This is a genomic window from Rhodococcus sp. RCBS9, from assembly GCF_029457415.1.
Lineage (GTDB): Bacteria > Actinomycetota > Actinomycetes > Mycobacteriales > Mycobacteriaceae > Rhodococcus_F > Rhodococcus_F qingshengii.
The window spans coordinates 5,904,711-5,962,381 of record NZ_CP120422.1 but is presented as its reverse complement, the minus strand read 5'-3'; the positions used below and the strand labels follow the sequence as shown (position 1 = coordinate 5,962,381).

51 protein-coding genes, 2 tRNA genes and 1 riboswitch (2 of these 54 cut by a window edge) are annotated in these 57,671 nt (G+C 63.8%); of the genes, 27 read left to right on the top strand and 26 right to left on the bottom strand.

The annotated features are described in order from the left end of the window. Positions 1 to 1,126: the 5' portion of a DUF2156 domain-containing protein gene (locus P0M12_RS27865; RefSeq protein WP_192712379.1), read on the bottom strand. 1,010 nt of this gene lie to the left of the window's left edge; the window shows 1,126 of its 2,136 coding nt (coding positions 1–1,126); its start codon is at positions 1,124 to 1,126; the stop codon falls past the left edge of the window. Between the two features lie 139 nt (positions 1,127 to 1,265). Between P0M12_RS27865 and P0M12_RS27860 the strand changes: the two genes are divergently transcribed. The 11 genes from P0M12_RS27860 to gcvP all read left to right on the top strand — a co-directional run bounded on the left by P0M12_RS27860 (position 1,266) and on the right by gcvP (position 11,255). After that, on the top strand, positions 1,266 to 1,880 hold the full coding sequence (locus P0M12_RS27860; RefSeq protein ID WP_003946186.1) for a CoA pyrophosphatase: 615 nt from the start codon (positions 1,266 to 1,268) through the stop codon (positions 1,878 to 1,880). 154 nt (positions 1,881 to 2,034) lie between these two features. Beyond that, positions 2,035 to 2,634, top strand: a complete 600-nt coding sequence (locus P0M12_RS27855; RefSeq protein ID WP_030537518.1) for a CDP-alcohol phosphatidyltransferase family protein — start codon at positions 2,035 to 2,037, stop codon at positions 2,632 to 2,634. Continuing rightward, complete coding sequence (locus P0M12_RS27850) at positions 2,631 to 3,497, top strand: DUF881 domain-containing protein (RefSeq protein WP_003946177.1); 867 nt, start codon at positions 2,631 to 2,633, stop codon at positions 3,495 to 3,497. The genes P0M12_RS27855 and P0M12_RS27850 overlap by 4 nt, the downstream gene beginning before the upstream one ends. Before the next feature lie 13 nt (positions 3,498 to 3,510). Then, on the top strand, positions 3,511 to 3,861 hold the full coding sequence (locus P0M12_RS27845; protein WP_003946178.1) for a DUF1290 domain-containing protein: 351 nt from the start codon (positions 3,511 to 3,513) through the stop codon (positions 3,859 to 3,861). 3 nt (positions 3,862 to 3,864) lie between these two features. Further along, entirely contained in the window at positions 3,865 to 4,647 is a 783-nt protein-coding gene (locus tag P0M12_RS27840) for a DUF881 domain-containing protein (RefSeq protein WP_099698226.1), read from the top strand. Positions 4,648 to 4,692: 45 nt separating this feature from the next. Continuing rightward, positions 4,693 to 5,097: a glycine cleavage system protein GcvH gene (gene gcvH / locus P0M12_RS27835; protein WP_003946160.1), complete on the top strand. Its 405-nt coding sequence runs from the start codon at positions 4,693 to 4,695 to the stop codon at positions 5,095 to 5,097. 211 nt (positions 5,098 to 5,308) lie between these two features. Continuing rightward, positions 5,309 to 5,803 (top strand): glycogen accumulation regulator GarA, encoded by a 495-nt coding sequence (garA, locus tag P0M12_RS27830; RefSeq protein WP_003946166.1) that lies wholly within the window; start codon positions 5,309 to 5,311, stop codon positions 5,801 to 5,803. Further along, complete coding sequence (locus P0M12_RS27825; RefSeq protein WP_003946161.1) at positions 5,803 to 6,540, top strand: MerR family transcriptional regulator; 738 nt, start codon at positions 5,803 to 5,805, stop codon at positions 6,538 to 6,540. Before garA ends, P0M12_RS27825 begins: the two co-directional genes overlap by 1 nt. A gap of 93 nt (positions 6,541 to 6,633) precedes the next feature. Next, entirely contained in the window at positions 6,634 to 7,107 is a 474-nt protein-coding gene (locus P0M12_RS27820) for a bifunctional nuclease family protein (RefSeq protein WP_003946194.1), read from the top strand. A gap of 332 nt (positions 7,108 to 7,439) precedes the next feature. Then, positions 7,440 to 7,994: a MerR family transcriptional regulator gene (locus P0M12_RS27815; RefSeq protein ID WP_021344354.1), complete on the top strand. Its 555-nt coding sequence runs from the start codon at positions 7,440 to 7,442 to the stop codon at positions 7,992 to 7,994. A gap of 220 nt (positions 7,995 to 8,214) precedes the next feature. Continuing rightward, positions 8,215 to 8,343: riboswitch (glycine riboswitch) on the top strand. Positions 8,344 to 8,396: 53 nt separating this feature from the next. Next, the gene (gene gcvP / locus P0M12_RS27810; protein ID WP_277377143.1) at positions 8,397 to 11,255 is read left to right on the top strand and encodes an aminomethyl-transferring glycine dehydrogenase; all 2,859 of its coding nucleotides are present in this window, start codon (positions 8,397 to 8,399) and stop codon (positions 11,253 to 11,255) included. 22 nt (positions 11,256 to 11,277) lie between these two features. Here the strand turns inward: gcvP and P0M12_RS27805 are convergent, their stop codons facing one another. From P0M12_RS27805 to P0M12_RS27770, 8 genes are all read right to left on the bottom strand, one after another. Further along, positions 11,278 to 12,426, bottom strand: a complete 1,149-nt coding sequence (locus P0M12_RS27805; RefSeq protein WP_054187381.1) for a metallophosphoesterase — start codon at positions 12,424 to 12,426, stop codon at positions 11,278 to 11,280. Continuing rightward, positions 12,426 to 14,120 carry a VWA domain-containing protein gene (locus tag P0M12_RS27800; RefSeq protein ID WP_007732001.1) on the bottom strand — a complete coding sequence of 565 codons (1,695 nt, stop codon included), beginning with the start codon at positions 14,118 to 14,120 and terminating at the stop codon, positions 12,426 to 12,428. Before P0M12_RS27800 ends, P0M12_RS27805 begins: the two co-directional genes overlap by 1 nt. Before the next feature lie 159 nt (positions 14,121 to 14,279). Then, positions 14,280 to 16,463 (bottom strand): malate synthase G, encoded by a 2,184-nt coding sequence (locus tag P0M12_RS27795; RefSeq protein WP_277377141.1) that lies wholly within the window; start codon positions 16,461 to 16,463, stop codon positions 14,280 to 14,282. Between the two features lie 152 nt (positions 16,464 to 16,615). Further along, positions 16,616 to 17,866 (bottom strand): saccharopine dehydrogenase NADP-binding domain-containing protein, encoded by a 1,251-nt coding sequence (locus P0M12_RS27790; protein WP_277377140.1) that lies wholly within the window; start codon positions 17,864 to 17,866, stop codon positions 16,616 to 16,618. A gap of 44 nt (positions 17,867 to 17,910) precedes the next feature. After that, entirely contained in the window at positions 17,911 to 18,342 is a 432-nt protein-coding gene (locus tag P0M12_RS27785) for a universal stress protein (RefSeq protein WP_065455767.1), read from the bottom strand. A 157-nt stretch (positions 18,343 to 18,499) separates the two neighbouring features. After that, a complete protein-coding gene (locus P0M12_RS27780) occupies positions 18,500 to 20,041 on the bottom strand; it encodes an SDR family NAD(P)-dependent oxidoreductase (protein WP_074447104.1) in 1,542 nt (513 codons plus the stop codon). Positions 20,042 to 20,149: 108 nt separating this feature from the next. After that, a tRNA-Leu gene (locus tag P0M12_RS27775) sits at positions 20,150 to 20,235 on the bottom strand. A gap of 162 nt (positions 20,236 to 20,397) precedes the next feature. Beyond that, positions 20,398 to 20,483 (bottom strand) — tRNA-Leu (locus P0M12_RS27770). Positions 20,484 to 20,601: 118 nt separating this feature from the next. Between P0M12_RS27770 and P0M12_RS27765 the strand changes: the two genes are divergently transcribed. Then, positions 20,602 to 21,954 (top strand): M20/M25/M40 family metallo-hydrolase, encoded by a 1,353-nt coding sequence (locus P0M12_RS27765; RefSeq protein WP_003946170.1) that lies wholly within the window; start codon positions 20,602 to 20,604, stop codon positions 21,952 to 21,954. 65 nt (positions 21,955 to 22,019) lie between these two features. After that, the gene (locus P0M12_RS27760; protein WP_007733394.1) at positions 22,020 to 22,556 is read left to right on the top strand and encodes a YbhB/YbcL family Raf kinase inhibitor-like protein; all 537 of its coding nucleotides are present in this window, start codon (positions 22,020 to 22,022) and stop codon (positions 22,554 to 22,556) included. 58 nt (positions 22,557 to 22,614) lie between these two features. Here P0M12_RS27760 and P0M12_RS27755 read toward each other — a convergent pair whose 3' ends face one another. The 3 genes from P0M12_RS27755 to P0M12_RS27745 form a co-directional block, all read right to left on the bottom strand. Continuing rightward, positions 22,615 to 23,685: a quinone-dependent dihydroorotate dehydrogenase gene (locus P0M12_RS27755; RefSeq protein ID WP_003946149.1), complete on the bottom strand. Its 1,071-nt coding sequence runs from the start codon at positions 23,683 to 23,685 to the stop codon at positions 22,615 to 22,617. Positions 23,686 to 23,760: 75 nt separating this feature from the next. Next, complete coding sequence (locus P0M12_RS27750; protein ID WP_003946171.1) at positions 23,761 to 24,009, bottom strand: DUF5703 family protein; 249 nt, start codon at positions 24,007 to 24,009, stop codon at positions 23,761 to 23,763. Beyond that, on the bottom strand, positions 24,009 to 25,034 hold the full coding sequence (locus P0M12_RS27745) for a hypothetical protein (RefSeq protein ID WP_030537526.1): 1,026 nt from the start codon (positions 25,032 to 25,034) through the stop codon (positions 24,009 to 24,011). The genes P0M12_RS27750 and P0M12_RS27745 overlap by 1 nt, the downstream gene beginning before the upstream one ends. Positions 25,035 to 25,217: 183 nt before the next feature. On the opposite strand from P0M12_RS27745, the gene P0M12_RS27740 reads away from it, so the two are divergent. Beyond that, positions 25,218 to 25,640: a hypothetical protein gene (locus tag P0M12_RS27740; RefSeq protein ID WP_030537527.1), complete on the top strand. Its 423-nt coding sequence runs from the start codon at positions 25,218 to 25,220 to the stop codon at positions 25,638 to 25,640. Here the strand turns inward: P0M12_RS27740 and P0M12_RS27735 are convergent. The 5 genes from P0M12_RS27735 to P0M12_RS27715 form a co-directional block, all read right to left on the bottom strand. Next, positions 25,621 to 26,484, bottom strand: a complete 864-nt coding sequence (locus P0M12_RS27735; protein WP_007733386.1) for a heme ABC transporter ATP-binding protein — start codon at positions 26,482 to 26,484, stop codon at positions 25,621 to 25,623. The genes P0M12_RS27740 and P0M12_RS27735 overlap by 20 nt on opposite strands. Further along, a complete protein-coding gene (locus P0M12_RS27730; protein WP_030537529.1) occupies positions 26,481 to 27,578 on the bottom strand; it encodes an iron ABC transporter permease in 1,098 nt (365 codons plus the stop codon). The genes P0M12_RS27735 and P0M12_RS27730 overlap by 4 nt, the downstream gene beginning before the upstream one ends. Before the next feature lie 63 nt (positions 27,579 to 27,641). Next, the gene (locus tag P0M12_RS27725; RefSeq protein ID WP_003946195.1) at positions 27,642 to 28,649 is read right to left on the bottom strand and encodes an ABC transporter substrate-binding protein; all 1,008 of its coding nucleotides are present in this window, start codon (positions 28,647 to 28,649) and stop codon (positions 27,642 to 27,644) included. Then, entirely contained in the window at positions 28,646 to 29,332 is a 687-nt protein-coding gene (locus tag P0M12_RS27720) for a biliverdin-producing heme oxygenase (protein ID WP_003946162.1), read from the bottom strand. Before P0M12_RS27720 ends, P0M12_RS27725 begins: the two co-directional genes overlap by 4 nt. 92 nt (positions 29,333 to 29,424) lie before the next feature. After that, positions 29,425 to 30,360 carry an aldo/keto reductase gene (locus P0M12_RS27715; protein WP_003946175.1) on the bottom strand — a complete coding sequence of 312 codons (936 nt, stop codon included), beginning with the start codon at positions 30,358 to 30,360 and terminating at the stop codon, positions 29,425 to 29,427. Positions 30,361 to 30,588: 228 nt separating this feature from the next. Here P0M12_RS27715 and P0M12_RS27710 point away from each other — a divergent pair, with 228 nt between their 5' ends. Genes P0M12_RS27710 through P0M12_RS27695 form a run of 4 tightly spaced genes read left to right on the top strand, consistent with a single transcriptional unit; the run spans position 30,589 to position 33,654 of the window. Further along, positions 30,589 to 31,434: an undecaprenyl-diphosphate phosphatase gene (locus tag P0M12_RS27710; RefSeq protein ID WP_030537531.1), complete on the top strand. Its 846-nt coding sequence runs from the start codon at positions 30,589 to 30,591 to the stop codon at positions 31,432 to 31,434. Positions 31,435 to 31,492: 58 nt separating this feature from the next. Beyond that, positions 31,493 to 32,188, top strand: a complete 696-nt coding sequence (locus P0M12_RS27705; protein WP_003946173.1) for a histidine phosphatase family protein — start codon at positions 31,493 to 31,495, stop codon at positions 32,186 to 32,188. A gap of 55 nt (positions 32,189 to 32,243) precedes the next feature. Continuing rightward, positions 32,244 to 32,843, top strand: a complete 600-nt coding sequence (locus P0M12_RS27700; protein WP_003946200.1) for a DUF3090 domain-containing protein — start codon at positions 32,244 to 32,246, stop codon at positions 32,841 to 32,843. Between the two features lie 4 nt (positions 32,844 to 32,847). Further along, positions 32,848 to 33,654: an SCO1664 family protein gene (locus tag P0M12_RS27695; protein ID WP_030537533.1), complete on the top strand. Its 807-nt coding sequence runs from the start codon at positions 32,848 to 32,850 to the stop codon at positions 33,652 to 33,654. Here the strand turns inward: P0M12_RS27695 and P0M12_RS27690 are convergent. Further along, on the bottom strand, positions 33,651 to 34,109 hold the full coding sequence (locus tag P0M12_RS27690; protein WP_042450996.1) for a MarR family transcriptional regulator: 459 nt from the start codon (positions 34,107 to 34,109) through the stop codon (positions 33,651 to 33,653). The two genes, P0M12_RS27695 and P0M12_RS27690, sit on opposite strands and share 4 nt — an antisense overlap. A 127-nt stretch (positions 34,110 to 34,236) precedes the next feature. On the opposite strand from P0M12_RS27690, the gene P0M12_RS27685 reads away from it, so the two are divergent. Continuing rightward, positions 34,237 to 36,327: an MMPL family transporter gene (locus P0M12_RS27685; protein WP_225320402.1), complete on the top strand. Its 2,091-nt coding sequence runs from the start codon at positions 34,237 to 34,239 to the stop codon at positions 36,325 to 36,327. Positions 36,328 to 36,337: 10 nt separating this feature from the next. Next, the gene (mshC, locus tag P0M12_RS27680; RefSeq protein WP_003946190.1) at positions 36,338 to 37,579 is read left to right on the top strand and encodes a cysteine--1-D-myo-inosityl 2-amino-2-deoxy-alpha-D-glucopyranoside ligase; all 1,242 of its coding nucleotides are present in this window, start codon (positions 36,338 to 36,340) and stop codon (positions 37,577 to 37,579) included. Positions 37,580 to 37,636: 57 nt separating this feature from the next. Here mshC and P0M12_RS27675 read toward each other — a convergent pair whose 3' ends face one another. From P0M12_RS27675 to P0M12_RS27650, 6 genes are all read right to left on the bottom strand, one after another. Beyond that, the gene (locus tag P0M12_RS27675) at positions 37,637 to 41,812 is read right to left on the bottom strand and encodes a TIGR02680 family protein (protein ID WP_209447473.1); all 4,176 of its coding nucleotides are present in this window, start codon (positions 41,810 to 41,812) and stop codon (positions 37,637 to 37,639) included. Then, positions 41,809 to 43,251, bottom strand: a complete 1,443-nt coding sequence (locus tag P0M12_RS27670) for a TIGR02678 family protein (RefSeq protein WP_277377137.1) — start codon at positions 43,249 to 43,251, stop codon at positions 41,809 to 41,811. The genes P0M12_RS27675 and P0M12_RS27670 overlap by 4 nt, the downstream gene beginning before the upstream one ends. After that, positions 43,248 to 44,753 carry a TIGR02677 family protein gene (locus P0M12_RS27665; RefSeq protein WP_007733760.1) on the bottom strand — a complete coding sequence of 502 codons (1,506 nt, stop codon included), beginning with the start codon at positions 44,751 to 44,753 and terminating at the stop codon, positions 43,248 to 43,250. Before P0M12_RS27665 ends, P0M12_RS27670 begins: the two co-directional genes overlap by 4 nt. 33 nt (positions 44,754 to 44,786) lie before the next feature. Continuing rightward, positions 44,787 to 45,872 carry a hypothetical protein gene (locus tag P0M12_RS27660; RefSeq protein ID WP_277377136.1) on the bottom strand — a complete coding sequence of 362 codons (1,086 nt, stop codon included), beginning with the start codon at positions 45,870 to 45,872 and terminating at the stop codon, positions 44,787 to 44,789. 146 nt (positions 45,873 to 46,018) lie between these two features. Then, positions 46,019 to 47,134: an MFS transporter gene (locus P0M12_RS27655; RefSeq protein ID WP_164490617.1), complete on the bottom strand. Its 1,116-nt coding sequence runs from the start codon at positions 47,132 to 47,134 to the stop codon at positions 46,019 to 46,021. A 41-nt stretch (positions 47,135 to 47,175) separates the two neighbouring features. Further along, the gene (locus P0M12_RS27650) at positions 47,176 to 48,030 is read right to left on the bottom strand and encodes a PAC2 family protein (protein ID WP_223257810.1); all 855 of its coding nucleotides are present in this window, start codon (positions 48,028 to 48,030) and stop codon (positions 47,176 to 47,178) included. A 168-nt stretch (positions 48,031 to 48,198) separates the two neighbouring features. Between P0M12_RS27650 and metH the strand changes: the two genes are divergently transcribed. The 6 genes from metH (at position 48,199) to hisG (ending at position 55,522) form a co-directional block, all read left to right on the top strand. Then, positions 48,199 to 51,768 (top strand): methionine synthase, encoded by a 3,570-nt coding sequence (gene metH, locus P0M12_RS27645; protein WP_047270513.1) that lies wholly within the window; start codon positions 48,199 to 48,201, stop codon positions 51,766 to 51,768. Next, entirely contained in the window at positions 51,761 to 52,459 is a 699-nt protein-coding gene (locus tag P0M12_RS27640; protein WP_047270514.1) for an HAD family phosphatase, read from the top strand. The genes metH and P0M12_RS27640 overlap by 8 nt, the downstream gene beginning before the upstream one ends. 12 nt (positions 52,460 to 52,471) lie before the next feature. Beyond that, on the top strand, positions 52,472 to 53,332 hold the full coding sequence (locus P0M12_RS27635) for a rhodanese-related sulfurtransferase (RefSeq protein ID WP_042450983.1): 861 nt from the start codon (positions 52,472 to 52,474) through the stop codon (positions 53,330 to 53,332). Between the two features lie 3 nt (positions 53,333 to 53,335). Beyond that, positions 53,336 to 54,250 (top strand): pseudouridine synthase, encoded by a 915-nt coding sequence (locus tag P0M12_RS27630; protein WP_007729895.1) that lies wholly within the window; start codon positions 53,336 to 53,338, stop codon positions 54,248 to 54,250. A gap of 59 nt (positions 54,251 to 54,309) precedes the next feature. Beyond that, positions 54,310 to 54,573, top strand: coding sequence for a phosphoribosyl-ATP diphosphatase (locus P0M12_RS27625; RefSeq protein ID WP_003944933.1), 264 nt, complete (start codon positions 54,310 to 54,312; stop codon positions 54,571 to 54,573). A gap of 97 nt (positions 54,574 to 54,670) precedes the next feature. After that, positions 54,671 to 55,522 (top strand): ATP phosphoribosyltransferase, encoded by an 852-nt coding sequence (hisG, locus tag P0M12_RS27620; RefSeq protein ID WP_047270516.1) that lies wholly within the window; start codon positions 54,671 to 54,673, stop codon positions 55,520 to 55,522. Between the two features lie 46 nt (positions 55,523 to 55,568). Here the strand turns inward: hisG and P0M12_RS27615 are convergent, their stop codons facing one another. Both P0M12_RS27615 and P0M12_RS27610 read right to left on the bottom strand, forming a co-directional pair. Further along, positions 55,569 to 56,378, bottom strand: coding sequence for a thioesterase family protein (locus tag P0M12_RS27615; protein WP_003944950.1), 810 nt, complete (start codon positions 56,376 to 56,378; stop codon positions 55,569 to 55,571). A gap of 1 nt (position 56,379) precedes the next feature. Continuing rightward, positions 56,380 to 57,441: a RecB family exonuclease gene (locus tag P0M12_RS27610; protein ID WP_116058139.1), complete on the bottom strand. Its 1,062-nt coding sequence runs from the start codon at positions 57,439 to 57,441 to the stop codon at positions 56,380 to 56,382. On the opposite strand from P0M12_RS27610, the gene P0M12_RS27605 reads away from it, so the two are divergent. Next, a protein-coding gene (locus P0M12_RS27605) for a tRNA (adenine-N1)-methyltransferase (RefSeq protein ID WP_223304531.1) crosses the window boundary here: on the top strand, positions 57,358 to 57,671 show its 5' end (the start). 661 nt of this gene lie beyond the right edge of the window; only the first 314 of its 975 coding nucleotides appear in the window; its start codon is at positions 57,358 to 57,360; its stop codon lies off the right edge, out of view. The genes P0M12_RS27610 and P0M12_RS27605 overlap by 84 nt on opposite strands.

Here is a 57,671-nt window from a genome sequence, read left to right as displayed (position 1 = left end):
CGGCGGCGCGCGGATCGTTCCCGGACAACGGCCCGCCTCGAATCTTGCGCCGCATCGGTACGTGAAAAGCGTGGCGGCCCTTGATCAACAAGATGAGTTCGAGAAGCCAGAGCAGCGCGGTACCGACCGTGACGGCGCCGGCGCTCTCGTAGTCGAAGAAGATGACCGAGACGAGGACGAGGGCGGTGGCCAAGACCGTCAGTGAACCGAACACCACGGCAACCCACCAGGCCCAGCGGCGACCTCGTCGCAACTGGTCCGCGATCAGGGCAACGATGACCACGTCGATCAATGCCGTCCAGCCCGAACCGGTTTCGGCTTCCGTCGGCCCGAACGGTCCGCTTCCGGGGAACAGCCAGACGGCGATCTCGACCACGCCGATCAGGAGCAGGCCGATGAATCCGAGCAGGCGGATCTCGCGTCGCGTTCGGGGGATGAACCCGCGCTCTCCGTCGCCGAAGAACTTCTCGCCCACCGGCAGGAATATCGCGACCGCGATGAGGTGCTGCACGTCGGCGAGGCGGCCTTCGAAGAGGAACGCGATCGCAATGTACGCACACAGAATGGCGCGGACTCGCATTCGCCAGGGCGAGCGGAGTGTTGCTGTGGTCGCGGCGAGTGCGGCGATGATTGCGGTGGTCACGCCGACGTCGCGGTGGGTGGCGAGGTTGCGAGCCCAATCCCAGTCGGTGTGGCTGCCCGCCCAGAGGAGGAGCGATGCACCGAGTTCGCCCGCCAACTGACCGCTGATCGTGACGATGGCCGCGTTCTTGGTTCCCAGGCGCCATTCGCACCAGCCGACCGCGAAGGCAAAAACGACGATGATCGAAACATACTGACCCGGCGTCAATCCGAAGAACCACCCCGTGACGAGAGTCCACCACTTGCCTTCCTGCAAGGCAGGAACTCCGTAGGCGATGTCGTCGAACCACGAGTAGGTACGGACGTGATTCCACAGGGCGCCGGTCGCGATCCCGACGACGGTGATGGTGAGCACTACGCTCGCGGTGAACGGCACACGCCGCAGGACGCTCAGCGTGTCGGAGGCAAAGCGAGAGGCCCGATTCGACGCGCCCGGCGCGCTCTGGTCGGTCTGCGGGGTGGGGGTCTGGGACTGCTCAGCCATCGAGGTTCTCTTCTCGCCATGCCGCACGGTGGATTCTGCCTGTTCAGCATGACAGGAATACAGACCGATAATCAGGCGAAGCGGCCAAAATGGACCAGACTGGCTGAGGGTCTCAGTCTCGTGGCGCTACTGTCGAGCCATGGTGAACGGAGATTTACTGAATCGGGACCACGTGGTCGCCTCACTTGCCGCTTTCGAACCTCGGTCGGTCGAATTGGACGGAAGGCGCTCGGCGTCGGTGGTCATCGTCGTCATGCGGACTGCGGACGGAACACCAGTGTTCCCGGTGACGAAGCGGCCGAGCAAGATGCGCGCCCACCCCGGTCAATTCGCGTTGCCGGGCGGAAGCGTCGACCCGGGCGAGTCGTCCGAACAGGCAGCGGTTCGGGAACTTTCCGAGGAGCTGGGTGTCGACGTTCCCGAGTCGAAGATCATCGGCCGGCTCGACGACTACGTCACTCGTTCGGGATTCGTGATCCGGCCGTTCGTCATGTGGTCGGGCGAGGACATCGGGGGACTGGTACCCAATCCCGACGAGGTGGCCCAGGTGTATGCCGTCACGTCGGAGGAGCTCGACGTGGACTCGCGCTTCGTCACCATCGAGGAGTCACCGAACCCGGTGATCCAATGGCCGTTCCGAACGAGCCTGATCCATGCGCCGACCGGAGCCGTCATCTATCAGTTCCGCGAAGTGCTGAACGGACGGCACACGCGCATCGACAAGCTCGAGCAGCCGGTGTTCGCCTGGAGATAAGGGCAGCTCGACAAGCTCGAGCAGCCGGTGTTCGCCTGGAGATAAGGGCAGCTCGACACGCTCGGGACAGTTCAGGCTACGGCGCCTCGGCGAATAGTCCGTCGTGCTGTGGAAAGCTGGCCGCACGGCAATCGAACGACGCGAGGTGTGTGCAGTGAACTCTGGCGAACAAGAACCGATCCCCACGGATCGGATTCTCACTGTTCCCAACGTGCTCAGTATCGTGCGTCTACTCGCTCTGCCACTGTTCGCCTACCTGCTGCTCGTCACGCACTCGGACGGCTGGGCATTGGCGCTGCTGATGCTCAGCGGGTTCACCGACTGGCTCGACGGCAAGCTGGCCAGAGTGCTCGGACAGACCTCGCGTCTGGGAGCGCTTCTCGACCCGCTGGTCGATCGTCTGTACGTCGTGACGACACTGGTCACCTTCGTCGCCCGCGATTTCATTCCCTGGTGGGTCGCAGCGATACTCATCGGCCGTGATCTTCTGCTTGCGTTGACGCTGCCGATCTACCGCAGGCGTGGCCTGCCACCGCCCGAGGTGGTTTATCTCGGCAAGGCTGCGACCTTCCTACTGATGTTCGCGCTGCCGTTGATTCTTGCCGGGCACGGAGACTGGGCCATCGGACCGTTCACCCATGCCTTCGGTTTCGCTTTCCTGATCTGGGGAACCGTCCTGTACGTGTGGACTGCCGCGATCTACGTGCTCAAGGCCGTTGACGTTGCGCGAACCCACGAGGTCGTGCCCCGATGAAGTCGACCGGGGAGGACGTCCGTCGTAACCCGGTACCGTCGCTGCTTCGGTCACTCATGACCGAACATCTCGACCCGGGCTACGAGGCAACTGCATTCGAACGCCAGCACGAGCACACCAAGAACAGATCCTCGAAGACGGGGCCGTGGCTGGCCCTCGGCGCACTGTTGATCGGGTTCATCGTCACGGTCTCGGCTGTTCAGGCGACGAAGCAGGTGACCGGCACCGAAGAGGTTCGAAGCGAGTTGGTGGCGAAGGTCCGTGATGCGGAGGATCGAATCGATTCACTGGCCGCGTCCCGCGATTCACTCGGCGGCGCCGTCGACGCAGCGCGCGGCGTGGCGCTCGAAGGCGATGCACGCGGCAGCGCCGTCCTCGACCAACTGCGAGCGGTCGAATCCGGCGCAGGAGCCGAAGCTGTTCACGGGGAGGGACTGGTGGTGACGTTGACGGACCCGGCCGGACGCCCAAACCTCTCGGATGCGTCGCAACGGAGTGTCGGCGGTAAGACAGTTGTCCTCGATCGCGATCTGCAGACCGTCGTAAACGCCCTGTGGGCTGGGGGAGCGGAGGCGATCGCCGTCGGCGGCGTGCGAATCGGGCCGACGGTGACCATTCGTCAGGCGGGCGGCGCGATGCTCGTCGACAACCAACCTGTTTTCTCCCCGTACCTCGTCGAGGCGATCGGAGACACGCGAGCACTGCAGCGGAAATTCGTCGTCAGCGACGCCTACGTGAGAATGTCTAGCGTCTCGCAACTGTACGGAGTCGGTTTCGCGGTGGCCGAAGACGATTCGTTGACTCTGCCGCCTGCGGCGCCTCGCGCCGTCCGAGTGGCAACAGAACCCACAGAACCCAAGTGACAGAAGGAGTTCGATGAAGGCCGGTTCCGCCCTGTACGGACTCGCAGCACTGGTCGTCGGCATCGTCCTGGGCGTAGTTTTCAGCCCGCAGGTGCCCGACGTGATCCAGCCCTATCTTCCGATCGCTGTCGTTGCGGCGCTCGACGCCGTCTTCGGTGGACTACGCGCGTATCTGGACGAAATCTTCGACGCGAAGGTGTTCGTGGTTTCCTTCGTCTTCAACGTGCTCGTCGCGTCGTTGATCGTCTGGCTCGGTGATCAGTTGGGTGTCGGTACTCAACTCTCGACGGCGATCGTCGTCGTGTTGGGTATCCGGATCTTCGGCAACGCAGCGGCATTGCGACGCCGACTGTTCGGAGCGTGAGTCATGGCGGAACATTCCACGACCGAACCGGAAGAAGAACCTCCCGTCACCACTGCGGGTGAAGGTCGTCACGAGTTGCGTTCACCGTCCAAACACCGCACCAACGTCGTCTTCGCAATCCTCGCTGCTGTGCTGTTGGGCGTGCTCGGCGTTGCGATTGCCACACAGGTACGCAGCACAGTGGCCGGAGATTCACTCGACGCCGCGCGCCCTGCCGACCTCCTGGTGGTTCTCGACAATTTGAATCGGCGCGAAGCCGCGCTGAGGCAGGAAGTCGCGAATCTTCAGGAATCGCTTGCCACTTTGGAAGCCGGTGGCAACACGGGAGCAGCGCTGGACGAGGCGCGGGCGCGGCTGACCTCACTCTCCATTCAAGTGGGGACCGCTCCGGCCACTGGACCGGGTGTGACGATGACCCTGACAGATCCGGCGGGCGGCGTCGGATCGGAAGTGATTCTCGATCTCATCCAGGAACTGCGTGCTGCCGGTGCCGAAGCCATCTCGATCGTAGGTGCGAACGGCGAACCCATTCGTATCGGCGTGAACTCGTGGGTGAGTGGGCGCGGCGGCGAGATCGAATTGGACGGAACCCGGATCGAGCAGCCGTACACTGTGACCGCGATCGGAGATCCGCCGACATTGGCGGCAGCGTTGAACATTCCCGGAGGCGTCTTCGACAATGTCGCACGCAATGGCGGAACGTCGTCCGTCGAGCAATCGCAGCAGGTCACGATCTCCGTCTTGCGACAATTGAATCCGCGCCAATACGCTCAACCCGGAAATTGATCTTTTTGCGTCCGACTTTCGGACGGCCTGTGAAAGGAAGCCACTGTGAGTGAGCTCGATACACCTACCGATCTGCGCTACACCGCGGAGCACGAGTGGGTGAAGCGAACCGGCCCGACCTCAGTTCGAGTCGGTATCACCGACTTTGCTCAGTCGCAGCTCGGTGACGTCGTGTTCGTCCAGCTTCCCGCTGTCGACGAAGACGTGACCGCCGGTGAATCGCTCGGTGAGGTCGAGTCGACCAAGAGCGTCTCCGACATCTTTGCTCCGTTCACTGCGAAAGTTCTTGCAGCGAACGGTGAATTGGACGGACAGCCCGACCTCGTCAACACCGACCCGTACGACACGGGTTGGTTGGTCGAACTCGAGGTTGCCGACGAGGCCACACTCGACGCCGCACTCGCGGCAACTCTGGACGCGGAGGCATACAAGGGACTCACGTCCGAGTAGAAAACCTGCGCGTGGACCGGCCAACTCGTGTTGTGTCGCGGCCTGTCTCGCTGCACACGGCGGTCTGCGCAGGGTACGGTCGTTAGGTACGCATGTGCCGAGTCGGGGCGCAGGGCCGTATCGAACGTGACTGTGAAAGATGCTCGTGAAGAAAGTGCACTGCGTAGTCCAGTGATTCATGATCTGGATGATTGACCCAGGAGGAGAAACAGTGAGCGAGAACGGTAACGACGCGGGCTATGGGGAGTCGCCGGCGGAGACCACTTCGGTTTTCCGCGCGGACTTCCTCAATGAGCTCGACAACACCTCCTCTGCAGCACCGGCCGCCGAGCAGCCGGTTTCGGGCGTGGAAGGCCTTCCCGCCGGAGCCGCACTTCTGGTGGTCAAGCGGGGACCGAATGCAGGATCCCGCTTCTTGCTCGATCAGCCGACGACGTCGGCAGGTCGACACCCGGACAGCGACATCTTCCTGGACGACGTGACCGTCAGCCGTCGTCACGCCGAGTTCCGTCAGGAAGATGCAGATTTCCACGTCGTCGACGTCGGAAGCCTCAACGGCACCTACGTCAACCGTGAGCCTGTCGATTCGGCAGTTCTCGCGAATGGTGACGAGGTTCAGATCGGCAAGTTCCGTCTGGTGTTCCTCACCGGCCCTCGTGCCGGCGGTTCGCAGGTCGGCGAGTCGTCAGCAGGTGCGGGTAGCTAATGACGGCAGTGCGGCAGCAGAGCCAGCCCGGAATGTCGATTGGTTCCGTGCTGGATCGGTTGCGTCCAGATTTTCCCGACGTGACGATTTCGAAGATCCGTTTCCTCGAGTCCGAGGGCTTGATCAGCCCGCAACGGACACCGTCGGGATACCGCAGATTCTCTGTCGAGGACTGCGAGCGTCTTCGCTTCGTGCTGACCGCTCAACGCGATCAGTACCTGCCGCTCAAAGTGATCAAAGAACAACTCGAAGCGATCGACAGTGGCGCAGCGACGGTGAGTGCAGAAGTTCCTGCGCCTCGTCGTGCTCGCGTCCTGTCGATCGCTACGGGCGATGTCTCACCCGAGGCGTTCCGGGTCGATCGCGAAGTTCGAGTCGGTCGTCAGGATCTTCTCGCGCGCGCTGACATCGACGATCGGTTTCTGACCGATCTGATCCGCACCGGTTTGGTCGTTCCCGGCGCGGCGGGATTCTTCGACGAGGATGCCGTGACGTTGGCGCGCACCGCTAAGGCGATGTCCGAGTACGGCTTGGAGGTTCGCCATCTGCGGGCGTTCAAGTTGGCTGCTGATCGCGAAGCGGGGCTGGTGACTCAGATCGCCGGACCGGTTGCCAAGGGTCGTGACGCCGGAGCACGTGATCGTGCCGAGGAAATGGTGCGGGAGCTGGCCGCTCTGTCACTGACTTTGCACACGTGTCTGGTCAAATCGGCAGTTCGGGGAAGTCTCGATCGCTGAGTTCCTCGATCAGCGGGGCACACTCGAATAGAATTTCAGTACGACCGCATCGGAGTCGGTCGGCTGGATCACGTCAGGTTGGAGGCAAGCTCGATGGGCGAAATGCGTGTGATCGGAGTTCGTGTCGAGCAGCCTCAGAATCAGCCGGTCCTGTTGCTGCGAGAGTCCGACGGCGATCGGTACCTGCCGATCTGGATCGGGCAAACCGAAGCTACCGCGATTGTTCTCGAACAACAGGGAGTCGAGCCGGCGCGGCCGCTGACTCACGACCTGATCAAGATCTTGATCGAATCTTTCGGTCGGAGCCTCAAGGAAGTTCGGATCGTGGACCTGCAAGAGGGCACTTTCTACGCGGATCTCGTCTTCGACGAGCAGACCACTGTCTCGGCACGTCCGTCGGACTCGATTGCATTGGCCCTGCGCATCGGCGTTCCGATCTTCGCGTCGGAGGCTGTTCTCGCCGAGGCCGGTCTGGTCATTCCCGACGAGCGCGAAGACGAGGTCGAGAAGTTCAAGGAATTCCTCGACACCATCTCGCCGGACGATTTCAAAGCCACTGATGGTTAGCCTGAATTGACTGGTTGCGGACTTTAGTCTTCAACTCTCAAGTAGAGGTTGAGTCTCGGTCGGCGTGTTGCGTTGACCATGCACCCTCCTGGACTTACCGTTGCGTGCGGTGGAGATCTTCTCGCCTTGTCGATCGAGGCGTACTCTGGGTAAGTCCACTCATGGAATTACCTGCCTTGGATTCACATCTGAAAGTTCGGTCGGCACGGGATTCTCGTGACTGCTGATAGCACAGGTTGGTTACATGATGGCGAAGCGAGAGGGAGACGGCAGTGGAAGAACAGTCGAATGAGCGCGGGACGGGCATAGCCGGTAGTGCCGCGACTGCAGAAATGTCTTCCGAAGAGCTGCAGCCGGGCCTGTTCCCGGACGATTCCATCCCCGACGACCTCGTCGGATATCGAGTACCCAGTGCCTGCCAGATCGCCGGGATCACGTACCGCCAACTCGACTACTGGGCACGGACGTCGTTGGTTGTTCCGTCGATCCGTGGCGCTGCCGGATCCGGAAGCCAACGTCTGTACTCCTTCAAGGACATTCTCGTTCTGAAGATCGTGAAGCGTCTGCTCGATACCGGCATCTCACTGCAGAACATCCGCGTTGCCGTCGATCACCTCCGTAAGCGTGGCGTCCGCGATCTTGCCAACATCACTCTGTTCTCCGACGGCACCACCGTGTACGAATGCACGTCCCCCGAAGAGGTCGTCGACCTCCTCCAGGGTGGGCAGGGCGTATTCGGCATCGCAGTCAGTGGCGCGATGCGTGAACTCACCGGAACGATCGCCGACTTCCCCGCCGAGCGGGCCGACGGCGGCGAAAGTGATCCCAACCCGGAAGACGAGTTGGCTTCGCGACGCAAGAATCGCGCCAGCCGCAAAACCGGATAACGTACGTCACATCTCTTTGGAGGATGCCACGGTGCAGGTAGGCGTTTCGGTCAACTAGACTGGGCCTGCGTCGCCGGCGTACGGGAGAGCCTCGGATACCGATTCACCGAACTTGTCTTTGTTTCAGTCTTTGTCTCAAAGGTCAGTCGTGAGCGGGATCAGGGCGCCGAAGGAGCAATACCTCCCCGTCAATCTCTCAGGCACCAAGGACCGTACGGGCTCCGACGCCTCTGGAAAGCGGTGGGACAACCCACCCGCCGACGGGGAAAGGCTGTGGCTTCCGCCTTCGGCGGATCACTACCGAATCTCTCAGGCGCTCGGGAATCGAGCATGCGACAGAGGGGGAGGAACACACCGCAGTTCGGTGTGTGTCCTGATCCTCCGATCTGTCTGGGAGTTGTCGTGATCGACGCTGCAAGCCGTATATTTGCCGACCGCCATGTCGGTCCGAACGCCGCGGAACTCGCGCGCATCCTCGAACTCGTCGGGGTCGATTCACTCGACGAACTGGCAACCAAGGCCGTTCCCTCCGTCATCCTCGACGCTGCCCCGAACGGCATCGCTGCCGGACTCGACGCTCTGCCGCTTCCGGTCGGAGAGCACGAGGCACTTGCCGAACTTACTGCACTCGCAGCCCAGAACACCGTCGCGACGTCGATGATCGGCCTCGGCTACTTCGACACGTTGACGCCGCCGGTGTTGTTGCGCAACATCATCGAGAACCCGGCCTGGTACACCGCGTACACCCCGTATCAGCCGGAGATCAGCCAGGGCCGTCTCGAAGCCCTCCTCAACTTCCAGACCATGGTCGCCGATCTCTCCGGCATGGAACTGGCAAACTCGTCGATGCTCGACGAGGCCACCGCCGCTGCCGAAGCCATGACGCTCCTGCGCCGCGCGAACCGCAGCAAGTCCCCACGATTTGTCGTCGACGCCGATCTCTACCCGCAGACCCTCGCCGTCATCGAGACTCGCGCCGTGCCGCTCGGCATCGAGATCGTCTCTGCGGACCTCACCGCTGGTCTTCCGGAAGGTGACTTCTTCGGCGTCATCGCCCAGATCCCAGGTGCCTCGGGACGAGTCGTCGATTACACCTCGATCATCGCGGAAGCTCACGAGCGCGGCGCACTGGTTGCCGTCGGCGCAGACCTCCTCGCGATGACGCTCATCACCTCACCCGGTGAGCTCGGCGCGGATGCGTGCTTCGGAACCACCCAGCGTTTCGGTGTTCCCATGGGGTACGGCGGACCGCACGCCGGTTACCTGGCCGTGCACTCCAAGCATGCGCGTCAGCTGCCCGGCCGCTTGGTCGGCGTCTCCATCGACGCCGACGGAGACAAGGCATACCGCCTGGCGCTGCAGACACGTGAGCAGCACATTCGCCGCGAGAAGGCGACGTCCAACATCTGTACCGCTCAGGTGCTCCTCGCCATCCTCGCTGCGATGTACGCGAGCTACCACGGCGCCGAGGGACTCAAGGCGATTGCGTTGCGCGTCGCTGCCCGCGCACACGCGTTGGCAAACGGCCTGCGCGAAGGCGGCGTGACCGTTGTCCACGATTCGTTCTTCGACACCGTGCTCGCTCAGGTTCCGGGCAAGGCGGCCGACGTCGTCGCTGCGGCCAGGGAATCCGGGATCAACCTGCGTCTGGTCGATGCCGATCATGTCGGTATCTCCTGCGACGAGGCCACGACCGCCGACCACGTCCTTGCCGTGCTCGACGCGTTCGGGATCAAGGATGCTGTTGTCGCCATCGAAGCCGAGGGCAATTCGGTTCCGGCTGCTCAGGAGCGCACCTCCGACTACCTGCAGCACGAAGCCTTCACCCGTTACCGTACGGAAACGGCGATGCTTCGCTACCTGCGCGCGCTGTCCGACAAGGACATCGCCCTCGATCGCAGCATGATCCCGCTGGGTTCGTGCACCATGAAGCTTAATGCGACCGCCGAGATGGAATCCATCACCTGGCCCGCGTTCAACGCGATCCATCCGTTCGCGCCGACATCGGATGCGCCCGGTCTGCTGAAGATCATCAAGGATCTCGAAGACTGGCTGGTCGCGGTCACCGGCTACGACAACGTCAGCCTGCAACCCAACGCCGGCAGCCAGGGGGAATACGCGGGCCTGCTCGCGATCCGCAACTACCACCTCAGCCGGGGCGACGACCACCGCGACACCTGCCTCATCCCGTCGAGCGCTCACGGCACCAACGCGGCTTCTGCCGTCATGGCCGGGATGCGCGTCGAGGTTGTCGCCTGCCGTCCCAACGGTGACGTCGACGTCGACGATCTGCGCGCGAAGATCGCCGATCACGCCGAGCGTCTCGCCGCGATCATGATCACCTACCCTTCAACGCACGGTGTCTACGAGCACGAGATCGCCGACATCTGCGCAGCGGTACACGACGCCGGTGGCCAGGTGTACGTCGACGGCGCCAACCTCAATGCGCTTGTCGGCCTTGCCCGTCCGGGCCGATTCGGCGGCGACGTCAGCCACCTGAATCTGCACAAGACCTTCTGCATCCCGCACGGCGGCGGCGGACCCGGCGTCGGCCCGATCGGTGTGCGCTCACACTTGACGCCGTTTTTGCCCGGACACCCGATGGCCCCCGAACTCGGTGGTGGAGGAACGATCTCGGCAGCGCCGTACGGCAGTGCGTCCATTCTGCCCATCACCTGGACCTACATCCGGATGATGGGTGCTGCGGGCCTGCGCCGCGCCAGCCTGACCGCCATCGCGTCGGCCAACTACATCGCGCGTCGACTCGACGAGTACTTCCCGGTTCTCTACACCGGCGAGAACGGCATGGTCGCGCACGAGTGCATCCTCGACCTCCGTGGGTTGACCAAGGACACCGGCGTCACCGTCGACGACGTCGCAAAGCGTCTGGCCGACTACGGTTTCCATGCACCGACCATGAGCTTCCCCGTGGTCGGCACACTGATGGTCGAGCCCACCGAGAGCGAGAACCTCGAAGAGATCGACGAGTTCTGCGAGGCGATGATCGCCATTCGCGGCGAAATCGATCGCGTCGGAGCGGGCGAGTGGACGGTGGAGGACAACCCGCTACGCGGTGCTCCCCACACTGCGGGAAGCATTGCAGCGCAGTGGGATCACCCGTACTCGCGTGAGATCGCCGTCTTCCCGCGTGGCAAGGCTCGCCCGAAGGTGTGGCCGTCCGTGCGTCGTATCGACGGTGCACATGGCGACCGCAACCTGGTCTGCTCGTGCCCGCCGATCGAAGCGTTCGCAGGCAACTAAGGCGTGTGCCCGCCGGAGATCATCACCTCTCGTGTACGAGTTCGAGAACAGTGATCTCCGGCGGGGCGCCGACGCGTACCGGCGGACCCCAAGCCCCGGCGCCACGCGTCGTGTACAGCACTGTGTTTCCGACCCTGTCCAAGCCTTGCACCGAAGGCTGCTGCAGCGGAACGAGATACCGCAGCGGCCACATCTGACCGCCGTGAGTGTGCCCGGACAGTTGCAGATCGATACCCATCTCGGATGCCTCGATCGCTTGACGCGGTTCGTGCGCGAGAAGCAAGGCGAAAGTATTCGGATCGCGACCTGCGAGCGCGGCAGTCAGGTTCGGCTCGTACGGGGCCGGCGACGTGTAGTCGTGGATGCCCACGATGTCGATGGTATCGCCGCCATGCTGGATCGAGGTGCGGCTGTTGCGAAGTGTGGTGATCCCCAATGTCTCCCACACGTCGAGCCATTTGCCGCCGTCGTCGGCGTAGAACTCGTGGTTTCCGCTGACTCCGAAGATTCCGTCGGGCGCCCGAAGATCGGCGAGCGGAGCAAGATCGGGAGCAACTTTCGCGACGGTTCCGTCCACGAGGTCGCCGCCGATCGCGATCAGATCGACATTCTGCGAGTTCACGATATCGACCACCTTGCGGGTGAAGTCGACCCCGCGGGCCGGTCCCACGTGCAGGTCGGTGATCAAGGCGATCCGGTATCCGTTGAAGCCCTCAGGTAGGCGAGCGAGCGGCACGCGGACGCGGGAAATCTTGGGGCCCGACGCCTCGTAGACGCCGTAGCCGGCGGTGCCGATCGCCGCGAGAGTGACTGCTGCCGTAGCCAACTGCAACGTACGACGCTTGGCTGGGTCGACTTCGGTCGTGGTATCCGTGTGGCGTGCACGTAGTCGACCGATCCCGGCGAACAGGCCGATCACGAGCAGTCCGGGAATCAGATACAGCCACGAAGCCAGCCAGACCCATCCGACAAATCCGATCGGTCGCGCCCACGATGTCGGAAAGACTTCGCCGCTGCCGACCCCGATGAGCGTCGAGACCGCCAAGACGACAAGCGCAGTGTCGGCGAGACGAGCCCATCGCCTCGGGATGCCGGTGGCGCGAACGAGTCGGCGATGCAGGAACCAGGTCAGAAGGGCGAGAAGGACTGCAAAAACCGCGACGCGCCCCATCAGGACAGCATCTTGGTCACTGCGGCCGCGAGAGCGGGGTCGGACGTCGAATCGACCCGAACCAATGTGCCGCCCGTCCGATCCGAGACGTCTTGGAGTGTGGAGACGTCGTCGCCCGCACCGACGACGATCACGTCGACCTGTACCGGACGCGACGGATTGCCCGCAGCGGCGATCGCGCTGAGCAGTTCGGCTCGCGTCGTGGTGGATTCGTCAGGCGTACTCGAGGTGATCAGCAGCACCGAGTTGACTCGCCCCGCGTCGAAACCGTCCACGGCGGCTTTGTAGGAGCTGGCAAGCGCCGGGTATTTGGAGGTCTTTCCGCCGGCCCGAAGCCCGTTGAGGAAATCGGTGATCGTGGCACGCCGATTCGGCTCGGACAGTGAACCGCCCGGAACCAGGATGCGCTCGGACGGTTTTCCGTCGGTGCCCGTGCTGAACTCGCGAAGGCCGATGTCCGAAGCGTCAGGGCTGCGACCCAATTGGGTATTCACCGCCGAGGCAACGTTCGCCAAGCGGGTAGTGCCACCGTCGTCGGTACCCATCGACGCCGACGTGTCCATCAGGATGGTGGCACTACGCGGCGAGACCGGGTTGGCGACTATGTCACCGAGCGCCGCTGCGGTCTCCGCCGAAGCCGGTTTCAACGTGGACGAGATCTTGGCCGGGGACACCGCCCCGAGATCGGGAAGGTCTTGGCCCTCGACCCGGAAACCGGCGCCGACGAACAACTGTGACTGATTCGGCTCACGCATGAAATCGGCAAACTGTGCCGCTGCGCGCGACGCGGTTTCGTCGATCCCGCTGCCCGAGACGATGACCGCCGGATAGTCCGCGACTGGCGTTGCGCCGGCGGGGGAGTACGTCGTCATCGCCGCGTTCGCGCTCTGCGCTATCGACTGTTCCGTGGCCGGAACGGCTTTCACCGAATCCGGTGTTCCGGCGCTCAGTGCTCCGAGGGCTTCGGCAGTGGACGAGGGGGGAGTCGGCAAGGATTGGAACTGCAACGCCCGTGCACTGAGCGCAGCGTTGACCTGAGCGGACTTCGCCTGATCCGTCGTGACCGGACCGGCACCCGCATCGGCGACGTCGGCAGCGATCGCCTGTGCAGCCATCGAGGTTTCGGTACTTCCGACCGGCAGGGCGACCGTCAGATCGGAAGGCAAAGACTTCCAACTCGATGCTGCGCCGGCCAATGCTGCCGCGGTCTCGGGACCGGCTGCCAGAACGATCGGGGAACTCGCGAGCGAGCGAGGATCACCGTTGATCACGGCCTTGCCCGACAGTGGCGCGAGTTCGAACGAACTCGTCGGGATCCACAGGGAGGGACGCGGTCCCAATGCTGCGTCGTCCCAGGGGGCCGCCGGACCGGCTTCGAGTGCCGTCGAGACCGACGCGGACGGCGCACCGTGCACCACGACGGCGATGCAGTGATCACGCACCACCGGCGAGGTCTGGGTGTACCGCTTCGCCAGTTCCTCGACCTGTGGGGCTATGGACGGATCCGCGGTGACGTCGAGTGTCTTGTTGCCCTCGACGCACGTACCGGCTGCCTGCTGTCCCTGATCGTCGATCCGGTTGCTGAGGGCCTTCCATCCGAAGAAGCCTGCCACGATCAAGACGATCAGCACGACGACGAGAATCGGCCCCTTACTGATACCTCTGGCGCCTGACCCGCCGCGATGTTCGCCCACGTACCTTGCCCTACCTTGGTCACTCGAAGAATGTCTGTTGAACGGACTGTGTCCTCGGCCAGTCTAGTGACGAAACTTCGGGGCCTACGCGAACAGCCTCGACACCGGGAGCGGTGCCGAGGCTGTTCGGGTTCAGCTTCGAGTTCGAAGAAGGTGAAATCAGGCGTTGGCGGCCTTGTACTCGCGGCGGCGGCGATGCAGGATCGGCTCCGTGTATCCGCTGGGCTGCTTCGCGCCTTCGAGGATGAGTTCCTTGGCAGCCTGGAACGCGATGTTGGAATCGAAATCAGGTGCCATGTTGCGGTACTCGGCGTCGCCCTCGTTCTGACGGTCGACAACCGGGGCCATGCGCTCGAGTGCACTGACAACGTCGCTCTCGCTGACGATGCCGTGACGCAGCCAGTTGGCGAGTAGCTGGCTCGAGATGCGCAGCGTGGCGCGATCCTCCATGAGCGCGACATCGTGGATGTCGGGAACCTTGGAGCAACCGACGCCCGCGTCGATCCAACGGACCACGTAGCCGAGGATGGACTGGCAGTTGTTGTCGAGCTCTTCCTTCTTCTCCGCGTCCGTCCAGTCGGTGCTGGGAGCGAGCGGGATGGTCAGGATGTCGTCGACGCTCGCACGCGGCTTTCCCTTCAGGCTGTCCTGAACAGCGAACACGTCGACGCGGTGGTAGTGCGTCGCGTGCAGCGTTGCGCCGGTCGGCGAAGGTACCCATGCGGTGTTGGCGCCGGCCTTGGGGTGACCGATCTTCTGCTCGAGCATGTCTGCCATCAACTCGGTCATGGCCCACATGCCCTTGCCGATCTGAGCCTTGCCCTGCAGACCGCAGGCCAGACCGGTGTCGACGTTCCAGTCCTCGTACGCACCGATCCACTTCTGCTTCTTCATCTCGGCCTTGCGCACCATCGCGCCGGCTTCCATGGAGGTGTGGATCTCGTCGCCGGTGCGGTCGAGGAAGCCGGTGTTGATGAACACCACGCGGTCGACGGCTTCCTTGATGCAGGCAGCGAGGTTGACCGTCGTACGACGCTCCTCGTCCATGATGCCGACCTTGAGCGTGTTCTCCGGAAGCCCGAGGACCTGCTCGACACGGCCGAACAGTTCGGTGGTGAAGGCAACTTCCTCGGGACCGTGCTGCTTGGGCTTGACGATGTAGATCGAGCCGGTGCGGCTGTTGTCGAGCGGTCCGTTGGCGTCACTGATCGAGAGGCCGTGCACTGCACAGGCACTGGTGATCAAGGCGTCGAGGATGCCCTCGGGGACCTCGTTGCCGTCGGCGTCGAGGATCGCGGGGTTGGTCATGAGGTGACCGACGTTGCGGACGAACAGGAGCGAACGACCGTGCAGGCTGAGTTCGCTGCCGTCGACTGCGGTGTACTTACGGTCGCCGTTGAGCGTGCGGGTGAAGGACTTGGCGCCCTTCTTGATCTCCTCGGACAAGTCACCGCGGTTGAGACCCAACCAGTTTCGGTAGCCGACAACCTTGTCGTCGGCGTCGACAGCGGCGACCGAGTCCTCGAAGTCCATGATCGTGGTGACGGCGGATTCGAGAACGACGTCCTTGACGCCGGCGGCGTCGGTGCTGCCGATCGGGGACGAGGCGTCGATCTGGATCTCGGCGTGCAATCCGTTGTTCAGCAGCAGGATGCTCGTCGGTGCGTCCTTCTCGCCGAGGTAGCCGACGAACTTCTCCGGCTGGGCGAGCGTGGTGACAGTACCGTCTGCCAACGTGATCTTCAGTTCACTGCCGTCGACAACGTACTTGGTTGAATCTGCATGCGATCCCGACGCGAGAGGTGCTGCCGCATCGAGGAATTCACGCGCCCAGGCGATGACCTTGTCGCCGCGGACCTTGTTGTAGCCGGAACCCCTCTCGGCGCCGTTCTCCTCGGAGATGGCGTTGGTGCCGTACAGCGCGTCGTACAACGAACCCCAGCGGGCGTTGGACGCGTTGAGTGCGAAGCGCGCGTTGAGGATCGGCACGACCAACTGCGGGCCGGCCGTCGAGGTGATCTCGGTGTCGACGTTCGCGGTGGTGACCGAGAATTCGGCAGGCGTCGGCAGGAGGTAGCCGATTTCCTGCAGGAACGCCTTGTATGCAGCGGCGTCGATGGGAGCGCCGGCGTGATCGCGATGCCACTGATCGATCTGAGCCTGCAGATCGTCACGCTTGGCAAGCAAGTCGCGGTTCTTCGGTGCGAGCTCGGTGATGACCTTGTCGGCGCCGGCCCAGAACGTTTCGGCGTCTACACCGGTGCCGGGAAGAGCCTCCTCGACCACGAAGTCGTAGAGAACCTTGGCAACCTGAAGACTGCCGACCTGAACGCGCTCAGTCATGAATAGCCTCACTTTTCCGAAAGCGGAGCATCACATATGGATGCCATGAACCAACATCAATGTTACCTGGGAGTATTCCCACCGCTGTCCGCGCCCTGAGCTGCGATAATCGGGCGCGAAGAGCTGAAACGATCAAGTGAAATTCGTTCTGTCTAGAGTTTGCGCGCGGAAATCTCGAAACCAGCCGCGCGTAGACGCTCGACCAGGACGTCGCCGAGCGCTGTCGCTGGAGTCAAAACGCCGGTGCCCGGGGGAAGAGCCTTTTGGTCCTTCGCCAACGACAACGCAGATTCGCCGAGCATTACCGCCGTCGCGCTGTATCCCGGGTCGCCCTTCGCCTTCACTCGTGAGGTGTATCGGGCGCCGGTCGTGGTCGTGGTGAACACGTCGAGCGTGAAGTGGCCCTTCTTCTGGGTGCTCTCGCTCGGACCTTCACCGGGAGCCGGCAATACCTTGTCGAGAAGGAAGCGCGTCGGGGGAAGGGCGAGTCCGGCGACCAGCGCACCGAGGCCGACCGCCACGCCGCCCGCAATCACCGGTGACACCACCGAAGAGCCGACACTCATCACCTCGCTGTACTTGAACTTCTTGCCGTACGCCCACTCTCGGAGCGCATTGCTGCGACGGACGACTCGTGTGTTGTACGACGCCATCACGAACGGTGCCTTCCACCCCTTCAGTGAAGGATCGATCTTCTTGCCGTCGACCACGCTCACGTCGCTCTGTCGTCCGAGGTCAGGCTCCCGGTCACGATCGGGGCTAAGTGAATACGGCGAGGCCGCGAGTTTCCGCAGGCGCGCATCGTCTTTCGACACGTCGATCTGATTGCGAAGCGAATCGATCGTGCCACCGCTCACGCCGCCGCGCAGCGCCGTGACCACCAGCGTTGTGTCGGTGAGCTCACCGGCGCCGTCGGCAGTGACCTTCTCGTGGAGGACGTGAACTCCGAGATCGGAAGGGATGGAATCGAATCCGCAGGAATGGACGATCTTTGCGCCGGTCGAGACCGCCAGCTCATGGTTGGCGTCGATGCTCTCGCGGTGGAACAGCACCTCACCGGTGAGGTCGACGTAATGAGTTCCGGCGGAGGCGCATTCGTGAACGAGGGCGTGGCCGTACTTGGCATACGGGCCGACCGTGGTGGCGACGACCCGGCTTCGCTGGGCGAGCGCCTTCAATGCGGTGGCGTCGTCGGCGTCGGCAATGATCAGGGGGAGATCGGCCGCGGCGGTACCCAGATCGGCGCGAGTGGCTGCCAACTTCTCGAGGGAGCGGCCACCGAGGCCGATTTTTGTGCCTTCGGGAGCATGTTTGACGAGGTAGTCGGCGAGTAGCTTTCCGACGAAGCCGCTCGCTCCGTAGACGATGATGTCGAGTTCTCGGGCGGGCGAGGTTCCAGTCATGGAGCCAGCCTACAAACGAGCACCCGAAAGTGATGTGACCGAGGTCACTCGGCGGGGAAGGGCTCCTTGACGACGAGGATCGGAGCCTCCACTTCGAGCAGGAGACGCTGCAGCGGGCGTTCGAGGAGGAACTTGCCGATGGGGGACATCCGGCGTGTTCCGACGATCAGGAGATCGACACCCGCGTCGTGGACCAGGTCGACGAGCGCGGTAACCGGATCGCCGTCGTGCTCGGTGGTGCGCAGATCCCACTTCGTCTCCGAGAATCCACCGGCGTCGAGCGCTGACTGGATCTCGCCGCGAAGAGCGGCCCGATCGTCCTCGGTGTCTCCGAGGTTGACCGTGCCTCCGATGTTGACGTCGTCCAGGACGTGCAGAACCAGCAGTTCCTCGCTTCGACCCACGGATTCCCGTGCAGCGGCCACGATTGCGGCACGGCCTTCCGGGCTGTCCTTGTGTACGACGGCGATCGTCATGGTTCCTCCGAGTCGGTGAGCAGGTACGCACTCCATTATCGCCTGCAATGCCGTGCTCTACCTGAAATGAGCTACTCGACACGGGGGTTTGGGGGTGACGAGATCGCCACATCGGGGCGCCTAGGTGCCGCCCATCACGAATGCGGCGTGCTGCCGATCACCACGGCGAGGGTTTGTAATCCTTGAGGAAGCAGCCGTGCAGGTCGACGCCCAGTTCACCCTGAACGATGGGGTCGTAGACGCGGGCGGCACCGTCGACGAGGTCGAGTGGTGCGTGAAAACCTTCATCGGCCAACCGCATCTTGGTGAAGTGCGGGCGTTCGTCGGTGATCCAACCGGTGTCGACGGCGGTCATGAGGATGCCGTCGTCGAGCATTTCCTTGGAGCTGGTGCGGGTCAGCATGTTCAGTGCTGCCTTGGCCATGTTGGTATGCGGGTGGCCAGGGCCCTTGTATGCGCGGCTGAACTGGCCTTCCATGGCGGAGACATTCACGACGTACTTGCGTCGTGCAGCTGCCGCGGCCATCGACGGGCGCAAGCGTGAAACGAGGATGAAGGGCGCGACCGAGTTGCAGAGCTGGACTTCGAGAAGCTCGATCGGATCGACCTCTTCGACGGTCTGAACCCAGCTGTTGGTGTGCGCGAGGTCGGGCAGCAGCCCGCCCGCGTCGATGGCGATGCCCTGCTCGATGCGATCGGGTGACGCCGACTTGGCGACGAGTGCGAGTGAACTGACCGCGTCGGCGGACAGATTTCCGGAGGTGATGCTTGCGACGTCCGACAGCGATCCGGCCAGAGCCGCGGGGTGAGCGTCGCTCGTCTTGCCGAAGGTCAGGACATCAGGGAGTTCACCGGCGGGCAGCGCACCGGACTCGGCGTCGACCAGAGCGCCGTAGGCACCGGGGGAGCGTCGGACGGTTTGCGCGGCGTTGTTGATGAGGATGTCGAGTGGACCCTGTGCGGCAACGGAATCCGCGAGTGCAACAACCTGGGCGGGGTCGCGGAGGTCGATGCCGACGATGCGCAGACGGTGAATCCAGTCGTTGCTGTCTTCCATCGCTTTGAATCGGCGGATCGCGTCGTTGGGGAATCGCGTCGTGATGGTCAGATGTGCGCCGTCACGCAGCAGGCGCAACGCGATGTACATGCCGATCTTCGCGCGGCCGCCGGTCAGAAGTGCGCGTCGGCCGGTGAGATCAGTGCTGGCATCACGTTTGCTGCGGCTGGTGGCAGCGCAATCGGGGCACAGTTGGTGGTAGAAGGCGTCGACTGCGGTGTAGCGCTGCTTGCAGATGTAGCACGGCCGCGCCTTGATGAGCGTTCCGGCGGAGGCGCCGGCGGTGTTCGACTTGATCGGAATGCCTGCGGTCTCGTCGTCGATGCGATCGGGTGAACCGGTGGCAGTCGCAGCGACCACTTGGCGGTCGGCTTCGTTGACGGCTGCGCGCGAGGCGAGGCGACGCTTCTTCTTGAGTCGCTTGAACAGATGGCCGACAGCGCGCTGCATGGTGATCGAATCGGGATGCTCGTCGTCGAGTTCGGCGGCTTCGGAAAGGACCTTCAGGCAGATTTCGAGTTCCGCGGGGTCGAGTCCGGTGAGTTCGGCTCGAGCAGATTCTGAATCGGCTGTTTCCAGCGAATCTGCCTGCAGTGCATCCGACTTCTTGGTGTCTGTATCCACTTCGAACTTCTGTTCCATCTCGATCGCCGCTCGCGCGGACTGTTCCCTGGTGCGGGAACTTCGCCAATTACGAGAAAAGCTCCGGTTCGATGAACCGGAGCTTTTCCTGTCTGTCTCAACACAGAGTGTCCGAGGGGGGACTTGAACCCCCACGTCCGTTAATAGGACACTAGCACCTCAAGCTAGCGCGTCTGCCATTCCGCCACTCGGACTCGGCCCCGATTTCTCGGTGCTGGGAAAGAGTATCCGATGCCATCCCCAGGTCCCAAATCGCCCCACTGCTGTGCGCCTTTATTAACCGCCGGGGGTTAATAAAGGCGCACAGCAAAAAGACCCCAACCTGATCAGGCTGGGATCTTTCTGCTGTATTCGAGTGTCCGAGGGGGGACTTGAACCCCCACGTCCGTTAATAGGACACTAGCACCTCAAGCTAGCGCGTCTGCCATTCCGCCACTCGGACTCGGCCCCGATTTCTCGGTGCTGGGAAAGAGTATCCGATTAGGTGAGCTGCCCCAAATCGCCAGGTTGCGGGGCATTCCGGTCGCCCGCGTCGTTTGATTCGATGGTAGGAAAGTGGAATGACCACAACCCCGAATAATCCGAATCCGAGCAGAGCCGAAGCAGAAGTAGTCGAACTGGTCAGTTCCCTCATCCGCTTCGACACCTCGAACACGGGAGAACTCGAAACCACCAAAGGCGAGCGTGCGTGCGCGGAGTGGGTTGCCGCGCAGCTTCAAGAAGTCGGTTACGAGACGGAATACGTCGAGTCCGGAGCACCCGGCCGAGGAAATGTCTTTGCTCGTTTGAAGGGAGCCGAGTCTGGTCGTGGTGCGTTGATGCTTCACGGTCACCTCGACGTAGTTCCGGCCGAGCCCGCCGACTGGAGCGTCCATCCCTTTGCCGGCACCGTCCAGGACGGTTACGTCTGGGGGCGCGGCGCCGTGGACATGAAGGACATGGTCGGGATGATCCTGGCCCTCGCCAGACAGTTCAAGGCGGAAGGCGTCGTACCGCCGCGTGATCTGGTGTTCGCCTTCGTGGCGGACGAGGAAGCTGGCGGAAAGTACGGATGCCAGTGGCTGGTCGAGCACCGCCCGGATCTGTTCGAGGGAGTGACCGAGGCCGTGGGTGAGGTCGGCGGTTTCTCGCTGACGGTTCCGCGGCCTGACGGAACCGACCGCCGGCTCTACCTCGTGGAGACTGCGGAAAAGGGCCTAGGTTGGATGCGTCTGACTGCCAAGGGACGCGCCGGGCACGGCTCCTTCCTCCACGACGACAACGCGGTCGCGACACTCGCCGGCGCGGTCTCGAGGCTTGCTGCCCACCAGTTCCCGATCGTGATCTCTGATTCGGTCGCGGAGTTCCTGACCGCCGTCGGCGAGGAGACCGGATTGGACTTCGATCCGGGATCACCCGACATCGACGGGACTCTCGCGAAGTTGGGGACGATCGCCAACATCATCGGGGCGACGTTCCGTGACACGGCGAACCCGACGATGCTCAAGGCCGGATACAAGGCGAACGTCATTCCGCAGACTGCCGAGGCGGTCTTCGACTGCCGCGTGCTGCCGGGACGGCAGGCCGAATTCGAGCGCACGGTGGACCAACTGATCGGTCCCGACGTGACCCGCGAGTGGATCACCAAGCTGGATTCGTACGAAACAACGTTCGACGGCCACCTCGTAGACGCCATGAACGAGGCGATCCTCGCCCACGATCCGGAGGCTCGCACAGTTCCGTACATGCTCTCCGGCGGAACCGACGCGAAGGCATTCGCGAAACTGGGCATTCGCTGCTTCGGCTTCGCGCCGTTGCAGTTGCCGCCCGAGCTGGATTTCAGCGCGCTGTTCCACGGCGTCGACGAGCGAGTTCCGGTGGACGCACTACTGTTCGGGACACGTGTTCTGGAACATTTCCTGCTCAATTCCTGACGAGCACGTAGATAGATCCGTGAGCTCGACGCACATCGAGCTCTCTTGTCACAGAAAGGATTCGCATGGCGCACGATCCGTACGAACCATTGCCAAAGTTGCCGAGTTTCGAGCTGACCAGTGACGACATCACTGCGGGCCAGCCGCTGAAGCTTGCTCAGGCCAGTGGAGCCTTCGGTGTCCCCGGTGGCGAAGACATCTCACCGCAGCTCTCGTGGTCCGGCTTTCCGGCCGAGACGAAGAGCTTCGTCGTGACGGTGTTCGATCCGGACGCACCGACTGCGTCGGGGTTCTGGCACTGGGCCGTGGCGAACATCCCCGCTTCCGTCACCGAGCTCCCCGCCGGTGCCGGCGCGGCGGACAGCGATGTCCTGCCCGCCGGAACCGTCACCCTCCGCCACGACGGTGGTGGGTTCGGTTTCATCGGTGCAGGCCCGCCTCCCGGGCACGGTCCGCATCGCTACATCGTCGCGGTGCATGCCCTCGACGTGGAGACACTCGACGGAGTCACCCCTGACTCGTCGCCGGCGTTCCTCGGTTTCAACGTGTTCCATCACGCGATTGCGCGTGCAACCTTGACCGGGACGTTCGAGGTCGAATAGTCACTTTGCTGTGCGCCTTTATTAACCGCGGGCGGTTAATAAAGGCGCACAGCACTCTCTAGCGAGGGTTCTCAGCTCCCACAGCCTGGGCGATCGACGAGAAACCCGCTGCGCGGACCCGCTTGGCTATCCCCTTGTGGATGCTGCGAGCCCAGAACGGTCCGCCGTAGATGAAGCCGGTGTATCCCTGCACCAGCGTCGCGCCGGCGAGGATCCGTTCCCACGCCTGATCGGCCGTCTCGATACCGCCGACCGAGATGATGGTCATCTTGTCGCCCACTCGGGCGTACAGGCGCCGAAGTACTTCGAGTGAGCGCTCGGCGACCGGTGCACCGGACAGCCCGCCTGCGCCGAGTGCAGCTACCTCGGCGTCCGGGGTCTTCAAACCGTCGCGACGGATCGTGGTGTTGGTCGCGACGATTCCGGCAAGTCCGAGTTCGATTGCCAGATCGGCGACCGCGTCGACGTCCTCGTCCGAGAGGTCGGGCGCGATCTTCACCAGTACCGGCACGCTGACGGTGTCGAGCACGGCCTGCAGGATCGGGCGCAGTGATTCGACGGCCTGCAGATCACGGAGTCCAGGTGTGTTCGGCGAGCTGACATTCACGACCATGAAGTCGGCCAGCGGACCCAGAAGCTGCGCGCTGGCGGTGTAGTCGGCAGCGGCGTCGGCGGCTTCGACGATCTTGGTCTTGCCGATGTTGGCACCGATCGGCACCGTGACGCGGCGCTGTCGCAGGAAATTCGCCGCGTGACCAGCGCCGTGGTTGTTGAAGCCCATCCGGTTGATCAGAGCGCGGTCGGCCGGAAGACGGAAGAGACGCGGCGCGGGGTTACCGGGCTGAGCCTGGGCCGTCACTGTTCCGACCTCGGCGAAACCGAATCCCAACGGGCCCCAGGCGTCGACGCCGGTGGCGTCCTTGTCGAATCCTGCGGCGAGGCCGAGAGGTGCCGGGAACGTCAGACCGAATGCCTGACTCCGCAGAACCGGGTCGTCGACGACAAGGACTTTTGCGACCAGCCAGCGAAGGGGAGCGAACCGTGTCACCAGTTTCATCGCGGTGAAGGCAATGTGGTGGATGCGTTCCGGTGGGACCCGGAACATCAGGCTCAGCAGCAGTTGGTACACGATTCTCCAGCTCTTCGATGGTGTGATTTTGTCAGCGGTTTCGACAGCGGCGGGCCCTGGTCGTCTGTTGAACGATCAGTGCTGAATGCCGTCCGGATCGGTCACGTGCAGCGGCGTCTTCTTTCGCTTGAGGAGCACGCGACGACTGCCGTCGGGGTAGAGACGGACTCGGGAGAGTTCCCATCCGCCGAACTCGGCGGAGATCGCCAGACGCATCGACGCCGTGACCCGCGAAACGTTCGGCGGTAGTCGAAGTGGCACATAGTCGAACTTGTCGTCCGACGTCTCCCACTGCGCGGGGATCCCGCGCGTACGCTTTTCCATCAGTTCTCCCGTGACGGGATGACCTGCAGCCCGTCACCGGTTGCCGATCCGACGATCAGATTGCCGTTGGAAGAGTCTACGGCCAACGAATTCGGCTGTCGCACCGTCTTGAACCGTCCGGTCTCCACGGGGATGCCGGACGACAGATCGAAGCCGACCACTTCGTTGGTCGCGGTCAGCGTGACCCACACCCGATCCGCGGCCTCGTCGTAGGCAACGGCGTACGGCGACTCGCCGACGGGGTAGCGCTGGTGCATCAGGAGCGGATCGGCAGTGAAGACGAGCAGTTCGTTGCCGGTGGTGTCGGTGACCAGAATGCGTCCGAAGCGATCGGTGGCCAGATGAGTTGCGCCCTCACCGGCGCGGAGAGCGACGCCGAGTTTGCCGTCTTCGAGGTTGATCGCCGTCAGCGAGGTCTGACGGTGATCGAGGGCGCTCAGGTTGTCGCCGGTGACCGCGAGTTCGTCGACGGACGCGAATCCCGAAACCGTCTGTGACTGATCGGTCTTCGGGTCGACGATGTGAACTGAGCCATTGTCCGTGCCGATCGCGATGCGGCCGTCGTTGAGTTCGACCGCTGAATTCGCCTGCCCGTCTACCGGGATGGACGTCTGTTCGCCCGAAGTCAGATTCAGCTTCACGACCTGGCGATCCATCGACAGAAGAGCGCTACCGTCAGAGCCGATCGAAACGTCACGTACGTCGGAATCCAGGGCTGTCGGACGACCTGCAGAGGCGGGGTCGGCGCCGGCCAAACTGTCCGAAGAAACGACCAGCACCGATCGGGGGTCGTTGGCAACCAGAACGGCGCTGCGCGTGATCGGGTCGAATGTGATGGAATCGATCAGACCTGAATACGGGTGAACCACGCCGTCCGGGGTGCTGGTGGTGGCCGGTGAGACCGCTGCCGTTGCGGGATCGATCGTGATGAGGTCGTCTCCGCCATCTCCGGAAGAACATCCTGTGACCAGCAGAACCGCCGCCCCCATTGCTGCTGCAGTGGTGCGGATCCCTAGGCGAGCCATGTGTAGTTCCTCTTTTTCTTGTCATCTGTTCTTCACGCAGTGCGACTGTCATCGATCATCCCTGATCGCAGTCGGGCGCCGTTCATCGCGTCGAGGAACTACCGACCATTCCGCTCACACCCTTGACGCGATACCGTACGAACAGCGATTGCGGTTGACGCTGCAATCACCGAGGAGATCATTGTGATTCCCACAGAACCCACCGATTCCGGCGCGCAGTCGCCCGAACCGGCGCGGCCGGGCTTCGAGATCGAGGACCTCACCGTCGGCGCTCACGCACACGGTTTCGGCAGGTCCGACGGTCGAACTTTCGCGTTCCGCGTACGAAAGAGCATGCTGTTCGTCGAGGTATACGGCGAATACTGCGAGCACAGTGTGCCGACCCCTGCAGACGTTGTCGCCACCGCGGAGCGATCGGTGACCGACATCGATCTGACCGACGAGCGAAGCATCGCCGGTGTGGTCCGCGACGCAGTTCTGTCCACGGAGGCTGATTGGTCACAGCCCGGTCCCGGTGACGGAGTTCGTGACGGCGACGGCCGCAGCCTGCCGACGGTGAGAGCCGTCCTGAACAGGCTGGGATCGATCATCGATTCTGTTCGGTGAATTCTCGGCGCGGGATGACCAGCGTTGCTCCGGTTGTCGGATGCGGGAACACCTCGACCGGATAACCGTAGACGCGGGTCAGAAGCTCTTCGTGCAACACCGATTCCGGGGGACCGTCAGCGGCGATGCGGCCGTTTTCGAGCACGACGATCCGATCCGCGTACGCCGCTGCCAACGCGAGGTCGTGCAAAACGACGACGACGGCATCGCCGTCCGCAGCGCGAGCGCGCGCCACGGACATCACCGCCTCCTGGTGTCCGAGATCGAGAGCTGCAGTCGGCTCGTCCAGCAGGATGGTCGACGTTTCCTGTGCCAGTACCCGGGCCAGCGCGACCCGCGCTTGCTCGCCGCCGGACAGCACGGCGAACGGCCGATTGGCGAACCCCTCGACATCGCAGGTCTTCATCGCCGCGGTGATAGCAGCGCCGTCGCGGTCTTCTCGGCGAGTTCCGGTCCATGGCGCACGTCCCATACGAACCACCTGGCGAGCGCTGAACGAAAATCCGATGGTGTGTTTCTGGGGGAGCACCGCGCGTCGGCGCGCCATGTCGATCGGCGACCACTGAGTGAGGTCGGTGCCGTCAACGTCCACCCGCCCAGCGATGACGGGCTGATCACCGGCCAACGCCGCAAGAAGAGTCGACTTACCGGCGCCGTTCGGTCCGACGAGAACGACTAGCTCGCCTGCCCGGACTTCGATGGACACGCCTTCCAGAATCTGCCGACCACCGCGTTCGACGGTGATGTCGCGCGCCTCGAGGGTGACATCACCGACGGCTGGGCTCTTCGGTTCGGGGGTGACGCGGCCGAACAGTTCGCGCCAGTTTCTTACGAGGCTGCTCATGCCCACCCGCCCTGTTGCGCGCGCGTGCGTCGGAGAAGCCAGAAGAAGAAGGGGCCGCCCACCAGAGCGGTCAGCATTCCGAGGGGCAGGTCTGCGTTGTCGATCAGCGACCGCGAGCCCAGATCTGCGACAAGCAGAACCAGTGCGCCGGCGAGGGCGCTCGCCGGAATCAGCGCGCGGTGGCCAGGTCCGACGAGAATGCGCATCAGGTGCGGAACGACCAGACCGACGAAGAGGATGATGCCGGTGAAGGCAACACTCGCCGAGACCAAGAGAGCGACGATCAGTACCGCGAACTGGCGAAGCCGTTCGACGTTGACGCCCAGATGACGGGCCGCGTGTTCACCGAGCGCCAGCAGGTCGAGACGTGGGGCGATCATCATGGTCGCGGCGATCCCGACGACGGTCATCGGCGCCACGATCAGGACTGCGTTCCAGGAAGCGCCGTTGAGTGAGCCGAGTTGCCAGAACACGATCTGATCGCGAGCGGACGGGCTGGCGACGAAGGTGAAGAACGCGATGAGCCCGCCGGCGAACGCGTTGATCGCGACGCCCGTCAGCACCAACGTCACTACTTCCGTTCGGCCTTCGTGCCGAGCCAGCAGGTAGACCGCCGCGGTGGTGACCAGCCCGGCGACGAACGCAGCCGCAGCAACGGCCCAGCCGGCCACGAACGTTCCCCCGACGACGATGACAGCACTCGCGCCAACTGCCGCGCCCGCAGACACTCCGATCACTCCGGGTTCTGCGAGCGGATTGGAGAACACACCCTGCAGGAGCGCACCGGAACATCCCAGCGCCGCGCCGACACAGATGGCGAGCACGACGCGGGGGAATCGAACCTCCCACAAAGTCACTTCACCGCTGGGATGGGCGGGCATCGGACCGAGGTCGAGCCCGATGCGATGCAGGATGCTGCCCAAAACCTCGAGTGGCGACGTCGGAACTTGACCGATGCACGCCGACAGCACCGCAACGATCACCAGGGCGAGAGTCAAGCTGACCAGAACCGCACTCACCCGCGACCGCGACGCGGGGCCAGACGCCGACTTGTCGGCGCCCCCGACGTCGTGTGAATCCTCGGCTGCGGACACAGTCTTACCTGCTTCGGAACTACCTGTCTCTGTACTCACGAATCAGCACTCACGAATCTTTGCTCACGATCCACCGGGCTCGTAGATCGCTTCGGCGAGTGCCGCCATGACGCGTCCGGTGTTCGGCCCGAAGCTGAGCAGTACACCGTCCGCCATGTCGACTACTCGTTTGTTCTTTCCAGCCGGCGTCTGAGCGATGCCAGGGACCTTTTCGAGGCCGTCGATTCCGCCGATCGATGCCAATCCGTCCGTCATCATCAGCAGGGCGTCAGGCGCTGCGGCGATGAGCGCTTCGCTGGTGATGGGCACGAACTGTTGTGTGATGCCCGAGGCGGTTCCTGCATCGGTGGCGCCGAGTGCCTCGATCAAGGAATCTGCTCCGGACCCTTCACCGCCGATCATGGTGATGGCCGATCCGCGCATGTAGAGGAATGCGATTTTCAGTGGATCGCCCTCGGTGGGGACCAGGTCACGAGCTCCAGCGATTTCCGATTCGGTCCGATCGACCAGCGCCGCGCCCTGGGCGGGGACGCCGAGCGCGTCGGCGACGGCCTGGAGTTGTCCCGGCACACCCTCGAGTGTTCGGGTCGGATCGAAGAAGACGACGGGAACACCGGCGGCGCGCAACTGATCCTGGACGCTCTTGGGCCCGATACTGGTGTCGGTGAGAACAACGGTGGGATTGAGGTCGAGAATTGCCTCGGTGTTGAGCGATTGGCCGCCGACCGTGACAACCGGCACGTCCGCGACTGCGGGGAACTTGGCGGCGGTGTCGCGGCCGACGAGATTGTCACCGAGGCCGAGCGCCACCGTCGTCGTCGCGAGCGTCCCGTAGCGGTCGGCCGCAACAATCCGGCTGTTGTCGGTGATGGTCACGTCGACGCCGTCGAAGCTCTTCACCGTCACGGGCAGTGTCGCGGTCGGGTTGTCGGACACGGGAACCGGGCTGGAATCTTCGAGTACCGCGGTCCTGGCACCCTGAGATGTCGTGGAATTGTCGCTGGGACCGCAAGCCACCAGACCGAAACCGGCTGCTGCGACCAGAGCCGCCGCGGCCAAGCGCTTCATCATTTGACGAGGTAGCTCTCGATGTCGCCTTCGAGGTCGGCGAACAGGTCGCCGTTGAGGCGGTATGCCAGATTCACCTCGTCGATGAAACGCTGCTGTTCCTCGGCGGGAATCTGCAGTGCATCCAGATTCGAGCGGTAGTCGTCCTTGAAAGGCTTCGGCTTGGGGATGCCTTCGAAGATGTAGAAGCGAAGTCCGTCGGTCTCGAATCCGTAGGCGCGTTCGAGCATCCGGCGGATGATCTGTCCGCCCGAGAGATCGCCCATGTACCGAAGGTAGTGATGTGCGACGAAGCCGGCAGGCCAGTCGAACGCCACCTCCTTCAGGCGGGCGATGTAGCGCTCGGTTGCCGGCAGTGCCACGAGTTCGTCGCGCCAGTTCGGTCCGCCGAGGAACTCGAGATCGGCCTCGAGTGAAGCCACGCGCAACAGATCCTCGGACAGGAACGGGGCGACCAACTCGTTGTCGGCGTGTGTGCGGCCGGCCTCTTCGAGGCTCGTGTAGACGAGGTACGTCTGTCCCAGAAGTGCGGCGTAGCCAGCCGTGGTCAGCTCACCGCCGAGTAGTGCGCCTACGAATCGCGACTGCTCCGTCTCGCGGTGTGCTGCGTCCGTCTCGGTCTTGATTCGTTCGGAGAAGGCTGGGCCTGCGTCTGCGGAAAGGCTGTCTACGTCGAGCGTGGTCATTGATTCTCCTGAGGCTGTAGTCAAGCGTTGCCTACTAGGTTAGCCTGCCCTCGCCAACACGATACCTCCGGTATTTCGATCAGCGGGACAGATCAAGCGCTCACATCGTCGAGAGCCGCGGCAATCGCTTTCGGAAGTTCCAATTCTTCGGTTGCCAGTACTCCTGTCAACTGGGCGAGATCACGCGTGCCGACGACGGCGCTGGCCACCCCGGCGCGATCGCGCGCCCAGGCCAGTGCCACCGCCAGTGGGGAAGTACCCAGACCGTCGGCAGCGGTAACGACTGCGTCGACCACCCGGATCGAGGAATCGGTCAGATAGCTCTGCACATCCTGCGAATGTGCTTCGTCGGCGCCGCGGGAATCGACGGGAATGCCGTCGCGGTACTTGCCGGTCAGCACACCACCCGCGAGGGGTACTGCGGCGAACACTCCGACGCCGTGATGGGCCGCCGCTGCGAACAATTCTTCCTCGACGCCGCGTGCGAGCAACGAGTACTCGGCCTGCGTCGCGGCGAGTGTTGTTGCGCCACCGGCTCCTACGGCCGTCGCGAGCTGCCAGCCGAGGTAGCCGCGAACTCCGACGTACCGCACCTTGCCGCTCGAGACGGCGTAGTCGAGGGTTGCTGCAACCTCGTCGACAGGCGTGAGCGGATCCCAGGTTGCGACCTGCCACATGTCGAGGAAGTCGGTTCCGAGTTCACGAAGAGTCGCGTCGAGCTGGCGGAGCAATCCGCGCCGCGAGCAGTCGACGCGGTCGGTGCCGATCGGTGTGGGGTCGATGCCGGCGCTCGAGCTGATGATGAGTTCGTCACGTGGAACGACGTCGTCGAGCAACTCGGCGAGGATTCGTTGCGCCGCACCGGCGCCGTAGGCGGGCGAGGTGTCGACCAGGGTTCCGCCGGCCTCGGCGAACGCGAGTAGCTGCGCAGCAGCCTCGTCGCCGTCCGTGTCGCGTCCCCATGTCAGTGTGCCGAGCCCAAGTCGCGAGACCCGAAGTCCGCTCGTTCCGACAGATCTGTGCTTCATAACCGCCTGCATCTCGCGCCCGACTCGTGTGCGCAAGTGCGGCACCCGAGAGATCTCACCACGTGCAGACTAGTAGGCGCTCGCCTCGAGTCGGGGTATTCGGACACGGACGTGCCGGGCGCGGCGCGGCGCCGTGGGCCCCGGTAGCGTGGCGCCGGTGAAACGTGAACCCGACACACGAAACCTGTGTGCAGTAACCCCATTCGAATCAGCCGGGATCGGTGAGTGATGGGCGAAGCGATGACCTGGCTCCAGGCCGTGATCCTGGGCCTCGTGCAGGGCTTGACCGAGTTCCTGCCCATCTCGTCTTCCGGACATTTGCGAATCGTGTCGGAGATATTCTTCGGCAGTGACGCCGGCGCGTCGTTCACCGCGGTGACGCAGCTCGGCACCGAGTTGGCGGTCCTGATCTACTTCGCACGCGACATCGTGAGGATCATCACTGCCTGGTTCCGAGGTGTGTTCAATGCCGAGCACCGGGGCGATCTCGATTACCGGATGGGCTGGTACGTCATCATCGGCACCATCCCGGTCGGCATCCTCGGGTTCTTCTTCAAAGACCAGATCCGTACCGGCGCACGCAATCTGTGGCTGATTGCCACGATGCTGATCGTGTTCGCGCTCGTCATCGCTGCTGCCGAGTACTACGGACGCAAGACGCGCCCGATCGAATCGCTCACAGCGCGCGACGGCATCATCATGGGTTCGGCTCAGGCGCTCGCGCTCATCCCGGGTGTCTCACGTTCGGGTGGCACGATCAGTGCCGGCCTTTTCCTCGGACTCACCCGTGAGGCCGCAGCCCGTTACTCGTTCCTGTTGGCGATTCCGGCAGTTCTCGCCTCCGGTTTGTTCAGCCTCCCGGATGCCTTCGAGCCGGCCGGTGAGGGTCTGAACGCGAGCGGTCCGCAGTTGCTGGTGGCAACCGTCATCGCCTTCGCGGTCGGTTACGCAGCGATCGCCTGGCTGCTTCGATTTGTTGTCGATCACTCTATGTACTGGTTCGTCGGATACAGAATCGCTCTCGGCGTAGTCGTCCTTGCGTTGCTGGCCACAGGGGTCGTGTCCGCGACATAGGGCCCGTTTCGACGTCGACCACCCGTCCGTGCGGCCACCGCCCCATTAGGGTTGTGGAATGACAGTTGTCCTACTGCGGCACGGGCGGTCGACGTCCAACACTGCCCATACCCTGGCCGGTCGAACGCCGGGTGTGGAACTCGACGACCACGGCCGGAAACAGGCCGAAGGCGTCGTCGATCGGCTGGTCGGTCTGGACATCGCGGAGATCGTCCGCTCGCCGCTGTTGCGGTGTGAGCAGACGGTCGGCCCCATTGCCGTCGACCGTGGTCTGACGCCGGTGGTCGAGGATCGCCTCATCGAGGTCGATTACGGCGACTGGACGGGTCGCCCGCTCAAGGAACTCTTGGAAGAACCGCTCTGGAAAGTGGTGCAGCGCCACGCTTCCGGTGCAGTGTTTCCCGGCGGTGAAGGGCTGGCCCAGGTACAGGCGCGAGCCGTTGCCGCGATCCGAGAGCACGACGCACGGCTGGCCGAAGAACACGGCAAGGACGTCGTCTGGATCGCGTGCACGCACGGTGACGTCATCAAATCGGTTCTCGCCGACGCGTTTGCGATGCATCTCGATTCGTTCCAGCGCATCGTCGCCGAGCCCGCCTCGGTCAGTGTGATTCGCTACACGGCGACACTGCCGTTCGTTCTTCGCGTCAACGACACCGGAGACGTGCTCGCCGCGATCGGTGCAGCGAAGGCCGCGACCAACGGTTCGGCTCCCGCGCAGGAGTCCGTCCCCGGCGGAGAGGTCGGTGCGTGAGCTGTGACGGATAATGGGTATTCAGTGATGTTCTGCTCGAACTCGAGGAGGTGCAATGTCGCGCGCGATTCACGTATTTCGCACTCCTGACCGATTTGTCGCAGGAACGGTGGGCGAACCCGGTGACAGGTCTTTCTATCTCCAGGCCGTGCACGAATCACGGGTGGTGAGTGTGCTGCTCGAGAAGCAGCAGGTTCAGGTTCTCGCCGATCGCATGGGCTTACTCCTCGAAGAGGTGCATCGACGCTTCGGAACCGAGGTTCCGCCACAAGCCGACGACGTCTCCGACCTTAGCCCGCTGGTCACACCGCTCGACGCGGAGTTCCGGGTCGGCACGATGGGGCTCGGTTGGGACGCCGATGCCGGCGCGGTCGTCGTGGAGCTGCTTGCCGTCAGCGAGACGGAGTTCGACGAATCGGTTGTCCTCGACGACGCCGACGACGGTCCGGACGCGGTCCGTGTGTTCCTGACTCCGGAGCAAGCGCGCGAGTTTTCGCTGCGGTCCGAACGCGTCATCGCGGCGGGACGCGCGCCGTGCCCGCTGTGTGGTGAACCGTTGGCGCCCGAGGGGCACGTCTGCATCCGCACCAATGGGTACCGACGCGGCGAGTCCTTCGGTTTCGCGATCGACGACGCAGACGACGACGAGGTCTGACGTCGTGTCCGAACCTGGTGTGCCGGACGTGCTGCTCGAGGGTGATCTGACTCTGATCGGTCAGATCACCACGGCGAGCAACGCCACGCTGGTATGTGAGTCGACTCTGGGGGAGAAGTCCACCCGCGTGGTCTACAAGCCGGTCCGGGGTGAACGCCCACTGTGGGATTTCCCGGACGGCACTCTGGCGGGGCGTGAGGTCGCGTCGTACCGCGTGTCCGAGGCGCTGGGTTGGGGAGTGATTCCGCGAACAGTGTTGCGGGACGGCCCTTTCGGTCCAGGCATGGTGCAGCGATGGATCGACACCGTCGATCGCCGCGCGGATGGATCTGGTGGACTCGAGATGGTGGACCTGTGCAGTCCCGGCAACGTTCCGCCGGGGTGGTTCGAGGTCCTGCAGGCCTTCGACTCGGAGGGTGAACCCGTCTCCCTGATCCATGCGGACGATCCACGGCTGCAGCGAATGGCCGTTCTGGACGTCCTCATCAACAACGCCGACCGCAAGGGTGGTCACGCCCTCGAGGGCGTCGACGGCTCGGTGTACGGCGTTGATCACGGAATCTGTCTTCACTCGGAGAACAAGCTGCGGACCGTGTTGTGGGGGTGGGCCGGGCAGCCCGTACCCGGTGCTTTGATCGCCGACGTCGCCGAATTCGCGACAACTCTCGACGGGGATCTCGGCGACGAGTTGTCCGAACTGATCACCGAAGAGGAAATCGTGGCCTTGGCGGTGCGGGCGATGCAGTTCGCCGAGTCCGCGGTGATGCCTGAGCCGAACGGCCATCGAACGATTCCCTGGCCGGCCTTCTAGTCGCGAGACGTTTCCTGCTGTTCGCGAGTTGCCGTCAATCCGGGTGAGCGAACCAATCGCAGTAGTTGTTCGCGCAGCGCGGCGACATCCCCGACGCCGACGGTCAACGCCGCATCTTCCTTCTCGAGCGTCAGTAGTCGCTCGTACGTCAGTCTTCCGGCGTCGGTTATCGCGATCACGCGCCGACGCTCGTCCCTCGGATCGGTGTCACGAGTGACGTAACCCGCTCGTTCGAGACGGTCGATCGTGCGGCTCATCGTCTGATCGGTGACTCGGGCGTTCTTCGCGATGTCGCGTTGAGACGCCGCCCCACCGGCGATCGAGTGGAGCACGATCAGGCCCGCGTGCGTCATGTCCTGAGACCGCAAGACCTTCTCCCACGAGTGCTCCACCAGGCGTGCAGCGGTGGACAACAGCCGGCCGGTGGGCCAGTCGTCCAGGCCGTCGCTGCTCATTTTTCTGCCTTCCGTTTGCAATTACTCAGCATGCTGAACAAAATAGTCGGCAAGTCCTCTGCTGCCGATCCCTGGAGACCCAGTGAGCACACCAGTACAAAATCGTCCTGTTCGTCGCCTTCGATGGATTGTGCCAGCTCTCCTCGTGATCGGCTGGCTGGCAATCGGAGGATTCGGCGGTCCGTTCGCCGGAAAGCTCAGCACGGTGCAGCAGAACGACAACACGTCGTTCCTGCCCGCGTCGGCCGAAGCGACCGAGGTGGCAAAGCTTCAAGAGAGCTTCACGGACACGCGCTTCGTGCCGGCCATCATCGTGGCGGAACGACCGGGTGGCCTCGAGCCCGCCGACTCCACCTTCCTGTCCCAGACCGTCGATTCGTTTGTCGGTACCGAAGGATTCGGTGACGCGTCATCGCCGCCGATCCCGTCGGCCGACGGCCAGGCACTCCAGATGTTCCTGCCGGTCGACAGCACCCTCGAAGTCAAGGACAGCGTGAAAGCGCTGCGCGCGGCGCTGGAGTCGAGCCCTGACGGACTGACAGTCAAGGTCACCGGCCCCGCTGGGCAGGTTGCGGATCTGTCGGCAGCATTCGCCGGTATCGACGGACTGCTGTTGTTGGTAGCCGGATCCGTCGTGATCGTGATCCTGATCATCGTCTACCGAAGCCCGATCCTGCCGTTCGTGGTGATCTTCTCGGCGATCTTCGCACTCGGATTGTCGAGCTTGCTCGTGTATCTGCTCGCGGACGCGGACGTCATCGCACTGAACGGTCAGAGCCAGGGCATCCTGTTCATCCTCGTGTTCGGTGCCGCCACCGACTACGCGCTGCTTCTGGTCTCTCGCTATCGGGAAGAGCTGCGGATCGAGAAGGACAAGTACGCAGCAATGCGCACTGCGTGGCGCGCGACGCTCGAACCTGTCGCAGCGTCTGCGGGAACGGTCATCGCGGGCGTTCTGTGCCTGTTGCTCTCCGACCTGAACTCGAACCGCGGACTCGGTCCGGTGGCCGCCATCGGTATCGCCGCGTCCTTCCTCGCATCGATGACCTTCCTACCTGCTGTCCTGGTTCTGTTCGGGAGGACGGCGTACTGGCCGACCAAGCCGAAGTTCGATGCCGACCGCGAGCACCACGACGAGGCGAACGATCACCGGTTCTGGGCCGGGCTCGCTGCTCGAATCGGTAGGCATCCGCGCCGCTTCTGGGTGGCGTCGACTCTGGTGCTGGTGATCTTCGCGATGATGATGCCGCAGTTCAAAGCCAGCGGTGTCTCGTCGTCCGACATCTTCTTGCTCGATGTCGATTCGGTTGCAGGCCAGGAGATTCTCGGCGAGCACTTCGACGCGGGTTCGGGTTCACCGGCCGTGGTCATCGCGAATGCAGACCAAGTGGATGCCGTTGCGGCAGCCAGTCGCGTGGAGGGTGTCAGCGACGTGAGCGTCGTGCAGAACGGGGGAGCGCCTCTGGTTGTCGACGGGCGAGTCTCCCTGCAGGCGACGTTGACTGACGCTGCCGACTCGCTCGAGGCCGAAGACACCATCGTGCGACTGCGTGATGCAGTTCACTCAGTGGAGGGCGCCGACGCATTGGTCGGTGGCGTCACTGCGACCGACCTCGACACGAAGACCACCTCGACACGGGACCGGACACTCATCATTCCCGTGGTGATCATCGTGGTGTTCGTGATTCTCTCGCTCTTGCTGCGTTCGCTTCTCGCACCGCTGCTTCTCATGGGCACCGTTGTGCTCTCGTTTGCTGCGACACTGGGCATTTCGTCGCTGGTGTTCGACCACATCTTCGGTTTCCCCGGTGCGGATCCGGTGGTCCCGCTCTTTGCGTTCGTGTTCCTCGTGGCTCTGGGAATCGACTACAACATCTTCCTCATGACGAGGGTGCGTGAGGAAGCGCTGAAGATCGGCACCAGGGCGGGCGCTCTGCGGGGACTCACGGTGACCGGCGGGGTGATCACATCTGCCGGAGTTGTTCTGGCAGCAACCTTCTCGGCGTTGGCGGTGATCCCGCTGTTGTTCCTCGCCCAGATCGCGTTCATCGTGGCGTTCGGTGTCCTGCTCGACGCTCTGATCGTCCGATCCTTGCTGGTCCCGGCCTTGACCTACGACATCGGTCAGAAGATCTGGTGGCCGAGCAAGCTCGCGTCGACGCCCGAACCGGAGCAGGATCAGCCAGCACCTTCCCAGCCTCAGAGCAGTCTCCACTAGGCTCGGCAGCATGCAGTCTTGGTCCGATACCGCACTCCCGTCCGTTCCCGGTCAGGGGCCGCCGTTGCGGCTGTACGACACAGCCGACCGTCAGGTTCGCCCCGTCACCCCGGGCGAGAAGGCGACGATGTACGTCTGCGGCATCACCCCGTACGACGCCACCCACCTCGGCCACGCGGCCACGTACCTCACGTTCGACCTCGTGAACCGAATCTGGCGCGACGCCGGACACGATGTCCACTACGTCCAGAACGTGACCGACGTGGACGACCCGCTGTTCGAGCGAGCCAATCGCGACGGCGAGGACTGGATCGTCCTCGGCATGCGTGAGACGGCACTCTTCCGAGAGGACATGGAAGCGCTGCGTGTGCTTCCGCCGAAGGACTACATCGGCGCCGTCGAATCGGTGAACGAAGTAGTGGAGTTGGTGGAGAAGTTCGTGGCGTCCGGCGCCGCGTACATCGTCGACGACGCGGAGTTCCCCGACGTCTACTTCCGTGCCGACGCGACCGAGCAGTTCGGCTACGAGTCGGGCTACGACCGCGCGACGATGGAGAAGTTCTTTGCCGAACGCGGCGGAGATCCCGATCGCGTCGGAAAGCGCAATCCTCTCGACGCACTTGTCTGGCGTGCGGAGCGTCCGGGCGAGCCCTCGTGGCCCTCACCCTTCGGGCCGGGGCGCCCCGGCTGGCACATCGAATGCGCGGCCATTGCACTCAACCGCATCGGCTCCGGCTTCGACGTCCAGGGCGGTGGCAGCGATCTGATCTTCCCGCACCACGAGTTCTCGGCGGCGCATGCCGAATCGGCAACGGGTGATCGCCGTTTCGCGCGGCACTACGTGCACACCGGCATGATCGGTCTCGACGGCGAGAAGATGTCGAAGAGTCGCGGAAACCTGGTCTTCGTTTCCAAGCTGCGCGGTGAGGGGGTGGACCCAGCGGCAATCCGTCTCGGACTGCTGTCCGGCCACTACCGCCAGGATCGCGCGTGGACTGATCAGGTCCTCGCGGATGCTCAGTCGCGCCTGAAGGTGTGGCGCGAGGCCGCGGCTCTCGGTTCTGCGCCGTCTGCCACCGACACTGTTGCGCGTTTGCGTCAGCACCTGGCCGACGATCTCGACACCCCGAAGGCGCTCGACGCGCTCGACGGTTGGGCCCGCCGCGCCATCGAGGGCGGCGGATCCGACACGCAGGCACCCGGCGAGTTCGCCGATGCCGTCGACGCCCTACTGGGTATTTCGCTTCGCTGAACCCCTGCTGTGCGCCTTTGTTAACCGCCCGCGGTTAATAAAGGCGCACAGCAGTTTCTAGGCGTAGTCCAACGCACCTTCGGCGGGTGTCGGCACCCGGCGCCGTAGCGGCGAGCCCAATGCCCTCGCCAGATCCGTTCCGTCGTGCTCGGCAAGCAGCTCACCGTTCGACCAGACCAGCAGCGCGGCGCTGACAGCCTGTTCGGCCGTGGAGTGCGCGAGGTCGTAGTGCGCACAGCCGGGGACGTCTGCGTATGTGATCCACAGGTCGTAGCCGGTCATGAAGAGGTCCAGGTCGAACTGAACGCTCAAGCCGAGAAGCTCGCTGCGACCGTTGTCGTCGACACCGGCGAAGGCCTCGTCGAGTGCCAGCAGACGCGGGGCGTGCGGGTCGGCCGAGTCCAACATGACGTGCGCCGCGGCGAACAAAGGAAGGTGCAGCGAGACGGACTGCTCGCCACCGGACAGCGCGCTGTGCCGCGCGACGGTAAGACGGTCTTCCTTGCCCTCACCGCTGATGAGGGTGAACGAGAACACGCGCCATTGACGGTAGTCGAGCGCCGAGGACAGAATCTCCGGGTACGAGCGTTCGGGGTGCGCCGCGCGGGCGGTACGGATCTGCGTCGCGAAATGTGCTCGCAGAGTTGCCAGTTCATCGACGCCGAGGGCCGACGCGTCTCGATCCAGCAGCTTGGAGATCGCCCGCGAGCTGTCGTCGAGGTTGTCGGCGAGCACCCAGTGAACGCCGATGGTATTGCCTGAGGACATCCGACGCTCACGCATCTCGGTGCCCATCTGTGCGATCAACTCGCGTGCGTCGACCGTGCGCTCGTGGATCTGCTGAGCCAATCCCGTCAACAGGGCATCTTCGAGAATGCGACGCTCGGATTCGGTGAGCAACTGCTCCTGATCGCCGCGAGCGTCGTGGATCCGCGTTGCGAACTCGCCGATCGACGAATAGCCCTGATCGTCCTGGACTCGTACGACGGTCAGCCCATCCGGTGCATCCCACTGCAGACGGTAGTCCTGTCCGGCTGCTGCGAGTTGCGCGTCGAAGTCCTGCAGCGCCGAGGTCAGTGCCGTGCGGGTTGCCTTTCGGGCGCCGTCGGTGACTCGGACTGCCGAGGTCGCAGCCTCGAGCGCTCGGTACAACTTGTCGACGTCTTCGGGGAGGACAGGCGGGTGGGCCGCGTCCTCGCTGCGATCTTCGTTCTGGATGCGGTAGACCAACTGATCGGGGCTCATCCACGCCGCTGAACTGGCCGGCCAGCTCAGATGTTCCTTGACGCCCAACAACTCGAGAAGGTCCGGGCGCGCGTAGGGTGCGAGTCGCTCTGCATCACTGCGGGTTTCGGTCAGGGTGTGACGCAAGGTCTCCACGGCGGTATTGTATGCACCCTCCGCCGTGCCGATCTGGAGGACGGCGGCGTCGTACGCCTTTCGCGCCGCACGCTGTTCGACCTTGCATTCTTCGATCTTCGCGCGGGCTTTTGCCAGGTCCAGGTCGATCTGCTCGGCGCTGGCACCGAGGGTGTCGCGCAGCGTCTCGAGACGCTGCACCTGCTGGAGCAGACTCTCCTCGGCGATGGCGGCTTCCTCGGCGAATTCCTCCGCATTGGCGCGTGATTCGTCGAGACGGTCGCGAGACTCGCGTTCGAGTTCGACTTCCTTGGCATGCTCCCGTCGGCAGCGCAGCGCCAGTTCCCCCTGCTTCTCGAAATGACGGATCGCCGCCGCGAGGGAGTCGAGTTCACGGCCGATATGCGGCGTCCGGTGCTGCGACGCCGTCGCTCGGAGTTGCTTTTCCTTCGCCGCGAGATCAGCGATCGCCGCATCGAGTTCGCGTTGTGCCGTTTCCGTGGCCTCCGAGCGAGTACGGAGTGCGCCGGCAGATTCGGTGACCGTCTTGAGTGCGCGCAGGATCGAACCTGTCTTCGGCAATTCCTTTGCCGCAGAGTTGATCCGGCTCAGTTGCTCGTTGGTCTGCGCCACCAGTGCCTTGGCCGTATCGACTGCCGCGGCAAGTTCTTCCAGAGCCGCGTCGATCTCGGTGATCCGAGCCTCGCGTCGACGCGCCCGTGCTGTGGTGCCGATGTACTCGGCATCGGCCTTGACGTGCCGGCCACGCGCGACGCCCTGCCAGAAGCGGCCGTCGACGCCGATCGCGACGCTTGCATCGGAGTCGCCTGGCGCCTCGACGAGACTGATCGACGCGAGAATGTCCTGTACCCGAGCGTCGGGTACGTCGGCATTGCCTTCGACCTCGAGGACGTCGGCCAGCGTTCGTCCCTTCGGACGCTGCTTGACGGGCAGAGCCGTCAGGAACTGCTCGCTGACGTGCTCGGGAATCTTCTCGTCCGGGCAGACCCAGCCATCGAGCAGATTTGCCGCCTGGAGTGCGGATTCGATTCCCGTGGCCACGTCTGGTTCGACGGAATCGGCGAAGCGCACCAACTGCCATAGCGGTGCACCACCCAGTTCACTGCGGTTGTCGGAGCGTGCGTGGAAGGCAGGCGGAGCGTCGTCGTGTTCCGCGGAGACGGCCTTGCGCTCGGATTTGAGAGCCGCGATGGAGGCGTGTGATGCAGATATTTCAGCTTCGGCCTCACGTCGACGCTCGCGCAGCGTCTCGGTGCCGGCCTCGGTGTGCTCGGCGAGAACTGCGGACAGCGCCGGAGCGTCTTCGTCGCCGACTTCGGCGAGCGCCGCGTCGAGAGCTTCGAACAGCGACGTGTCGGCGCCGACAGCCGAAAACAGGGAGGAGTGATCGGTCCACCACGCGCGCAGCCCGCTGGCGCACTGACTGCGTGCGAGTTCCACGGCAGCTTCGCCCTCGAGTACCGCGGCCTTGGACGCTTCGAGCAGCTCTTGTCCACGGCGAGAGCTGTTTTCGGCCCGGGTTCGTTCGGTCGCCGCCTTCTCGACGGTCGCCAGTGCGGTGCGGACGACGCGTACGTCACCGTCACGCTCCTCGGCATGGCCACGGACGGCTGCCGTGATCTGGTCACTGCGTGAGCCGTCGGGCAGGGGAGTCCAGACGATGCCGGCGTCCTCGGCTGCTGCCTGCAGTTCGTCCTCGGCGCGCGAGAGTGCTTCGGCCGCACGCTTGACCGACGATGCAGCCTTGTCGGCTTCGTCGCCGCGTTGAGCGAGTGCGGCCTGCGCTTTCCGGGACTTGTCTGCCTGCTGCTCGGTCGAGAGCTTGAGCGTCGCGACGGCCTGGGCGAGGTCGTCGAGTTGCTGTTTGCCTTCGTACGCGCTCGAGCGTTGCAGTGCTTCGACATTGGCGCGCGCGTTCTCGAGTGCCTGCTCGGCCTGGTTGAAGCGCTCCTCGGCTGCTGCCCGCGCCTCACGGCTGCGGGTCTGGGCGAGCGACGACTCGTCCATGGCGGCAACACCTCTGGTGACCGCTGCGAGGCGGGTGCTGACCTGTTCGATCTCTCCGCGAGACTGCTGACGCAGGTACTTGGTGTAGACCCCGATGAAACTCTGGGCTGCCTGATCGGCGGCCGCGAGCCCCTCGAGCGCGCGGCCGACTTCCTCCATGTCGCTGAACGAACGCGCAGCTTCGAGGACCAACTGATCGTCGAGTGGACGGAGACCGTCGGTGAGTGCCTGCGAAAGGCCCTTCGGGTCGAGGTTCTTCGCGAGCTGGGGGCGGCGAAGCGTGAGAATGAGATTGATCAGCTGGTCGTAGCGCTGCACACCGAGACCGAACATTCGCGCGTCGATGGCTGTGCGGTAGTCGAGGGGACGGTCGGTGATGGAATCGCTGCCGAGTTGTTCGGCCAACTGCTTCTTGGTGAGAGGACGATCGTCGTTGCCGATCAGCGAGAAGTCGACTCCGACGCGGCCGTCGGCGACGAAGTACCAGCGGGTGACCTTGTCGTTGGTGCGGGTTGCGCGCATGCCGATGCCCACGGTCACCGACTCGGGATCTTCGAGGGAGCCGCGGCAGAACTCCATCCACACGTAGGAGTGCGCGCTGTCCTGACCGCGGTAGAGCAGGTTGGACTTCATCGTGCGCTCTTCACCGGCGAACGGGTTGAGGCGCCGCGGTTCGATGCGGCCGTCGAAGACGAACGGGAACAGGACCTCGAGGGCCTTGGTCTTGCCGGATCCGTTGGGTCCCCGCAGAACCAGTCGACCGTCGGCGAACGAGAACTCTTGGTCTCGGTAATCCCAGAGGTTGATGATTCCAGCCCGAGTAGGTCGGAAGCGGGCGTTGCTCATACGTTCTCTACCTCTGATAGTTCGCCGTTGGGGGAAGGTTCGGGGCCGAATTCGTCGACCGGATCCGGTGCGGAGTTGTCCACCGCGAAGTCGATCTGAGGATCGCGTTCGCGCACGGAGACCACGACGTCGCGGTACCGGGCAAGGACGGGCAACACCAGTACGCCGCCGTCGACCGCATGCGTCAGGCGCAGACGTTGCAGCAACCCGAGCGCCTGCTTGCGCAGCCCGTTGTGATCGGCCTGCCACTGCGCCGCGAAAGTTCGCCCGAACTGGTCCACCAACTCGGTGACCTTGTCAGCGAGCCAGTCGTCGTCGATTTTCGGGTACGTGACGGGTTCCGGTGGCTCGGTCGGTTCGCCGGCAGGAAGCGGGAATTCTTCTTCCTCGTCGGCGAGGTCCTCGAAGATTCCAGCCTCGGGGATGGCGGCATCGAGTTGTTCGATCAGGTGATCGTCCGACACGTGCGGGATCGGAAGTTTCGGCAGTTCGGGAGCGTCGACGTCGAGTACGCGGTCGGCAATCTCGCCGGCCAGGAGAAGTGCCACCTGAGCGATCGTTCCGGTGCTCGGGAAGCGGACGTCGGAGAGTCGGCCGGTGGGATCGATCATCGCGATTCCCTCGGCGCGGCGCTCGGCCACCAACCCCGTCAGTAGTTCGACTTCCGACGCGGTCTTGGGCTGCGCCAACGCGATCAATTCGTGCTGATCGAGTTCACCGGCCAGTACGACCGGGCGCTCGACGAGTGCCCGACGCACTCGGCGTCCGATCTCTTTCGCGTCCAAGGGAATTCCGTCGTCCTCGGAGGCGCTCGAGGTCTCCGCCGCCAGCAGCCCTCGGATGGAGTGCAGGTGCTGCAGGGCGCGCGGCGGACGGAACAGGGCCACGACGACGGAACGATCGATGTCGTAGAGCGCTTCTCCCGCTTCGGGATTGGACGCCCAGCCGTTTGCGTCACCGTCGGCGAGGGCGATGGCGCCCCGGACGCCGAGCCAGCCGACGGCATCGACGAAGGCGTCGCGGTCCGACGCACGATCGGTGGAGAGTTCCACGCCGTCGACCTGCGCGGCGTCGGCCGCGACGTGATCGGCCAACTCCGACAACGTGATCTGGTTTCCGGCGCGGCCCAGCGCGGCCAGGCACAACGCCAGGTAGGCGTAGCGCGTGCGATCGAAGGTTCGCTCGGAGGCAGTTCTGGCCGGTGCCGACGGGTTGAGCCGATCCGACACCGTGAACAGGCGAGCGGTGGTCTCTGTCACCTCGAGGCGGTATCCGAACAGCTCCAGTAAGTCGTCACGTAGCTCGGTGGCCCAACGGCGCAAGAGCGGCAACGCAATTCGATCCGGGTACGTCGAGGTGATCAGGTGATTGGACAGAATCACACGCGCCGCTCGTTGGTACGAATCGAGGGCTAGGGGCGTGATCTCGCGAGCTCTCATCGAACACTGACCTCGATGCCGTCGAGATGCATTCGTCCGCGAGCAGTCTTGATGGTGGTCGAACCGTCCGAGGGACTGAGCGTCAGCTTCACCCCGTTCTCACTACCGGTGGAGCTCTTGACGCGTCCCACCACCGGAACGCGCGCGGTCAGTGCTGCATTGAGCAGACTCAGCAAAACTTCGGTCTCCTGCTCGTTGAGTTCGCGCTGATAAACACCGTTCGACGCGAGGGATTGCGCCGCGGCACTGCGCGTACGTTGCGCCGCCAACTGCTCTTCGCGCAGGCGGCGGATGCTGCCGTCGTTGCGGGCGACTTTGCTCGGCAAGCCGGGTGAGGGCGGGCGGCCGGTTTCGGCGAGTGTTCGCGCGATCTCGACCGGCGGTGCCTCCCACCACGAGCGTGAGTGCGAAATAATGTCGGCGTCCGGATGCACCATCGAGAGATGGCGTGGACGACCGAGGTCGAACACTGCCTGGAACAGAGCATGAGCTGCGTCTTCGGACGGCGTGGCGGCGAACCAACCGGCGAGGTGCCGGAGCTGGCTCTCACGGCTGACGCCGCCGCGACGGGTTTCCGTGACGCGGCGAAGGAGCGCCAGAACCGCGGCGATCGCGCTCATCGTGCCCTCACGTAGACGCTCGGACTCGCTGATCCCCGATTCCGCGGAGACGAACCAGGCGGTCAATCCTCGCCAACGCGCAGCCCAGTCGTCTTCGCGTTCGGTGATCGGGACGAACACCCGTTCGTCACTGGCGGCGGCGAGGCGGATCATGCGATCGACCCCGGTGGATTCGACGTGCTCGATCGCTTCCTTGAGCTTGGGGGCGTAGCGCGCCAGATCGGAGCTGAACTCCCGCATGTGCGTGAGCAGAGCGTCCTTGTGCGTGAGGAAAGCCTGCGGAGTGATCTCCGTGGTCCGTACGAGGTCGCCGAGGGTGAGATAGAAGTGCGCGGCTCGATCAGCCATGTCGGAGAGTGTCGAGTCGAGGCGCTTGAGCTTGCGGAAGATCAGATCGCCGTCGGAGCTTCGGTTGGCCTCGGCGAGTTCGGACATGTCTGCGAGCAGGTCCGGCAAAGCGAGACGCGAGAGCGACGCCGAGTCCAGGCGTGCGGCGAGAACGTCTTCGACTGATCGATAGACCTGGTATCCGGCCTGACCGAACTGGTAGACGAAGTGGCGATTGCGGTACTCGGCCAGCGTGGCCGCGCGGGTGCCGTCGTAGCTGCGCTCGAGGATCTCCCACACGTGGAGCTGATCCAACAGGGGAGTGACCTCTGCTGCCGACAGATCGGCCGCCGGATCCGATCCACCGATCTTCTCGAGGATGTGCGCGACGGCTCCGGCATGCAGCAGGACGGTGTAGTTGGCGCGAGCATGGTCGAAGGCACGAAGTACCCAGAGGTACTCGGCCCGTTTTTCCGCGATCGTGAACGAAAACAGCTTCAGTCGATTGGTGTCGGCGTACGCGGCGTAATCTGGCGCACTCGTTTCTTCCACCATGACAGGGTAGGCGAGAGACGCCCCCTCTTTTTCCTACGGGCGATCCGTAGCAGGGGATGCGGCGCGTCGCCACTGCGATTCGTTCTCGATCATCCATGTGAGCAGGTGCTCGGCCGCCGCCTCGTCGGAGTCCGGGCCGACCAGCAGATCGGCGAACGCTTGGCTGGGGGCGACGATGCGGATGCCGTCGCGGGTGAGCAATCGGTCGAAGGCAGACGGTGAGAGGGGAGCGGTGATCCACACGTCACCGCCGGATTCCACACGCCGTAGTCCGAGAGCGTCGGCGAACTGATCGACGTTGTCGGCATGGAAGTGGGCACGTCGAGTGGGCGCGTACCGAGCAAAGGGTGCGGCGGCCACCGAGGCGGTACCGGCGTAGATGTGACCGCTGAGCTGACGCAGTTCATCGAAGAGTGCTTCCAACCCGTCCGGCGCGTGAAAGCCGTGAGGCGTCGGCGCTTTGGCCCCGGCCTCAGCCGCCCATTCACGAAGCATCTTCGGCCAGCGGACGTCACCGATCCCACCGCGGGGGAGCCTGGTCACCAGTTCACGATCCGACAGTGTCTGAACCACCCGATAGGTTGCTCCCGTCGACGCACCGGCCAGGCGCACCAAGGCAGTGATCGCCAGTGGCGCCGCGAAATCGGCAAGCGCACGCACGACGCGAGCTGACGGATCGCCCGTCAACTGTCCGGAAGGACGTCCGGGCCCCCGCCACGGATCGGCGTCGGCTCCGCGTCCACGCACCCAGACGGCGGGTCGATCAGCGGTCAACGACACGTTGCCCGTGGCGTCTGCGTACGAGATCGCGTGGGAATCGAGCTGCCGGCGAACCGGCTCGGACAGATATTTTGCGCACACGAAGCCCGATTGACCGGTGGGGAAGCGATCGGCGATACCGGGAACGTCGCTGCTCAGGACACCGTGAGCGGCGTACACGCCGAATTTGGCCACCGAGCCGTCAGGGGAGCGGAGGTCGAGTCGGAGTGGCGCCTCGGACAGGTCGGGGGAGCGCTGCGTCGACACAGACCAGGTAGGAGGCAAATTTTCTTCGATGACGGCAACCGATCGCCGAAAAATGTCGATCGGCCGTTCCGGTTCCGACTCAGATTCGCTCATGTTCCAATGGTATCAATATCTGTCGACGACGGAAACACAAGATTTTCCGAATAATGTTCGCCCTGACAGCCTCGCGACAACAGTGGTCGATTTCGCCGAGAAACTCACTACCTACACAACTTCAAATTCGAAATTGCCTAGATCGATCAGCGTTGCTTCGGCATGATCAGGGGAGCGACGACGGCGAGCAGTAGTGCCGGGATCAGGAAGCTCGCGGCAGGCGAAGAGTCGTAAATCGGTGTCAGGGCCAGGGGAGCAAGAGCGGCGCCGCCGAAGCGCATCGCTTGGACGACGGACACGGCGCCGCCACGGTTCGGCCCCGCGGATCCGAGGACCGCCGCGTTGACGCCGACCAGCACGAACTGGCTCGCGACGCCTGCGACAAACCATGCGATCGCGATCACCGGCACCAAGCCGGCAAGGCCGACTACGGAGACCAGAACTGCTCCGCCCAGGGCGCCGATCATCACGGAGGAGCGTGCGCCGATGCGATCGATGAGGATTCCGATGCGCCGGGCCGAGAGGATGCCGGCCACGCCGAAGACGGTGAGCAGTAGGCCGCGGACGGTGGGGGACAGCCCGAACTCGTCTTCGAAGCGGAAGGCGAGCAGGAAGCTCAGTCCACCGAGGGCGCCCCAGCCGAGCAATGCAGCGATACCGATGCGGAGCACTTCGGGGCGTAATGCATCGCGGAGACGGGCGGGAGTGGTCGCTGCCGGTGCTTCGGACTTCGGAAGTCCGACGGCTCCCAGAATGCCCGCGACCACTGCGATGACGAGAAAGGCCAGACGCCAGTCGAATTCGGCCGCCAGTCCGCCGATCAACGGAGCCGACGACTGCCCTGCGGCCTGGAAAGCGCCGAAGGCTCCGAGGGCTCGACCCAGCCGTGCCTGCGGTGTTGCGGCCGCCAACGAGGCAAGCAGTAGCGGCGTGGTGAATGCGTTCGCGGAGCCCTGCAGTACCCGGGCGGCAAGGAAGATCTCGAGTGTCGGGGCGAGGAAGCATGCCAACGACGCGAGGACGTAGACGCCGTAAGCGATGCGCACCGTCCGAACCTTGCCCCACCGCGTCCCGAGTGTCCCCGACACCAACATCAGAGCGGCGAAGGGGAGCAGGTACGCGGTGAGGGAAGAGGCGGCCGCCGACGGACCGACCCCTAGATCGTCACCGATCTCGGGAAGGATCGAAGCAACCACGCCGCCGCCGAACGGGCCGAGGAACCCGCCGGCGTACAGCGCGATCAGCTGAAGCCGGAGGCGCAGTGGGCGCCGTGTACTTCCGCCTTCTTCTGGAGTGTTCTTGCTCACAGTCCGAAGCTGCCGGGGCCTCGCCGTCTGAGGTAGCGCTCGAATTCCGCGGCGATGGCATCGCCGTCGATCTTGGAGATTGCTTCGCTGATGTCGGTTTCGGCGTCTCCCCGTTCTTCCAGGGTGCGCACGTATTCGCCGATTTCCTCATCGTCCGCGGTCATTTCGTTGACCGCTTCCTCCCAATCCTCCGACTGAGCCGGGAGCTCCCCGAGTGGGACCTCGATGTCGAGAACATCCTCGACTCGTTGAAGGAGGGCCACTGTGGCCTTCGGGTTGGGTGGCTGCGAGACGTAGTGCGGAACCGCCGCCCAGAACGAAATAGCGGGTACACCAGCACGAACGCACTCGTCCTGAAGAACCCCGGTGATGCCCGTCGGGCCTTCGTACCGCGTCTGTTCCAGGTTGAATCGGGCGGCGGATTCACTGCTGTAGGCCGTGCCCGTCACCGGGACCGGTCGGGTGTGCGGAGTATCGGCGAGCAGGGCGCCGAGGATGACGACCGTCTTGACGTTCAGTTGGTCGATCAGCTCGAGCAGATCCTCGCAGAAACTGCGCCACCGCATGTTGGGCTCGATCCCGCGAAGCAGGACGATGTCGCTCTCGCTGCCAGGAGGCGAACAGACCGACAAACGTGTTGCCGGCCAAACGATTTCGCGAGTGACACCGTCGACCTGCCGGACTGTGGGGCGGTTGACCTGATAGTCGTAGTAGTCCTCTGAATCGAGTTCGGCGAGCGGCTGGGCATCCCAGATCAGCTCGAGATGTTCGACCGCACCGCTGGCTGCGTCACCGGCGTCGTTCCAGCCCTCGAAAGCTGCAACGAGGATGGGATCACGTAGGACAGGGATGTCGCCCTCGAGGCGGTCGCTGCTGTCGACGGCAAAGCCGTCAGGGCTCTCGAAGGCCGCGGAATCATCGAAATCGACCGGGCCGTCGGGAGTGACGGGGAACTCACTTGGACTCACCCACCCAGCCTACGGCCAGAGCTTGTCGGTGCGCCCACTACTCTGGACGGCATGTCTGCCCCATTTAACTCTGCCCTGCTTGATGCGCTGAAACAGCGCGTTGTCATCGGCGACGGAGCGATGGGCACCATGTTGCAGGCCGCGGACCTCACCCTGGACGACTTCCTCGGCCTCGAGGGGTGCAATGAGATCCTCAACGACACCCGTCCCGACGTGCTCAAAGACATCCACCGTGCGTACTTCGCCGCTGGTGCCGATGCCGTCGAGACCAACACCTTCGGTTGCAACCTGCCCAACCTCGCCGACTACGACATCTCTCACCGGATCCGCGAACTCGCGGAAAAAGGCACTGCTCTCGCCCGTGAAGTAGCGGACGAGATGGGACCAGGCCGCGACGGCATGGCCCGATTCGTACTCGGCTCGATGGGACCGGGAACCAAGCTCCCCAGCCTGGGACACGCACCGTACGCAGTCCTGCGTGACGCGTACACCGAAGCTGCGCTCGGCATGATCGACGGTGGCGCCGACGCCATCCTCGTCGAAACCTGCCAGGACCTGCTTCAGGTGAAAGCTGCAATCCTCGGCAGCCAGCGTGCGATGGAGCAACTCGGACTGCGGTTGCCGATCATCACGCACGTGACGGTCGAGACAACCGGAACGATGCTCCTGGGCAGTGAGATCGGTGCGGCGCTGACGGCACTCGAGCCACTCGGTATCGACATGATCGGTCTGAACTGCGCCACCGGGCCGGCCGAGATGAGTGAACATCTCCGTCATCTGTCCAAGTACTCCACGCTGCCGGTGTCGGTCATGCCCAATGCCGGCCTGCCGCAGCTCGGTCCCAAGGGCGCCGAGTATCCGCTGACTGCCGACGAATTGGCCGAAGCCCTCAGTGGTTTCGTCTCCGAGTTCGGACTCGGCCTCGTCGGTGGCTGCTGCGGTACGACGCCCGAGCACATCAGCGCGGTCGCCGACGCGGTTCGTCAGGTCGAGAAGGCCCAGCGCACGCCGATCCACGAGCCGAGCACCTCTTCGCTGTACTCGGCGGTGCCGTTCGAGCAGGACGCCAGCATCCTGATGATCGGCGAACGCACGAACTCCAACGGCTCCAAGGCTTTCCGCGAGGCGATGCTCTCCGCGGACTACCAGAAGTGCCTGGACATCGCCAAGGACCAGACCCGCGACGGCGCACACATGCTCGACCTCAACGTCGACTACGTGGGCCGCGACGGTGCCGCCGACATGTCGGAACTTGCCAGCCGCCTGGCGACGTCCTCGACGCTGCCGATCATGCTCGACTCCACCGAGCCTGCCGTGCTGCAGGCCGGCCTCGAGCACCTCGGTGGCCGCTGCGCCGTCAACTCCGTCAACTACGAAGACGGCGCCGGCCCCGAATCGCGTTTCCACAAGATCATGACTCTGGTCAAGGAGCACGGCGCGGCGGTCGTCGCCCTGACCATCGACGAAGAGGGCCAGGCTCGCACCGCCGAGACGAAGGTCGCCATCGCCAAGCGTCTGATCGAGGACATCAAGGGAAACTGGGGACTCGCCGAGTCCGACATCATCGTCGACGCCTTGACCTTCCCCATCTCCACCGGTCAGGAAGAGGTACGACGCGACGGCATCGAGACCATCGAAGCGATCCGTCAGCTCAAGGCTGCGTACCCGGAACTCCACTTCACCCTGGGTATCTCGAACATCTCGTTCGGTTTGAACCCGGCCGCACGGCAGGTCCTCAACTCGGTGTTCCTGCACGAGTGCACCGAGGCAGGTCTGGACACGGCGATCGTTCATGCGTCCAAGATTCTGCCGATGGCCCGAATTCCTGACGAGCAGCGTGAAACCGCACTCGACCTCGTCTACGACCGTCGTAGCGAGGGGTACGACCCGCTGCAGAAGCTGATGGCTCTGTTCGAGGGTGTCTCGGCTGCGTCGGCGCGCGAGTCCCGTGCGCAGGAACTGGCGGGACTTCCGTTGTTCGACCGGCTCGAACGCCGCATCGTCGACGGCGAGCGCAACGGCCTCGACGACGACCTCACCGAGGCGATGACGATCAAGCCTCCGCTGGCCATCATCAACGAGACCTTGCTCTCGGGCATGAAAACCGTCGGCGAGCTGTTCGGCTCCGGACAGATGCAGTTGCCGTTCGTGTTGCAGTCGGCCGAGGTCATGAAGGCTGCCGTGGCATTCCTCGAACCGCACATGGAAGCGAGCGACGAGGACGGCAAGGGGCGCATCGTGATCGCGACCGTCAAGGGCGACGTTCACGACATCGGCAAGAACCTGGTCGACATCATCTTGAGCAACAACGGCTACGAGGTCGTCAACATCGGTATCAAGCAGCCGATCGCGACCATCCTCGACGTCGCGTTGGACAAGAAAGCCGACGTGATCGGCATGTCCGGACTGCTCGTGAAGTCCACTGTCGTGATGAAGGAAAACCTCCAGGAACTCAACGCACGCGGAGTCGCCGAGAAGTTCCCGGTTCTGCTCGGTGGTGCGGCGCTCACGCGCTCCTACGTCGAGAACGACTTGCAGGAGGTGTACGAGGGCGACGTCAGCTATGCCCGCGACGCCTTCGAGGGTCTGAACTTGATGGACCAGATCATGACGACCAAGCGTGGTGGCGGCCCGGCGCCGGACAGCCCGGAGGCCATCGCTGCTCGCGAGAAGGCTGCCGAGCGTAAGGCACGTCACGAGCGTTCCAAGCGCATCGCCGAAAAGCGTAAGGCTGCAGCGGTTCCCGTGGTCCTGCCGGAGCGTTCCGATGTCGCAACCGACATCGCGGTGCCGACACCTCCCTTCTGGGGCTCGCGCATCGTCAAGGGAATTTCGCTGTCCGAGTACTCGGGACTGCTCGACGAGCGCGCTCTTTTCCTCGGCCAGTGGGGCCTTCGCGGTCAGCGCAAGGGCGATGGTCCGACGTACGAGGAACTGGTCGAGTCGGAAGGCCGTCCGCGACTTCGGTACTGGCTCGATCGGCTGACGTCCGAGGGCATCCTCGCGCATGCCGCGGTCGTGTACGGGTACTTCCCGGCGATCTCGGAGGGCGACGACGTCATCGTGCTCACCGAGCCGAAACCGGATGCACCCGAAAGGTTCCGATTCACCTACCCGCGCCAGCACCGCGACCGCTTCCTGTGCATCGCGGACTTCGTTCGCTCGCGCAAGGACGCCGAGGCCACCGGGCAGGTCGACGTACTCCCGTTCCAGTTGGTGACGATGGGTCAGCCGATCGCGGACTTCGCCAACGAGTTGTTCGCATCGAACTCGTACCGCGATTACCTCGAGGTTCACGGAATCGGTGTCCAGCTCACGGAGTCTCTGGCCGAGTACTGGCATCGACGCGTCCGTGAAGAGCTAGTGCTTCCCGAGGGTCACACCGTCGCGGAGCAGGATCCCACCGAGGTTGCCGGTTACTTCGATCTCGAGTACCGCGGCGCTCGTTATTCGTTCGGATACGGCGCGTGCCCGGATCTCGAGGATCGAGCCAAGTTGGTTGCGTTGCTCGAACCCGAACGAATCGGCGTCGAATTGTCCGAGGAGCTGCAGCTGCATCCCGAGCAGTCCACGGACGCTTTTGTCCTGCACCACCCGGAAGCAAAGTATTTCAATGTCTGAGTTGTTGACCGAAGTATCCGAATCAACGCTCGGTGGTGTCCTGTGGGACATGGACGGCACCCTGCTCGATTCGGAGAAGCTGTGGGACATCGCGCTTCGTGAGCTGTCCCTACGCCTGGGCGGACCGATGACGGAAGCGACACGCGTTGCCGTCATCGGTGCGTCGAGCCCCTTCGCCCTTGCGACGGTGTTCGACGCTCTCTGCCTGGAGAAGCATCCCGATGCCATCGCCGAGGCGAAGGACTGGATGTACACCCGCGTCGGCGATCTTTTCGAGGACGGCGTGACCTGGCGGCCGGGTGCTCGCGACGCACTGTCGACCGTGCGTGACGGTGGTCTGCGTTCTGCACTGGTCACCAACACCGAGCGAGTTCTGGTCGATCGGGCACTCGGCATGCTCGGCCGTGAGTTCTTCGACCATTCGGTGTGTGGCGACGAGGTCCCCAACGGGAAACCGGCAGCGGATCCGTACCTGCGCGGCGCGCATCTGCTCGGACTCGAGCCGGCGCAGTGCCTCGCGATCGAGGACTCGCCGACCGGCACGGCGTCGGCCAGCGCTGCGGGTTGCGCGGTGCTCGTCGTTCCGTGTGAGGTCGACGTCCCCGCCGGCCCTGGACGCGTGTTTCGAGAGTCCCTGTTGGACTTGTCCATTCACGATCTTCACGACGTTCACTCGAGCGCGGCACGTTAGGCTGGATTTGCTGTGGCTATTCCGAAAATTGTTCTCTTCTACCAGTTCACGCCGTTGGCGGACCCGGAAGCGATCAAGCTGTGGCAGCACAGCCTGGCCGAGTCCAACAACCTGACGGGCCGGATCATCGTCTCGCCGCACGGGATCAACGCGACGGTCGGCGGAGACATCGAGGATGTCAAGCGATATGTCCGTGGTACGCGTGGTTACGAACCCTTCCGTACCGCTGACATCAAGTGGTCGGACGGCCTCGGGAACGATTTCCCTCGTCTGAGTGTCAAGGCACGCTCGGAGATCGTGACGTTCGGTGCCCCCGACGAGCTGAAAGTCGACGAGAACGGTGTGGTCGGCGGAGGAGTTCACCTGGTGCCCAAGGAACTACACGAACTCGTCGACACTCGCGGTGACGACGTCGTGTTCTTCGACGGACGCAATGCCTTCGAAGCCGAGATCGGCCGTTTCCGAGATGCGATAGTTCCGGACGTCGCCACCACTCGGGATTTCGTCAACGAACTCGACAGTGGCAAATACGACCATCTCAAGGGCAAAGCCGTGGTCACGTACTGCACCGGCGGAGTGCGCTGTGAGGTGTTGTCTTCGCTGATGCGCTCACGTGGCTTCGACGAGGTCTATCAGTTGGACGGCGGAATCGTCCGTTACGGCGAGACTTTCGGCGACCGCGGCCTCTGGGACGGTTCCCTGTACGTGTTCGACAAGCGGATGAACATCGAGTTCTCATCCGAAGCCAAGACACTCGGCGTGTGTGTCGATTGTGGTACTCCGACCCCGCGGTACCGCAACCGGATCGACGGCGACGGCCGAACCCTCGAATTGCTCTGCGAGAGTTGTTCACCAGACCTCGAGCAGGACTGAGCTGTGCCCAAGGCTCCGTTGCCGATCCGAAACGGTCTCGGACCTGACCGGCTGCGGATGCCGGCGGAGTCGTCGGCGCGGACCGTCCTCGAGCACCTGGTCGGCGAGCATCCCGGGGAGCGGGACCTGTGGGCGGACCTCGTCAGCGCCGGGGACGTCGTCGACGAGCACGGGCGGAAGATCACGAGCCGAACGCCCTATCAGCCGACCCGGTTCGTGTACTTCTACCGCGAGCCGGCCCCCGAGATTCCGGTTCCGCACGAGATCGAGATCTTGTACCGCGACGACTCGATTCTCGTGATCGACAAACCGCACTTCCTGGCGACCATTCCACGGGGAGCGCACATCGTCGAAAGCGCAGTCGTGCGCCTGCGTCGTGACCTGGACCTTCCGGATCTTGCGCCAGTTCACCGCCTCGACCGGATGACGGCGGGTGTCATCGTGTTCACCGTGACACCGGACCTACGACGGCCGTACCAGGAACTTTTTGCCGAGCAGCGGATCGTCAAGGAGTACGAGGCGATTGCGGGCTTCGATCCGGAACTGACTTTCCCTCGCACGGTGCGCAGCCGCATCAACAAAGTTCACGGCGAGATGACGGCTACCGAAATCGCGGGCGAGCCGAACAGTGAGACCTCGATCGAACTGATCGAGGTGATCACCGACTCGGCCGGCCGGACGCTCGGGCGATACAGGTTGCTCCCACGGACCGGCCGGACCCATCAGCTTCGGCTGCACCTCAACTCGCTGGGCGTCCCGATCGTCGGTGACAACTACTATCCGGAGTATCTGCCCGCAGTGCCCGGTGACTTCTCGACTCCGTTGCGATTGTTGGCGCGAGCGTTGGAGTACCCGGATCCGATCACCGGGCAGACCCGCAGGTTCGTGAGTTCGCGCAGCCTCGACGCAGGCCTGTGAACACCGCTGTTCGTGGGCGTGTGAAAACCGCTTCCGTCCTCGTGAAAGAATAGCTACCCGTGAAGACCTTCGAATCCTTGTTCGCCGAATTGACCGAGCGCGCTGCTACTCGCCCCGAGGGGTCCGGCACTGTCGCCGCCCTCGACGCCGGTGTGCATGCTCAGGGCAAAAAGGTCATCGAGGAAGCCGGTGAAGTGTGGATCGCTGCGGAATACCAGAGCGATGAGCAGCTAGCCGAGGAAATTTCCCAGCTGCTGTACTGGACGCAGGTGTTGATGGTCGGTCGCGGACTGACCCTCGAGGACGTGTACCGACATCTGTGATCGGAGCTGACCAGCGAGATGTACTCCGTCTCGCTCGTCCAGGGCTTCCGATTCATGTCGTCTCACGTCACCCACACCTTCCGAAAGGACATCCACCATGCTGCGCGTAGCAGTTCCCAACAAAGGCTCACTGTCCGAGTCCGCCGCCGAGATTCTCAGCGAGGCCGGCTACCGTCGACGCACCGATTCCCGTGATCTGACAGTCCTCGATCCGGCCAATCAGGTCGAGTTCTTCTTCTTGCGCCCCAAGGACATTGCGATCTACGTCGGCTCCGGTGAGCTGGATCTCGGCATCACCGGTCGTGATCTCGCCGGCGACTCGGGTGCTCCCGTATCCGAGCGTCTGTCACTGGGCTTCGGCCGTTCGTCGTTCCGTTACGCAGCACCTGCCGGCAAGGACTGGGCCGTCGAGGATCTGTCCGGCCTGCGCATTGCAACGTCGTACCCGAACCTGGTCCGTAAGGACCTCACAGATCGCGGACTCGACGCCACCGTCATCCGTCTCGACGGAGCAGTGGAAATCTCGATTCAGCTCGGCGTCGCCGACGCGATCGCCGACGTGGTCGGATCGGGTCGTACTCTCCGCCAACACAACCTCGTGGCTTTCGGTGAATCGCTCTGCGATTCCGAAGGTGTCCTGATCGAGCGCGCCGGCGCTCCGCAGGACGATCCCGCCCGCAACCAGCTCATCGAACGCGTACGCGGAATTGTCTTCGCGCAGCAGAATCTGATGATCGACTACGACTGCCCGCGCACCATCCTCGACGACGCCATCAAGATGACTCCCGGTATGGAATCGCCGACCCTCTCACCGTTGGCCGATCCCGACTGGGTCGCGGTTCGCGCGATGGTCCCGATCAAGGGACACAACCAGGTGATGGATGCCTTGGCCGAACTCGGTGCCAAGGCCATCCTCGCGTCGAACATCCGCTCGGTACGCGCTTTCTGATCACTGCCTGAATAGATTTACGCGCATTCGCGCCCGTTCCTGGAAATCAGGAACGGGCGCGAATCTGCAAAGTCTGGGCGATACGGCCCACGGCACCCTGCTCGTCGTAGAGCACGCCCGCACACATGCCGACGCCGTCCGGACCCGTTGTGGTTTCGGCGGCGACACCGACCCACTCTCCCTCGGGCACACGGAAGATATGCACCGTGAGATCTGTGTTGAGAAACGTCCAGTGCTCCGGGTCGAGCTTGGCGCCGACCCCGTTTGAGATGTCGGCCACCGCGAACAAACGCTCGAGAGCAGACATCTTCTCACCCTCGACCAGCTCTGGCTTGGGGCGCGCCCATACCTTGCCGGTTCCCACGCACCCGATCGGAGCAATCCAGGACCAGTCGAGGGTCTTGAGATAGCCGACGCTCCACAGACCCTCGAGAACGCCCGGGGTGCCGCTGTCGCGGGGTTCGAGCGGGGGATCGACTACGTGGACGACGTCGCCGGTATCCACCGTCTCCATCCGCCACGCCGTACCGCGCGCAACCGCGCGTGCAGATCCGTCGGCGGTGGTTGCCCACAGTTCGGCGACGATCAATTCGATTCGGCGACCGGGTCGTTCGATCCAGGACCGGACTTCGAGGTCGGCAATCGGAATCGGTCCGAGAATCTCGACGACGACGCGCGTCAGACGGGTTTCGTCGCGCGCACCGCACCGCTCGAGGGCTCGTACCAACAGCGCCGACGGGGGAGCGCCGTGCTGCAGTGTCGGGCCCCAGATGCTGACAGTTGCCTGCGTGCTCGCGAACCGCTCGTGCCCTTCCTCCGTCGTTCCGAGGTAGCGGTAGTACGAACTGTCCGTCATGTTATGAATTCTCCTTTGCGGCAACAGGTTCGGTGCTCAGCAGGTCCGGCCAACCTGGATAGGGCGGAGGTGTTCCGCCGAACGAGGGGCACAGTGACTTGTGATCGCACCAGTCGCACAGTTTGCCAGGCTTGGGTCTGAAGTCTCCGGTCGCACCTGCTGCGAGGATCGCTTTCCAGATGGCGGAGAGGGTTCGCTCGAATCGGATGAGCTCGTCGTGATCCGGGGCGTACGTGAGAATCGAGCCGGAGGCCAGATAGATCAGGCGCAGTTGTGCGGGAACGATTCCGCGAGTGCGCAGCAGTACGAGCGCGTAGAACTTCATCTGGAAGAGCGCCTTGGATTCGGTGAACTCGCGAGGCGCTTTTCCGGTCTTGTAGTCGACCACCCGCACCTCACCCGTCGGTGCAACGTCTATCCGGTCGACGAAGCCGCGGAGTCGAACGCCGTTCTCCAATTCGGTCTCGACGTAGACCTCGCACGCCTCGGCATCGAATCGAGTGGGATCTTCGAGCGTGTAGTACGTCGCGACGAGCTTGCCGACTTCGTCGAGGAACGAATCCAGCTCGCCCTCCGGAACAAGGTCAGCGGCCTCGGGAGACTCGGCACTGACACGTTCCCACGCGGGACGGACGAGTTCGGCTGCGCGATCCGGAACCCGGTGACCGGTCGGGAGTGCAAACAGTGCTTCCAGTGCCGCGTGTACGACGGTGCCTCTGACCTGGGCTCTGGTTGGCGTTTCCGGAATTCTGTCGACTGCTCGGAAGCGATAGAGCAGGGGGCATTGTTTGTAGTCACCCGCCCGAGACGGAGAGAGCGCCGGCCGACTACGCGGGCGCTCGTGTGATGTTGCACCCGTTGGAGTGGGGGTTGGCAATTCGACAGAGCTCACACCTGGCAGGCTATGCGGTTGGTCCGACAACTCCGTCGGAGCCGGTGGCGAGGACACCGGAAACAAGCGAACAGGGATCATCTGCGCATGGCGAACGAGCTGCAACCAGAAGAAGGCACGACCGAAGTGGATGAGGTTGCGCAGTCCGCTGTCGCCGAGATTCCCGAACAAGACCTTCCAGAAGCTGATCTCACTGCGCCGGGCAAGCGGCCGTCAGGTCCGTTCCGCGTCGGCGACCGAGTACAGCTGACCGACGGCAAGGGACGCCACTACACGATCGTTCTCGAGGCGAACCGCGAATACCACACCCACAAGGGCGGAATCGTTCACAACGATCTGATCGGTGCCGACGAGGGCAGCGTCGTCAAGTCGGTCAACGGCACGCCCTATCTCGCACTGCG

Bases quoted from the DNA above. Each gene is read 5' to 3' on its own strand.
- P0M12_RS27860 (WP_003946186.1), top strand. From the start codon at position 1,266: ATGGTGAACGGAGATTTACTGAATCGGGACCACGTGGTCGCCTCACTT.
- P0M12_RS27850 (WP_003946177.1), top strand. From the start codon at position 2,631: ATGAAGTCGACCGGGGAGGACGTCCGTCGTAACCCGGTACCGTCGCTG.
- P0M12_RS27845 (WP_003946178.1), top strand. From the start codon at position 3,511: ATGAAGGCCGGTTCCGCCCTGTACGGACTCGCAGCACTGGTCGTCGGC.
- P0M12_RS27840 (WP_099698226.1), top strand. From the start codon at position 3,865: ATGGCGGAACATTCCACGACCGAACCGGAAGAAGAACCTCCCGTCACC.
- P0M12_RS27825 (WP_003946161.1), top strand. From the start codon at position 5,803: ATGACGGCAGTGCGGCAGCAGAGCCAGCCCGGAATGTCGATTGGTTCC.
- P0M12_RS27820 (WP_003946194.1), top strand. From the start codon at position 6,634: ATGGGCGAAATGCGTGTGATCGGAGTTCGTGTCGAGCAGCCTCAGAAT.
- P0M12_RS27815 (WP_021344354.1), top strand. From the start codon at position 7,440: ATGTCTTCCGAAGAGCTGCAGCCGGGCCTGTTCCCGGACGATTCCATC.
- P0M12_RS27805 (WP_054187381.1), bottom strand. From the start codon at position 12,426: ATGGGGCGCGTCGCGGTTTTTGCAGTCCTTCTCGCCCTTCTGACCTGG.
- P0M12_RS27795 (WP_277377141.1), bottom strand. From the start codon at position 16,463: ATGACTGAGCGCGTTCAGGTCGGCAGTCTTCAGGTTGCCAAGGTTCTC.
- P0M12_RS27790 (WP_277377140.1), bottom strand. From the start codon at position 17,866: ATGACTGGAACCTCGCCCGCCCGAGAACTCGACATCATCGTCTACGGA.
- P0M12_RS27785 (WP_065455767.1), bottom strand. From the start codon at position 18,342: ATGACGATCGCCGTCGTACACAAGGACAGCCCGGAAGGCCGTGCCGCA.
- P0M12_RS27780 (WP_074447104.1), bottom strand. From the start codon at position 20,041: ATGGAACAGAAGTTCGAAGTGGATACAGACACCAAGAAGTCGGATGCA.
- P0M12_RS27765 (WP_003946170.1), top strand. From the start codon at position 20,602: ATGACCACAACCCCGAATAATCCGAATCCGAGCAGAGCCGAAGCAGAA.
- P0M12_RS27760 (WP_007733394.1), top strand. From the start codon at position 22,020: ATGGCGCACGATCCGTACGAACCATTGCCAAAGTTGCCGAGTTTCGAG.
- P0M12_RS27750 (WP_003946171.1), bottom strand. From the start codon at position 24,009: ATGGAAAAGCGTACGCGCGGGATCCCCGCGCAGTGGGAGACGTCGGAC.
- P0M12_RS27745 (WP_030537526.1), bottom strand. From the start codon at position 25,034: ATGGCTCGCCTAGGGATCCGCACCACTGCAGCAGCAATGGGGGCGGCG.
- P0M12_RS27735 (WP_007733386.1), bottom strand. From the start codon at position 26,484: ATGAGCAGCCTCGTAAGAAACTGGCGCGAACTGTTCGGCCGCGTCACC.
- P0M12_RS27725 (WP_003946195.1), bottom strand. From the start codon at position 28,649: ATGATGAAGCGCTTGGCCGCGGCGGCTCTGGTCGCAGCAGCCGGTTTC.
- P0M12_RS27720 (WP_003946162.1), bottom strand. From the start codon at position 29,332: ATGACCACGCTCGACGTAGACAGCCTTTCCGCAGACGCAGGCCCAGCC.
- P0M12_RS27715 (WP_003946175.1), bottom strand. From the start codon at position 30,360: ATGAAGCACAGATCTGTCGGAACGAGCGGACTTCGGGTCTCGCGACTT.
- P0M12_RS27710 (WP_030537531.1), top strand. From the start codon at position 30,589: ATGGGCGAAGCGATGACCTGGCTCCAGGCCGTGATCCTGGGCCTCGTG.
- P0M12_RS27705 (WP_003946173.1), top strand. From the start codon at position 31,493: ATGACAGTTGTCCTACTGCGGCACGGGCGGTCGACGTCCAACACTGCC.
- P0M12_RS27700 (WP_003946200.1), top strand. From the start codon at position 32,244: ATGTCGCGCGCGATTCACGTATTTCGCACTCCTGACCGATTTGTCGCA.
- P0M12_RS27690 (WP_042450996.1), bottom strand. From the start codon at position 34,109: ATGAGCAGCGACGGCCTGGACGACTGGCCCACCGGCCGGCTGTTGTCC.
- mshC (WP_003946190.1), top strand. From the start codon at position 36,338: ATGCAGTCTTGGTCCGATACCGCACTCCCGTCCGTTCCCGGTCAGGGG.
- P0M12_RS27675 (WP_209447473.1), bottom strand. From the start codon at position 41,812: ATGAGCAACGCCCGCTTCCGACCTACTCGGGCTGGAATCATCAACCTC.
- P0M12_RS27670 (WP_277377137.1), bottom strand. From the start codon at position 43,251: ATGAGAGCTCGCGAGATCACGCCCCTAGCCCTCGATTCGTACCAACGA.
- P0M12_RS27665 (WP_007733760.1), bottom strand. From the start codon at position 44,753: ATGGTGGAAGAAACGAGTGCGCCAGATTACGCCGCGTACGCCGACACC.
- P0M12_RS27660 (WP_277377136.1), bottom strand. From the start codon at position 45,872: ATGAGCGAATCTGAGTCGGAACCGGAACGGCCGATCGACATTTTTCGG.
- metH (WP_047270513.1), top strand. From the start codon at position 48,199: ATGTCTGCCCCATTTAACTCTGCCCTGCTTGATGCGCTGAAACAGCGC.
- P0M12_RS27640 (WP_047270514.1), top strand. From the start codon at position 51,761: ATGTCTGAGTTGTTGACCGAAGTATCCGAATCAACGCTCGGTGGTGTC.
- hisG (WP_047270516.1), top strand. From the start codon at position 54,671: ATGCTGCGCGTAGCAGTTCCCAACAAAGGCTCACTGTCCGAGTCCGCC.
- P0M12_RS27615 (WP_003944950.1), bottom strand. From the start codon at position 56,378: ATGACGGACAGTTCGTACTACCGCTACCTCGGAACGACGGAGGAAGGG.